Here is a 57,671-nt window from a genome sequence, read left to right as displayed (position 1 = left end):
TCTTGTGAATACCCCTAAAAATGAAAATCTAAAGGAAATTGTCTTACTCCCGAGATCGGGATTGGTAAAAACCTCTATCCGATAAAAGAGTTTCTACATTATACCAAAATACTTTTGAGGTGAAATTTGGTGTTTTTTCATCCTTAGCCAATTCGTCAAGCGTGCCCAATAGCGCCTCCCTTTTACCGTTGGTAACCTCTTCGGAAGGATTTAAAAAGGCCATATCCCAACCATCAAAAACCCTTTGCTCCACCTGCTCCTGAGAAAGAAGATCTACGTTATTATGCCGCTTATCTCCCTCAATATTATCAAATAGTGCTTTTACTATTTCTTCATTGCCTTCAAGAAGTTGAACAAAAAACCCTTTGTAAAAAATCAGGCACCCTGTAATATTATGCGCTGAATTGAATTTCCTTGAAGTTTGTAAAATAGTATTAATATGCTCCATAGAGATGCCCTCAATGGCTTCGGAACGATAAGTAAGCTGAAAAGTCATAAAATTACCTGCTTAGGCAGACCCGAAAATAAATAAAAAATCAGGTGCCTACAAGTTATAATAACTGCATTGGTGCAAAATATATTGCTTGGAAGTACAACTATATATTGCTTGGAAGTACAACTAAATGATTATAATTTGCCAGGCGCGCCCTGGAACTAGAATTTTTCAGATTGTACTTAAATTGACTAATAAGAATTTTATTCCCTGGGAGTAGTATTCAATATAGTAAGATATTTCTTCCAGGGGCCTACTGCTGTTTTGTATTGTTTGGCCATTACTCTTGAAACCTGTGTTATGTGCCCCAAATCATGAACCACCCAGGCAGCCAACAACTGGGCTAATGTAACGGTACCCAATTCCGGATGCTCTCCAGATTTCCTAAGGTCTGAATCCGAAATATTTTTTGATTTAAGAAGTGCTAAATTCTCCTTTCTGAGCCGGCTAAATTCTGACAATAACTCCTCCAGTGAAGCGCTCTTAGAATCATTGAACTGTGCAAGCCGGTCAAAAGGTTCAAATTTTCCATTGCCATTTCCTTGTAAAATAATTTCTGTGCGAACTAACCAATCTGTTTTCTCACCATGAATTAAATGTCCCATAACATCAAAAGGACTCCAGGAATCCCCTCCTTCATTTTGTAGCGAAAGATCCTTGGGTAAATTTCTAAGCAGCTGCTCCATAACAGCTGGAGTGCGTTCTAATATAAGAACAGCTTGGTCTAATTGAAACTCCATGCACGGTATGTATTACTTTATCTTAGCTAAAGCATAAAAGACACTTTGATGCTTTTGCGATATGTACGCCTTAGGCTGAATTTCTACTTGCATTAATATTTCCATAAAGAGAACGGGTCACAATCTTTTCATATAATGGAACATAATCGGTTTGCTTACCCAGTTTTTGAAGTGCATACTGCTGTATCACCAGGAGGGGAAGTACAATTTGTTCCCTGATCTTTATAGACTCACGGGAGACTTCCTCATTTTCCATAAGAACTTTAGAACCGGAAATTTGCAACAGCATCTTCTTGGAAAGCAAATATTCCTGATGCAGAATATGCCAGAAATCACCAAATTCCTCATCTTCCTTCATATAACTGGTCAGTTCAAAATAGCATTTGGTTAGAGACATCATACTATTAAGCATTAGTGCCTTAAAAAAAGGTACTTCCTTATATAATTTCTTTATATCCCGGAGTTGTCCCTTATCAATTAAGATTTTAAGGGCAGTGCCAATACCAAAATATCCCGGAACATTCTGCTTAAGCTGACTCCACGACCCAACAAATGAGATAGCTCTCAGATCTTCGAACTCTAATTTTTGCTTATTACCTCGCTTACCAGGTCTGCTTCCAATATTGGCTTTTTGATAAAACTTAAGCGTGCTCCGTCGCTCGAGATAGGGAACAAAAAGATCGTGATTTTTTAGTGCCTCGTATTTTTTGAAACTGAGTTCTGAAAGTTCTTCGATCAATTGCCTTTGCGCTTTCGGGATTATGTTCTCCTTCCCAAAAAAGGTATTCGAAAGTCCGGCCGTAAGTAATTGTTCGCTGTTGTGCATAAACAATTCTTTGGTTCCATAGGTACTGGTAATTGTCTGGCCCTGGATGGTTAATTGAATTTCATTATTTGCGATATCCTTTGTCTGCGCCGCATAAAACCGGTGTGTTTTACCTCCACCTCGTGCCGGAGGTCCTCCCCGACCATCAAAGAATATGGCCTTAATGTCATTTTTATTACAGACCTTGGACAAACTTTCCTTGGTCTTAAAGATAGACCAGTTGGCCTTAACAAACCCGCCGTCCTTGGTTCCATCAGAAAAGCCAAGCATAATGGTCTGCTTGTCTCCCCGGAAGGTTAAATGCTTCCTGTAAAATGGTAAATTAAACAGGGTTTGCATAACCTCCTCGGAGGCATCCATTCCCTTCATTGTTTCAAAAAGCGGTACAATATCAAAACTTATCTTATCTCCTTCCCAACCGCACCATCTAAACAGTGCATAAACAAACAGGACAGAATAAATATCTTCAGAATTACTGATAATATACCTGTTACAGCCTTCTTCCCCATTCTTATTTTGCAGTGTTCTTAACTGGGAAATGTTTCTTATGGTATCTTTTACAATATCCTCTTTATAATCTTTTGCTTTTAAAGACAGTTCTTCACTTGATAATATTTTGACAAGTTTGGTTTTACTCAATTCATTCAAATCCTCTTTAATAAAGCCGTTTTTCTCAAGTACCTGAGTAATCACTTTCTTATGCACCCTGTGATCTTGCCTTATATCAAGGCTGGCAAAATGTGTTTTAAAAAGTTTTACCTTATCAATAAAGTGATCAAGATCTATCAGATAAAGACCGTGGTACTTATCTATCAGGATGTTCCTTAACACCTCAAGATACTCCATAATCTTATTGTAGCTAATTGTCTTATTTGCATTGAACATGGCAAGATACAGCCTGTTTCTTAGCTCTTGAAGAGGTTCTTGCATTTCCCTGAACGACAGCTTCTTATGCAATACTTTTAAATCATTATAGTAACACTTCATCAGGTTGATCCTCAACTCATCTGCTACGTCTTTCGTAATCTTAGCCGTCACAAAAGGATTGCCGTCCCTATCTCCCCCAGGCCAAAATCCTAGTTTTATGATATTATGATTCTCAAAAGCTTCGTTCTTAATATTTCCTTTGATATAGGCATACAAATCGCCCACCGCATCGTAGTAAACATGTCTGAGGTGGTGAATAATATTTTTTGCCTCATCCAGAGGGGTAGGCTTTTTGGCATTGATCAGGGAAGTTAATCCCAGTTGTTGTAATGTAACGTCTATATCATCTGCCTTGTTCTGAACGATCAGGGACCGCAGTTTCTCCATGATATTGAGCACCGAAGGGGTATAAAACTGGGTTGGATGTGCCGTAAGAACTATACGGGCACTGAATGTCGACAATTTCTGAGATACTTTATCCCATCGTTTATTTTTGTTTGCGAGCTGAAAATAATCTCGTATAGACAGGGAAACTGAATGTTCATGTAACTTAGGAAAGGCAGCGTCCTCTACACTGTCATAAAGTACAACTTGCCTCTCAACATACTGTATAATTTTGAACATAAAATCGATGCGCTCCTTCTCCGATTCAATACGGGCGTAATTCTGAAAAAAAGCATCGAGGATTTCACTAGGGTTCTGACCAGCATCCAATCCTCTTTCACAATGTTGTAACAACAGGGGTATAAGCATCCCCACATTTTCAATGTTCCTGTATGGTAAATTGAGGAACAAACTGTTGTAAATATTGAATTTATTATTAACAGATTTCTTAAACTCCTTTAATCTTTCAGACTGACTCATAAATACTAAAAAAATAATTAAAACAAGCTTATAAAAGCCTGCTTAGTTTCTTCATTTCAGGTGTTAAAGATCGCCATTAATACTAACTTGAGAGGCCCCTTTTAACGCTAATAACAAAATAACCTTTTAGCGCACATAAAACCAACAAAAAAAGGAGATTATATTAGAAGAACTTTCTGTACTGCGCTATCCTGAAATCTAAGGTGGTAAAGGAGGGGTTTTTTTCTTTTTGTTTTTTATATGCTTCCAGGCTACCAACTGCACGGTTGGCTGCACCGGATGGTGCTGTTAGAGAAATTGTCTTTATTTTTCTCTGGGCATTCCCACGTCGAATCTCCAACTGATGTATCCTTGGCACGGTATCAGAAAGTACTTCAAGATCCAGTCCCTTTTCTTTTAGCAGCTTTCTAAAAAAGTATTCGGGTCCGTTCTTACTATTTCCTCCGGTAAAAAGCAAAGTGTCAACCAGCGGGTACCGATATAAATAGTCTAAAAGATCTCTGAGTTCCACCTGCTTCATCCCCAGATCTGAGGCATCTACTTTTTCCCTGTGAGCACTCTCAACAATATCACAAATCCCTATTTTTCTCGATTTAAGAAATAATTTTCGCTGGTTAATAGCTTTATCTGTAGTTTCATAATCCAGATTAAGCCTAAAAATCCGATCTAAAATTGGCCATAATTGCCCGTCCCTGCTTCCATAACAGAAATCAACATCTCCGGCTTTTAAAGCTCGGGATGTAAACCTCGGTGGTGGCAAGGTCCCTACTATCAATTTAGTAGCCTCCTTAAAAAGAAAGGGCTCGTATGGGTGTTTATGAAAAAACAATAATTTATTAAATTGGAGTTAGCAGAAATTCTTATTGGTCGGCAACAATGCTCTGGCCACCCCTTTAAAAAGGACTTCTATTGACATTATCTGTAAAATTTCATAGCTTTAAAGGTATAGATATATAACCTAATATGGGTAAAGGAGATAGAAAAACAAAGAGAGGTAAGATTGCTAATAAATCTTACGGTGCCAGAAGACCTGGCAGAATCAAGAAAAGAGTTACGGTTGAAGAAAAAATCCGACTTAAGAAGAAAGCTTAGTCGATTACAAAATTTAAATTCACATTGCCTTCCTCAGTAACATCCAATTCGTAGGTATAAAATCCTATTGGTAATGCTGTTTCACCCACAAAATCTATGGGCTGTAGGGTATATGTTTCGGCTCCGGTTGTTATTTGGATATATGCGTATCTATAGGCGATATCATAAATGAGGTATTCGGAGTAGTCATCCGGAGAAATGTTCATATGTAGTGTTTCCGCCTCTCCTACCTGCACCTGATCAAATGTCAGATTACTCACGTTTTTAATACGAATATTAACTTCATTTACATCATCGTCCTTATCTGTGCAACTTAATGAAAGGCATCCAAGCGTCAGCATTAGTACTATTATCCGTTTCATAGCAATTTTATTAAAAGATACTATAGGGATAAAACGGTTGCTTTGGAAAAATATTCTATCGGATAAAAACTAATGTATTCTCTTCTTTGGTTAGTTCTTCACTAAAACCATAACCTTCATAATTAAACCCTTTAACACCATCCAGTGAATCTATATTGTGGTCAAGTATATATCTGGTCATATACCCCCGCGCTAATTTGGCAAAGGTCATAATGCTTTTGTATTCCCCATTTTTAAAGTCTTTGAACACCGCGGTAGTAACAGGAACCTTAAGAGTTTTAGTATCTATAGCTTTAAAATATTCCGCACTTGCCAGGTTGAGGAAAAGTTCACCCTCAGCCAATTCTTCATTCAAATTTTGGGTGATTTTTTTGCGCCAGAATTCATATAAATTCTTATTGCGACCAACCGCAATCCTTGTACCCATCTCCAGTCTATAGGGTTGTATGAGGTCTAAAGGTTTAAGGACGCCATAAAGGCCCGATATTATTCTTAGGGTATCCTGAAGAAATGTTATTTTCTCTTCCTCGAGAGAATAAATGTCTAATCCCCTGAATACATCTCCAGCAAAGGCATATACGGCTTGTCTGGAATTTTCTTTGGAAAATGGAAGGCTCCAGGTCTGGTTGCGTTCATAATTAAGTTGTCCCAGATTACTAGAGATATTCATTAATTTAGAAAGACTGCGTGCAGATTTCTTTTTTAATAGCTTATTTATTCTTTCCGATTCTGGTAAAAACGCTGCCTCGCTAAAGCGGTCTGTGGGCACCTCTCTCTCAAAATCTAAAGATTTCGCAGGGGAAATTACTATCTTCATTTTCAAAATTTTGCTTAAAAATAGTAAGGATTTTTGTGAAAACCTCAGTGTATAAACAAAGAGTTTTCAATAGTGTAATCGAGCAAACTTATAGTTATCGATTGTGTTTGGAATAATGCCTCCATTTGTCAATACAGTTGGCAAGATCTTCGGGAAGTTCAGAATTAAACTGCATATGCTTTTTGGTGAGGGGATGAATAAACCCCAGTGTCTTGGCATGCAGGGCCTGCCTGGGTAAAATTTTAAATGCATTTTCAACAAATTGCTTGTATTTACTGAAAGTAGTCCCTTTTAGTATTTTGTTTCCCCCGTAGCGTTCATCATTAAATAAGGTATGACCAATATGCTTCATATGCACTCTTATTTGATGGGTTCGGCCGGTCTCTAGTTTACAGCGGATAAGGGTTACATAGCCCAGACGTTCCAACACTTCAAAGTGCGTTACAGCTTCTTTCCCCTGGTCCCCTTCGGGATATACGGTCATCTGGAGCCTGTTCTTTGGATGACGGGCAATATGCCCTTCAACAGTTCCGCTATCTTCCTCTATATTTCCCCATACCAAGGCAATATATTCTCTTTCACTGGTCTTATCAAAAAACTGCTTGGCCAAATGTGCCATTGCATCCTCGGTCTTTGCTACTACAAGCAATCCGGATGTATCTTTGTCTATTCTATGCACAAGACCAGGACGCTGGTTACTATTTACTGGCAGGTGTTCTATATGGTACAACAAGGCATTGATCAGGGTCCCTGAATAATTCCCATGCCCCGGATGTACGACCATTCCTGCAGGTTTATTTACCACAAGGAGCACCTCATCTTCGTACACAATATCCAGGGGAATATTTTCGGGGCTTAGCAGAAACTCGTATGGCGGATGCTCAAAAAGTACTCGGACTTCATCGCCGGCTTTCACTTTGTAGTTCTGCTTTACTATCTTATCATTTACCCAAATATTACCGGCTTTGGCGGCTTGCTGAATCTTATTGCGCGTAGCATTCTCAATAAAATTCATGAGAAATTTATCAACCCTTAATGGTTCCTGTCCTGCAGAAGCCAGGAATTTATGATGCTCAAAAAGTTCATCATTGTTAGATTCGGAAGTAGTTTCGGCATCCATAGCCTATTGAGAATCTGCCTGTACTCTGGCCCTGTCTGGAATGCTACCATTACCACAAACCAATTCTACTTTTGAAGTCTTGGGAAGCTTGTCGCCCTCATTGATGCGCTTCCCTTTGAACTTAACATAGTACACCATATCTTTCCCCAACTGGTCTATATATGTCACCCTTTGGACATCTAATCCGACAGCTCTCAGCATAGAGGTGGCATTCCGTTGGGTTACCTGTATTATGTTAGGAACAGTAACTTTTTTGTATCCTGAAGGATTTACTGTTACATATATTTTCCGGTTCTGTTTTACTTTATTACCCGCAGGCGGATTCTGTTCAATTATTGAAAATCTGGGATATTCCGGATTGAAATTTGCAGAATCTACAACTTCATAGCGAAGATCAGCTTCTTCAATAATCTTCCTCATATCCATAACAGACATTTTGGAGAGATCTGGCACCTCAACAAACTCACCATGATTTGTACTGCTCTTTAACCATTGCAAAGCCCCAAAGGTCAATATCACCACTGCCAATAAGGCCAAACCCAGGTTAATTAAGAATGCTCTGCTTTTAAGGAAATTGAAAAAATGCTTCATGGGTAATATTATTAACCGGACAAATATAAGTAATGAAATAAAATACTTCTCAAATCTTTTTAGCAAGTCAGATATTCAGGCAAATTAGAATGCTAACCGTTAGGCTAAATGGCTTATATCAAAAAAACCAACTCTAAGATTTAAAACCCACTGCTTTTTTCTTTACTTTGAGGGCTTGGAACAAATGACATACGAAGTCGAGGCTTCTAGAAGTTAACGAATAAATGAAAAAAAATATTGCCATAATAATGGGTGGTTATTCCAGCGAATATAAAATCTCGTTAAAAAGTGGAAATGTTGTTTATCACTACCTGAATAAAGACAAGTTTAATGGATATCGCATTCATATTTTAAAAGAGAAATGGGTATATGTAGATGATAGTGATAAGGAATATGCCGTGAACAGACACGATTTTACAGTTCAGCTTGCTGATAAGAAATTAACGTTCGATTGTGTTTTTAACGCAATCCATGGTTCTCCGGGGGAAGACGGCTATATGCAGGCTTACTTTGAACTTTTGGAAATTCCACAGACTTCTTGTGGCTATTATCAGGCAGCTTTGACATTTAACAAACGAGATCTGCTAAGTGTTTTAAAACCATATGGCATATTGAGCGCCGCTTCCTATTATCTCAATTTGGGAGATCCGATAAATGAGGAAGAAATAGTTTCGAAAGTAGGATTGCCATGTTTTGTAAAAGCCAATAGGGCTGGCAGTAGTTTTGGCATCTCGAAGGTCTATGAGAAATCGGAACTGAAAGCTGCAATTAACAAAGCATATAAGGAAGACAATGAAATCCTGATTGAGTCATTTTTAGATGGCACGGAGGTCTCTGTAGGGGTAATAAAATATAAGGGGAAAACAAAAGTTTTGCCTATTACTGAAATAGTCACGGAAAATGATTTCTTTGATTATGAGGCAAAATACGAGGGCAAGTCAAAAGAAATTACACCGGCTCGTATTTCAAAAACTCAGGAGGAGAATGTGAGCAAAGTTGCCCGGCAGGCTTATGACATTCTTAAAATGAAAGGGTATTCAAGAAGTGAGTTTATTTTTAAAGGAAACACCCCTTATATGCTCGAAATGAACACCACACCGGGGTTAACAGAGGAAAGTATTTTACCTGAGCAAGCCAGAGCAGCCGGAATTTCTCTGTCAGAACTTTTCGAAAGTGCAATCTCAGGGGCTTTGAATGAAAATAAGTAACTTTAAACTAACAAAATCCCTAGGCTATGCGACGCGCCATCTTTCCAGGCTCCTTTGACCCGATTACTTTAGGACATTACGATATTATAAAAAGGGGAATTTCTCTATTCGATGAGCTCATTATCGCTATTGGAATTAATGCGGATAAAAAATATATGTTCTCCCTGGAAGAACGTCAGAAGTTTATTCAGCAAGCATTTAAGGACGAACCAAAAATTAAAGTACTCACCTACGAAGGGCTCACCATAGATTTCTGTAAAAAAATGGAAGCTGGCTATATTCTCAGGGGACTTAGAAATCCGGCAGATTTTGAATTTGAAAAAGCAATTGCGCATACAAACAGAAAACTTTCCGAGATTGAAACCGTATTTTTATTGACCTCTTCCGGGAAATCGTTTATAAGTTCATCCATAGTCAGAGATGTCATAAGAAATGGGGGCGACTACTCTGTGCTGGTTCCAGATACTGTTGTGGCCAAATAATAGTAATTCTACATCCAAAAACTCTTTTTTTAAGCTGTAAAGTCCAGTTTGTTTAACAAAAATTTTTCTTTTTAATAGAAATTATATATTTTTCGTAGGAAATTACTTTCAAATAGTTATTTATATCATTACATCCATAAAATGTAAGTCTCACAACTAGTTTAGCCGTATTCACAACAATCATTGAGTTATGTTGAATAATCCGTTTACTTTAGTAGGAAAATACGACGTAGTGTTGCAAGGGTCCCAAACTAATATAAATAACTACTTGATTAAGCAGTTGCCAAAGTCCACTGTCTTTCTCGACACAAAACTCAATGTGGTTTACGCATCGGATAGTCTTGTCCAGGAATTCAATCTCCCCAAAAGTACCATCCTCGGATTGCCGATTTCAGAACTTTTTGATACCTCTGATTTAGAGTGGTCTGCTTCTATGAAGGCCTGTTTAGAAGGTTTAAATCAAGAAAAGGAAATTCAACAGATTACAGATTGTACCAATTGCACTATTTGGGTAGAATATATCATGATTCCGTGGTATGACCAAAGCGAAAATGTAATTGGAATAATATTGCAATTAGAAGATGTTTCTAATCGTATACTTCGCGAATTGGAACAGGACAAACTAAAAATGCACTTGAGGGAGAAGTCCGAAATAGCAAATATCGGCAGTTGGGAGTACGATCATGAAACACAAAAATTATCCTGGTGCAATACCACTAAAAAGATTCATGAAGTTGCGGATGATTACCAGCCGAACATTGATAAGGCCATACTTTTCTATAAAGAAGGCTATAGTAGAAATACCATATCCCTGGCACTGTTTAAAGCCCTGGAGAACAAGCAAGCCTGGAATGAAAAATTACAATTGATTACGGCTTCCGGAAAAGAAATATGGGTGAACGCAGCGGGGAAGCCATTATTTCAGAATGGGATATATAAAGGTCTTATAGGGACATTTCAGGACATCACAGACTACGTAATGTCAGAGACCAAAACAAAGGAAAGTGAACACCTCTTAAGAACCGTTATAGATAGCCTTCCTCTTAATGTGTATATAAAGGACCTGGATTCGAAAAAAGTGCTGGTAAATAAATCTGAATGCGATTATTTGGGAGTGGATGACCCAAAAGAATTACTTGGAAAGAGCGATTTTGATTTATACGACAAGGATATGGCACAAATATCCAGGGATGAAGATTTGGAAGTGATGGAATTTCAAAGACCTATTCTGGGAAGAGAAACCACCAGTGTTAAAAAAGATGGTACGTCAACCACCTTCCTCACCTCCAAGATACCTTTAAATGATGATGATGATAAACCTTACGGTTTACTTGGGATAAGCCTGGACATTTCCGACTTAAAACAAAAGGAACATGAATTAAGAGATTTAATCAATGTGACCTCCCTTCAAAATAAAAAACTCATCAATTTTGCTCATATAGTTTCACATAACCTGAGGTCTCACTCCGCCAATTTTTCAATGTTATTAGATTTCCTTGTCAAGGAGGTAGATGAAGATGAAAGGGAGAACATTATCAGAATGTTGACTGAAGCCTCGGACGGTTTACTGGAAACACTTGAAAACCTCAATGAAGTTGTGGCCATCAGCACCAATACCAACATTGAGAAAAAACCGGTTGACCTGGGCAGGCTAATTACCAAAGTGGAACAAAATTTAACTGGTTTCCTTCAGACCAATAAGGCCGATATAATTAATGAAATTCCAAAGAATACATCTTTGAATGTTGTTCCGGCCTATATGGAAAGTATTCTGATGAATTTTATCACCAACGCAGTAAAATACAAGCACCCGGACAGGGAGCCTATAATCAGATTATCCTTAACTAAAAATGATAAGGATACTATTCTTTCGATAGAAGACAATGGAATGGGGATAGATCTGAACAAGTACGGAGACAAGCTATTTGGCATGTATAAGACATTTCATAACAATCAGGATGCTAGAGGCATAGGCCTTTATATAACCAAAAACCAAATTGAAGCAATGAATGGTAGAGTAATTGCTTGTAGTGAAGTAGGTGAAGGCACCACTTTTAAAATATATTTTGATGAAACAAATTAGGGCTATTAGTATAATTGATGACGACCCTATTACGGTCTTTGGAATCAAGAAAATGCTAAATTCAATTAATGTATGCGATGATATTAGGGCCTTTGCGAACGGGAAAGAAGCTATAGACCACATAAAAGAATTAATTACTCAAAACCAACCCGTGCCAGAAGTCATATTTCTGGATATCAATATGCCCATTATGGACGGATGGCAATTTCTTGAGGAATTCATCAACTTGCCCCTGGAAGAGAAAATTCGCATTAATATTGTTACCTCCTCTATAGATCTTTATGATAAAAAACAATGGGAATACTTCAGACAAAAAACCCATCACCTCATAGATTTTAAGAATAAACCGCTGCGTAAATCAGAAATAGCGGCCATAACCAAGGCGGCATAAACTTGCGTACTATTGTCCTTACGAATTCGTTAGGATTAAGAACCTATAGTATAGTTGTAGTAATTATTGGCCTTCAAATAAGATTTTGATATTGGCATAAGACTGTTTCAGTGCTTTTTGAATTTTCTTTGGCCCTTTCCATCTCACCTTTTGAATCCCTTCCTTTTTCTCGCCCTTCAACTCGCCGTCATAATCTGTAGTCATTGCAAACCAGTGTACTTCCTTTAATCTGTATTCGCCCTTTAGTTTAAATATATGATAGGTGGTCATCAGAAAATTTTCGATAAGTAATCCTTTTACTCCAGTTTCTTCTTCAACCTCGCGTAGTGCACACTGCTCTATAGTCTCCCCCTTATCCAATCTTCCCTTGGGTAAATCCCAACGCTTATTTCGATAAATGAATAAAACTTTCCCTTTAGGATTAGTAACTACTCCTCCGGCTGCTACCACCAGCGGAACCTCCTTGGTAAACTTCTTCAGAATCTCTTCCAGATTGGGATGATAGATATACGCAGACTTTTGCTTTTTCTTAGAAAGTACATCTATTGCACTGCCTATAGCTTTGCTGTTAAGTAAAAAATACTCACTCCCCTCAGTCTCGGTTACCTTATCTGTTAAAATGAGTGGAGATTGATTCACAAAAACTTTATACATTTGCGCAATGATTTTAGACAAGGACACCGCCTCAAAAACAGCAGAATTGCTACTGCAAATTAATGCAATAAAGTTGAAACCAGAAAATCCGTTTACCTGGGCCTCTGGTTGGAATTCACCAATCTACTGTGACAACCGCATTATACTATCATATCCTATAATTCGAAATTTTGTTAGAGAAGAATTGGCAAAGCAGCTAGAAACACTATATGGCAGGCCAGATGTAATTGCCGGTGTTGCTACAGGCGCTATAGGAATTGGCATCCTCGTTGCGGAATATCTGGGCTTACCATTTATCTATGTCAGGCCCGAGGCCAAATCGCATGGGAGGCAAAATAAGATAGAGGGGCAATTAGAAAGTGGGCAGAGCGTGGTAGTGATCGAAGATTTAATCAGTACAGGCAAAAGTAGTCTCAATGCAGTTGATGCCCTCCTGGAGGCCGGGGCTAAGGTAAAAGGCATGCTGGCAGTTTTTACGTACGGATTTGAGGTGGCCGACCAAAATTTCGAGAAAAAAAATATTGCACTACATACTTTAAGTGATTATGAACATTTAATACAGCAGGCATCCGAAACTAATTACATCAAAAAAGAGCAATTAAAAACTTTGTTGGCCTGGAGAGCAAGCCCGTCAACATGGCAACCCTGATAATATGCATATAGAAACCCAGCCCCGTATTATTGATAAAAGTGATAAGGTAGTCTTTGAATTTTTGTCTGATTTAAAGAATTTTGAACAGCTTATGCCCGATAGCAGAGACAAGTTTGAGATTCTGGATGAGGATACTTTTATTTTCGCTCTTAAAGGGATGCCCGAAATTATCCTTAAAAGAAAAGAGCAAAACCCCAACAGCCTCATTATACTTGGGGCAGCCAGTGATAAACTTCCCTTCACATTAAAAGCGGATATAAAAGCAGCGTCAGAGGAAAAAAGCGAAGTGGTTTTAAGTTTCCAGGGCGATTTCAATCCTATGATGGAGATGATGATAAAAATACCTATTACCAATTTTGTGACTACCCTGTCAGAAAATTTAAAGAAAATATAAATCAGAGGTATTTCTACTAATTCTGAGTTAGTTACAGTTTCAATACAGCATTCTTAGTTCTTTCAGGTCATATTCCCGTATTGAATGATCCTCATCTTCAATTGTTAACTTTCCCTCATCGGAAACTCCGCGGATATAACCCTTAAAACTATGGTCTGACATATCACTGAATTCGGCAGCCTGGTCTTTCTTGAATAATAATCCTTCATAGGCCGCCTTGAATTTGCCAAAATTATTAAGCTCTACCCCCTCTAAGCCTCTTTTCAAATTCGTCAAAAGCAGCATTAAAACTTCTTCAATGACATATTTTTTAGGTGTTTGCAATGCCATTGAGGTTACCCGCTCTAATCCGGGGAATTCTTTTTGGTTTACATTTAGCCCAATTCCAATAATTGATGATGATATATACTGCGCCCGTATGACATTTTCAATGAGTATTCCGCAAATCTTCTCATTACCTGACAGAATGTCGTTGGGCCACTTAATAGCAATATTAGGAATTTGAAGCCCTTTTAAGGTCTCATATACGGCTATGGAGACCACCATATTTAAAAGAAACTGCTTGCTCGCAATTAAGGTATTGATTTTTTTTAAAACACTGATTGTAAGGTTCTTACCTGGTTCAGAACTCCATTCAGCACCAAGCTGACCCTTCCCCTGGAATTGGTTTTTAGCAATAACAACAGTGAAATCATCCAATACTTCTGTTTGCATAGCGTTCTTAAGATATGCGTTAGTGGAGTCGGTGGCATCAAGTTTGATTATACGCATCTATAGATCTTTGTTTTTCTAGTACAATGTTATGTTAAAAACAATGGCTAAGAAAACAAAAAAATAATAACTTTGTAGAAACTAAAAATTCTGAATGCAGAAACAGAAAGCAAGTGCAGATGAGTTGATTGCCTTAATCTTACACGGAATTGAAGAAGTAAAAGGACTAGATATAAACTTACTTGATTTAAGGGAAATAGAAAATACTGTTTGTGACTACTTTATTATTTGTAACGGTACCTCCAATACTCACGTAAACGCAATCGTTAATTCCATCCAAAAAACTGTTAGCAAGTCAATTAAAGACAAGCCCTGGCACATTGAGGGTTCTGAAAATGCGGAATGGGTGCTATTAGACTATGTAAATGTAGTGGTGCATGTATTTCAGAAACATGTTAGAGAGTTTTATGATATAGAAGGGCTTTGGGGAGATGCCAAAGTTACCGTCGTGGAAAGTAGTTTTAATCAGACCCTGAAATAAAGACAGGAAAAAAAGCAACAATGGCAAAGGAAAATAAAACACCCCAGAAAAAACCCAAATTCAGCGCATGGTGGATCTATGGGCTCATAGCAATAGTGCTTATTGGGTTCCAATTTTTTGGGAGTGGAAATCTCGCCTCTACTAAAAAAACAACAACATCAGAATTACAGGAATACCTGAGGAACGGTGATATTGACAAAATATTAATCATTACCAATACCAATCAGGCAAAAGTCTTTCTAAGTGATGAGGCCTTGCTTAAGGATGTACATAAAGATGTATCCGAAAAACCCCTCTTCCCCACCACGGGCAGTCTGCCTCAATATGTACTGGATTATGGAGACCTTCAGATATTTCAGAATGAAATAACCGAAATAAAAAAGGAGAGCAACCTGGACACTATTGTTGAATTTGACAAAGAGTCCAATTTGTTTATGGAGATGATTCTTACCATTCTTCCATTTGTGCTGATTATTGGAATTTGGATCTACCTGATGCGGCGCATGTCAGGTGGTGCAGGAGGTGGCGCTGGTGGACAAATTTTCAATATTGGGAAATCGAAGGCAAAACTTTTTGATGAAAAAACAGATACCAGGACTTCCTTTAAAGATGTCGCTGGTCTGGAAGGAGCTAAAGAAGAAGTTGAAGAAATTGTTGAATTCTTAAAAAACCCGGATAAGTACACCTCTCTGGGTGGAAAAATTCCAAAAGGAGCGCTGCTGGTTGGCCCTCCCGGAACCGGTAAAACCCTACTGGCTAAGGCAGTCGCCGGGGAAGCAAAAGTGCCTTTCTTCTCGCTGTCAGGATCCGACTTTGTTGAAATGTTTGTGGGAGTTGGAGCTTCGAGGGTGCGAGACCTTTTTAAACAAGCTAAGGACAAGTCGCCGGCAATTATATTTATTGATGAAATAGATGCCATTGGTAGAGCCAGAGGAAAAAATAATTTTACCGGATCCAATGATGAAAGGGAAAATACCCTTAACCAGTTACTGACAGAAATGGACGGATTTGGCACCAACACCAACGTTATTGTACTTGCCGCCACCAACCGTGCAGATGTGCTGGACAAAGCCCTGATGCGTGCCGGAAGGTTCGACAGGCAAATCTATGTGGATCTGCCGGATATCAGAGAAAGGAAGGAAATTTTTGAAGTGCACCTTAGGCCCATTAAGACGGCAGAGACACTGGATCTGGATTTCCTGGCCAGACAAACCCCGGGATTCTCGGGCGCCGATATTGCAAATGTCTGTAATGAAGCCGCATTAATAGCCGCAAGAAAGGAAAAGAAGGCCGTTACCAAACAAGACTTCCTCGATGCAGTAGACAGAATTGTGGGTGGATTGGAAAAAAAGAATAAGATAATTACCCCAGGGGAAAAGAAGACTATAGCATATCATGAAGCAGGACATGCTACGGTCAGCTGGATGCTGGAACACGCAGCCCCACTGGTAAAAGTCACTATTGTTCCCAGAGGACAATCGCTTGGAGCAGCATGGTACTTGCCCGAAGAAAGACTAATAGTTCGCCCCGAACAGATGAAAGATGAAATGTGTGCCACATTAGGTGGAAGGGCAGCAGAAAAAGTGATCTTTGATAAAATATCTACAGGCGCCCTGAGCGACCTGGAAAAGGTTACTAAGCAGGCAAGAGCTATGGTTACCATATATGGTCTGAACGATGAAATAGGGAATCTGACGTATTACGATTCCTCAGGACAAAATGATTATGGCTTCTCTAAGCCTTATAGTGAAGATACCGCCCAAACTATAGACAGGGAAATTTCAAAAATAATTGAAGAGCAGTATAAGAGGGCGATTGATGTTTTACAGGAAAATAAAGATAAACTGACCATTTTAGCAGAGCGACTATTGGAAAAAGAAGTTATCTTTAAGGAAGATTTGGAAAAGATTTTTGGCAAAAGACCTTTTGACAAAGAGATAGACGAGGCGGGGCAGGAAATTGTTGAAACAGAAAGTCGGGCCGAAGAAGAAACAACCGAAGAAAATAAATAGGCGATTATTTACGTTGTTTTTAATAAAAGCTGAACATTATTTGAAGCATTAATACCTATAAATGGGGCTATTTGACAAGCTTTTTGGTGGTGGTAAAAAAGTTTCCAAGGAAACTACGGAAACCCGAGGAGTCCATATGCCCGATTTAAATATTCCTGTGGATGAAAAATTCACCATCCATTTCAAAAAAAATGGCGGCAAATTCCTTTATTGCGATTCGTTCCGGGAAATTACCGACGCCCTTAAAAACATTATTGATGAAAATGGATGGCAAGAAAATCCGTTTTTTATCCTGGATCCCAGACTAGAAGGGAAATTTTCTAAACAAAACCTAAGCTTCACCGACAAGGCAGAAAACAGTGAGATCTTTTTCACCACCTGCGAACATCTGGTTGCTCAAAACGGATCAATTTTGGTTTGTTCTAACCAGCTTAATGAGAAAAAATTGAATGAGGTTCCCGATAATGTAATCGTATTTGCGACCACCAGCCAATTGGTACCTACCATAGGGGAAGGTCTGAAAAAAATAAAAAAGAAGTATAAAAACGGTATCCCTGCCAACATTACCACTATTAAGCATTTTCAATCTACAGAGGAGAATGCAGATGATTTTCTCACTTACGGTAGCAGTTCAAAGCACCTATATCTTTTACTTCTGGAAGACCTCTAATATGAAAGAACTCCTAAGGCGATTACTAACAGGAGCAGTCTATGTTATATTACTCCTGTCTGCAGTTTTTTTAAGTTCAGATGCCTTTGATTTTCTGTTTATGGTTTTTGGCCTTGCTTGCCTATATGAATACAAGAGGTTGGTCCTATTGAGAGGGTATTACATCTTCGTCGCCTATCTGGCGCTTTGGTGGACATTTATTTACCTGCTCAATGACAAAGTTTTGATTAATATCTTAATGTTCCTTACCATATCTGTTAATTTTGCATTGCTCTATTATCTGTTTTCAAAAAAGGACAAGGTCTTCAATACCTTTCAGAAATTTGTAATAGGCCTCTTTTATATCGGAGGAGGATGTATATTTTTAACCATGATCCCATATAAAGACAATGCCTTTGCCAAGTACCTGATTATGGGCATATTCATCCTGATCTGGGTAAATGATTCCTTTGCTTATTTAGTAGGTAAGTCTATAGGAAGAACTAAACTGTTTCCGGCAGTTTCCCCTAAGAAGACCTGGGAAGGCACTATAGGTGGACTTATTTTTACCCTGGGAGCAGCATTTGTGATGGCCTTATATGAACCCATCGTTAATCCCAAACAATGGATGATTTTAGCCGCAGTAATTGTTATAACAGGAAGTCTGGGAGACCTAATAGAATCCAAATTAAAAAGAGCAGCCGGAGTAAAGGATAGTGGTGCTATCCTGCCTGGTCATGGCGGTATGCTCGACAGGTTAGACAGTTTGGTCTTTGCTGCCCCGTTTGCTTATTTAACCCTAATGATTTTTACCTATGTTTCATAGAGAAGGACAGAAAATTATACTACTAACATTCTTTATTGTCTCTGCCATTGTGCTTCTGGCTCATTTTTATATAGATCTTGCCTGGTTGCGAATACTGTTGCAAATTACTGCAATTGTTATCCTTGTACTGATTCTTCAGTTCTTCAGAAATCCCAAACGTACAGTAGTCAAGAATTTTGATGAAATTCTTGCCCCTGTAGACGGTAAAGTGGTAGTAATTGAAGAAGTAGAAGAAAAGGAATATTTTAATGCGAGGAGAATTCAGGTTTCCATCTTTATGTCCCCAATAAATGTGCATGTCACTCGTTATGCGGCCAGCGGGGAAATAAAATACTCCAAATATCATCCCGGTGAATATCTTGTTGCCTGGCATCCTAAGTCAAGTGAAAAGAATGAAAGGACTACCGTGGTAATCAATACTCCAAAATTTGGTGATATCCTGTACAGACAAATTGCTGGTGCCATGGCAAGGCGCATAGTAAACTATGCCGAGGTGGGTGAAAGCGTTCAGCAAGGAGACGATGCCGGTTTTATAAAATTTGGGTCGAGGGTAGATTTGTTATTACCTTTAGAAAGTGCCATTACAGTAAAACTCAACCAGAAGGTAATTGGCGGTAAAACCTGTATCGCCAGTGTTGTGGATAAAAATGAAGAATGAAAAACTCCATAAAGAATTTTTAGAAGCCGTTGCACGTGTTAACGACTATACCAACCCCTTACCTGCAGATATTTTATTAAAGTTATACGCGTATTACAAGATTGCCAATAGAAATTCTAATAACCCCCAAAGCAAAACACCGCTGATCAATGCTTTTAAGGCAAATGCCCTGATCCAGGCGCAAAATGTCAGCAGAGCACAGGCCATGAAAGAATATATTGCCCTGGTTAAAAGGGAAATTCCAGTTTAATTACTTAGAGAAGCTTATTCATAGAGATCATGAACATCGGCATTACAGAGTGCTAAAAATAGTTCGGCCATTTTTTTGGTAATATCAGTGAAAAACCTGGCGCCCTTTTCCTTTGAAGCATACTTTGGGTTTCCGACACCCGTATCATTACTTATCTGAGACCATTTTCTCTCTGCCCATACCCATCCTTCAGAGAATGCTCCAATCTTAAATTTTTTACTGGCACCATCGCCCCATTTATCCCTGGGAAGTACCAGTTCGGGTTTTAAATGCAGTATCAGGCTGGTCTCCATTTCTTCTGCATGGTCTCCTTGTTCCTCAAAATACTTACTGCGATCCATGGCCTGGAACCAGTTGGAGAAACAGAGGAACATTTCCGGAAATTTTAGTCCCAATTCTCTTACCAGGGGTTTAAAATTATTGCCTCCATGACTATTAAAAATAAGCAACTTCTTTATCCCCTGCCTGTTTAATGTCTCAATTACATCGGTCAGGATGGCAAGTTGAGTAGAAGGGTTTAGGTTGATGTCCAAATAAATATCCGATTGCCCTGTATTTACGCCAAAGGGTATAGTTGGGAGTACAATTACCTTCCCACCCTTTTCCCATGTAATTTCTGCCGCTGCAGCCGAGATATAATCAGCTTCATAAACATCCGTGCCATAGGGCAAATGGTAATTGTGGGCTTCCGTGGCTCCCCAGGGTAAAACGGCGAGTTCAAATTTGGCATCTTTAAGGGCATCCCAATTTGTTTCAGTAAGTATATATGGTCTTATTTTCATTTGTCGTTTTAGTTAAACCGCCAGTTCGGCATCCGCCCCGGATTTTTCAAAATAACTGAAATAAATACCGGCGGCAATGGTAATAATAAAGTAGAGCGATACTAAGATACTGCCTGCACCCAAATAATTATTTATCCCAAACCAATCTGCTGTAATCCCGATTAAGACCAAGCCTGCGAGCCCTCTTATAACCTCAATCCATACGGCATATGGCCGCCTGTCCATAAGTGTGGTATATCCATAAATTCCAATAAACACAAAAGCTCCAAAGAGTAACAAACCATCGATTCCTATATTGGAGAAATTATAAAACATAAACAATAAAAAAAGTAAAGTGGTGAGCATCTGAAAAATTGAATATCCTTTCAGGCCCAGGGAAGCTGAGGTCTCATAACGTTTAAAATGATATACGTCCTTAATGATAGGAACGGGGTACTTTTTTATTACATCTGCCGGTCTCCAACCCGTCGGCATAAACCAGATACGCAACTTGTCCCAATAATTTTTTGTGCGCCAGGCATCTTTAATTAATCGCCATATATGTTGAAAGTTAATTAGCACCGGATTCCAGGTAGCAGCAGGTTTCAATACCCCGTATTGGGGTGGCACCTCGTCTAATTCTTCCTGAAAAGTCCCAAACCACCTATCCCACAAACACAAAATCTGCCCTAAATTTTTGTCTATATATTCCGGATTTATTGCGTGGTGAACCCTATGCTGCGAAGGGGTAACTATGATATACTCTAACCATCCCATTTTACCAATGTGCTGGGTATGATACCAGAACTGTGCAAAAAGATGAATGGGCGCAAGAATAGCAATCACTTTATGTGGCACCCCCAACATTGCGGCCGGAAATAAGAGCAGAGGGAAATATCCAATTAAGTTAGATATTGATTGCCTCAGGGCGCATGCCAGATTAAATTCTTCACTACTATGATGAATAACATGCTGATTCCAGAAAAAGTTAATATGATGACTTAATCTATGGTTCCAATAGCCGGCAAAATCCATGACAATAAAAGCAACCAACCATACCAGCCAATTTGCCTCGATTTCTGTAAAAGCTAAATGTTCTAACAAATAAGGATAACTCACCAAAATAAAACCAAGTCCTAATGAATCTTTAATAATATTGGTAAAGCCAGAGCTAAGGCTACTTACTGTATCAAGTACTTTATGTTTTTGATCTTTCACAAAGTATCCATAGAGAATTTCTATTCCCAGAAGAAATGTAAAAAAAGGAATTGCATAAAGTAGAGCAGTAGCGTAAGATTCCATAGAAAAACTATAGGTATAAAGATAAAAAATGATCTTTACTATATGATCTTAGCCGCTTAATATATCTGAAATGCCAATCAGAATAACTATTCTTTGTAGGGGATTTTATTTAGGATATGCTCAATGGCAGCAAGGCGGGCATCTGTTTTCTTGTTCGCCTGAATGATAATCCAGGGGGCATGCTCAGTATTCGTTTCCTCTAACATAATTTCCTTATAACGCGTATAATCATCCCAAAGATCCTGGGCCTTTTCGTCCACGGCAGACATTTTCCAGCGTTTTAACTTACTTCTTCTAATGTCATCAAAACGCTTCTCCTGTTCATCTTTGGTAATCGAAAAATAGAACTTTAGCAAATAGGTGTTAGATTGAATAATCATTTTTTCAAAATCATTTACCTGCCCCATAAAAATCTTATATTCTTCCTCCGTGCAAAATCCGTTAACAGGTTCTACCACGGCCCTGTTGTACCAACTTCTGTCAAAAAAAACAATCTTTCCAGGTTTAGGTAACTTATTTACATAACGCTGAAAATACCATTGACCCTGCTCATCTTCTGTAGGCCTATTCAACGCTACAATTCTTAAATAGCGGGGGTTCAGATGTGCCACAATTCTCCGAATTGCCCCGCCTTTCCCGGCAGCATCCCTACCCTCAAAAATGATTACTATTTTCTTGTCGTTGTCAATTGCCCAGGCCTGGAGCTTAATTAACTCTGCCTGCTTTTCACGCAAAGCATTTTCATACTCCACATCTCTCAGGGTCTTTTCTAAATCAATATTCTTATTGGCAAACAAACTTCTTAAACCCAGTTTGGAATTTAGCAATTCAAGTTGCTGGGCAGTAAGGTTCAGATCTTTGAGTGTTTTCATACTAGATATCTATTTGTTTGGCATTTCGGTAATAGCGGATAATAACATTGGGGTCTGGCTGTATAAGTTCGCCATTGTTTTTCTTAGTCACAGAATAGTCAAACAATGATAACAAATAACGCATACTTTCCAAACGCGCTGTTTTTTTATCATTCGTTTTTACCATCAACCAGGGACTGAAGTTGGTATGGGTCTTTGTGAACATCTGTTCCTTGTAATAGGTATATTGGTCCCAAAGCTCCTGGCCTTTCTTATCTACAGGACTAAACTTCCATTGCTTAAGAGGGTTTTTCATACGTGAATCGAAACGTTTCTTTTGAATTTCTTTGGAAATCGAGAACCAGAATTTTATCAGAATAACTCCATCTTCGTAAAGCAAATGTTCAAATTCCGGAACCTGGACCATAAATTGATCATATTGCTCTTTGTTACAAAAACCCATTACAGGTTCTACCACTGCCCGGTTATACCAGCTCCTATCAAAGAATACGATCTCCCCCGGATTGGGTAGTTCCTTGATATATCTTCTAAAATACCACTGCCCTTTTTCATTATCCGTCGGTTTGGAAAGTGCAACGACCCTGGCAGAACGAGGATTTAAATGTTCTATAAATCGTTTAATAGCACCTCCTTTTCCTGCCGCATCCCGACCCTCAAATAACACTGCTACTCTTAAATTGTTTTTATTGATCCATTGCTGCAGATTTACCAGCTCTCCCTGCAGTTTAATTAACTCTTGTTCATATTGCAGATTTCTTATGATCTTATCTATGTTTATGCCTTTGTCTTTGGCAATCGCTACCAATTTCTTCCTGTTTTTGGCCTCCAAAAAATCCTGCACACTGTATTCCATAGGCTGCAATAATTAAATTAATTTGTAAATCTACCGATTACCAGGGAACTATAATTTGACAAAAGTCATGTTCTTTAAAATTTATATCAATAAGAAGGTCTTACTGCATAACTACATCTTTATTCTAGGCAATTTAAATCGGTTTTTTCTTCCGAACGAAGGGGAGTTCAGAAATTTGCACCTAGCCGGGTGTTAAGTCACACTACCGCTCTATTTAGAAATCGAAAAAGCTTGATAATTTTTAGTTTGGCCCAATCATAATGTGGGCGCGATGTGTTCCGGGATCCATAATCCAGGGCATACCTGGCGCATGGGGCTTTTCCGGAAGACCCGTTGACTCACTCGTAGCATAAGGCGTATATATTACATATCGCAATTTACCGTCTTTAAGCTCCCCGCTAGCTTTGTCATAATTTTCATCCTTGCCATAATACACATACATCATGCTGGGAGCTTCCGGCATTTTCAGCTTGCCTGATGCCACTTCTTCCCCTCGGATTTTTCTGAGTTCTTCTGTACTCTTACCCTGGGCCTTTAATTCCCTGCCTCTTGCCATAAATGGCTCTAGCTGTGAAAAATAGCAGGAGGTGCTGATACCTTCTTTTGCAGGATCGTCGCCAAGACAAACCAGATTGTTGGTACCTTCTCTTAATACTACCATCTTTCCGTAACCATCATATCCATATACCATGGCGCCGTCTTTGTCGGCATCTGAAAGTGATAAAACAGCTGTTTTTATTTGAACCTCTACAGCAATTTCAGGTTTTTTTTCTTGCGCACAACTGCTCATAAACAATAGGAGTGTGCATATTAAAATTAGATTTTTCATGATATGCTAGTTTATCTAAAGATAAGTATCCGGTCTTAATATTTCAACAATGCATGTAAATTATTCCCGAAGTAGACGCTACAGATGTATATTGGCTTCTCAGGCCCTTATAAAACTATTGAATAACTCATCGAAGTGCAATATCTAAAAAGGCTACCTCTTTGACAGGGTAGCCTTTATTAGTTTCTTTATTTGCTACAAATTAAATAAGAGCAAAAGAAAGAACTGCTTTATCCCTCCAGGCTAGCCAAACTCTTTTCAAGAGTTTCTATTTTGGCTTCTGCATCGGCTTGCTTTTTACGCTCAATAGCAATTACTTGCTCTGGCGCATTGTTTACAAAGCGCTCGTTCGACAGTTTCTTCATTACCGATTCCAAAAAGCCCCTGGTATACTTAAGTTCTTCAGAAATCTTTTTAATTTCTGCTTCCACATCAATAGCTCCTTTTACAGGTATAAAGTATTCATTGCTTTTTACTCTGAATGAGAGTGCACCTTCCACCGCCTGGTCTACATATGAAACGCTCGATATATTTGTCAGTTTCTGAATCACTACATCCCAATTTGAACTCAGCTTCTCCTCATTGATCAGATAAAGATCTAAGGATTCTTTCATCGCAATGTTTTTTTCCTTTCTGATGGTCCGAACACCCGAAATAACTTCTGCAGCCATACTAAAGCTATCGATCAAATTGGCATCTGCTTCCTGTACCCTGGGCCATTCAGAAATGACCAGTGCATTTTCCGGGCTGCGTGTTTTAATATATTGCCAAACTTCTTCGGTCAGAAAGGGCATAAAGGGGTGCAATAATTTTAGGTTCTGTTCAAAAATATCAATCACCTCATCAAAACTTTTACGGTCTATTGGTTTTTGATATGGCGGTTTTACGATTTCCAGTAACCAGGAACTGTAATCATCCCAAACCAGTTTATATATAGCCATCAAAGCATCAGAAATCCGGTATTTACTAAAATGGTCCTCTATTTCAGATAAAGTCTGGTTGAATTTGGCCCTATACCAGGCAAGGCCCATTTTCGATGCTTCGGGTTGCTCAATTTCTGCAACCTCCCAACTATTTACTAATCTGAAACCATTCCATATTTTATTGGCAAAATTCTTACCCTGTTGGCAGAGATCCTCATCAAACATCAGATCGTTACCTGCTGCAGAACTGAGTAACAGGCCTACTCTTACTCCGTCTGCTCCATAGGTTTCAATGAGTTTTAAGGCGTCTGGGGAATTGCCCAGTTGTTTAGACATTTTTCTTCGCTGTTTATCTCTGACCAGCCCTGTGAAATAGACATTTTCAAAAGGTCTTTCATTTCGGAACTCATACCCGGCGACTATCATTCTGGAAACCCAGAAGAATATGATATCCGGACCTGTGACCAAATCATTGGTAGGATAATAGTAATTAACTTCTTCATTATCAGGCTCAAGAATACCGCCAAAAACACTGATTGGCCAAAGCCATGAAGAGAACCAGGTATCCAGGACATCCTCGTCTTGCTTTAGTGATGCAGATGTCAGCTCTGAATTTTTAGATTTGGCCCTGGCTAGTTCAAGAGCTTCTTCGGCAGTAGCAGCCACCACAAAATCATCCTCCCCATCACCGTAGTAGAATGCAGGGATTTGTTGCCCCCACCATAATTGCCTCGAGATATTCCAGTCACGAATATTTTCCATCCAATGTCGGTAAGTATTCTCAAACTTCTTTGGAAAAAGTTTAACATCACCAGTTTTTGTAACAGCATCCAGTGCTGGCCTGGCAAGCTCCTCCATCTTAAGGAACCACTGATCCGAAAGCCTGGGTTCTATAACCGCCTTCGTCCGCTCTGAAGTACCAACTTTATTGATATAATCTTCAGTTTTCGACAAAAAGCCCTTTTCCTCCAATTCTTTCACTATCGCCTTGCGGACAACAAAGCGATCTTTGCCTTCATAATGCATTCCAAAGGAGTTCAGGCTTGCATCGGGATTAAAAATATCTATAATCTCTAAATTGTGCTTTTCACCCAGTTGCTTATCGTTCTCATCATGAGCAGGAGTAACTTTTAAGCAACCAGTACCAAAATCCATTGCGACATACTCATCTTCAATAATAGGGATGACCCTCTCGCATATTGGAACAACTACTTGCTTTCCCTTAAGGTGTTGGTATCTTTCGTCATTTGGATTAATACAAACAGCAGTATCCCCGAGGATGGTTTCTGGCCTGGTAGTTGCAATGGTCACCTTTTCATCAGTACCTTCAATTGGGTAATCTAAGTAGTACAATTTCCCCTGCTTTTCCTCATAAACCACTTCTTCGTCAGATAGGGTGGTTTGGGCCTCCGGATCCCAATTGACCATTCGGTAACCCCTGTATATCAATCCTTTATTAAAAAGATCTATAAAAACCTTAATCACTGAGGCTGACATATCGTCATCCATGGTAAATTTTGTGCGATTCCAATCACAGGAACATCCAAGTTTCTTGAGTTGTTCCAGGATAACACCCCCATATTGTTCTTTCCACTCCCATGCGTGCTTTAAAAACGCTTCTCTGGAAAGATCTGCTTTTTCTATCCCCTGTTCCTTGAGTTTAGCCACCACCTTGGCCTCGGTAGCAATAGATGCATGGTCCATTCCGGGTACCCAGCACGCATTTTTACCCATAAGACGGGCTCTTCGGATCAAAACGTCCTGAATGGTATTGTTTAGCATATGACCCATATGAAGGACCCCGGTTACATTTGGCGGGGGTATTACAATGGTATATGGCTCCCTTTTATCGGGTTTGGAAAAGAAATAATTATGCTCCATCCAGTAGTCATACCAGTGGTTTTCAACCCTTTTAGGATCGTATTTTGATGGAATATCCATGTTTTTGGTACAGTTTTTGTCTAAATACAGCGGGCAAAAGAACGTTAGCATGCTTAAATGTTAAACTTGCAGCTATGGGTTCAATTTTGCCCGAAATTAAATACGAAACAAAAATAGTTAACGTTAGTAGATAACAAAAGAATTTTGGATGTTGGTTGCAAAACTTCTACATTTGAAATTCACCCAAAATCAAAAATGATGAAAAAAGTTGTACTATTATTATTTGTAGGCCTACTTGCAATCAGTGTTGAAGCGCAGGACAAGACTGCAAAAATTAAGTTCAAAACGGAAACCCTGGATTATGGCGTTGTGGATAAAGGAAGTGATGGTGTCCGTATATTTGAATTCACAAATACTGGTGATGCTCCGCTTATTATTAGCAAGGTAAGTTCTAGTTGTGGATGTACCATTCCTAAGAAGCCAGAGGCTCCGATTTTGCCAGGCAAAAATGGTGAAATCCAGGTGAAATATGATACTAAAAGAGTTGGCCCTATCAGAAAGGCCATTACGGTATTATCTAATGCTGATACCCCTACCAAAGTATTAAAAATTAAAGGTGAGGTTAAGGCTGTAGACGGAAAATAATATTCAAGATTTAATTAGTAAAAACCCCTGGTTTTATCAATCAGGGGTTTTTTATTTTATTTACTCAAATAAATTTTTCAGTACGAAGGAGAAAAGTAAATCCTTATTATATCTTTCTATCAACAATCTGACCTTCTTACCTTCTTTTTCATTTAGCATTTTCATTACTTCTTGCAGTTTGTACTTATGTACCTGCTTCCCATTAACGGCCAGGATTACATCGCCTTCCTGCAAACCTACTTCTTCAGCAGGACTACCCGCCCTTATGGCAGATACTATAATTTCGGGAACAAGACTAAGACGGGTTCTGTTCTCCATAAGAATCTGCACATCTCCAAAGGCACTTTCCTCATTTCTAACTACTCCCCTGGTATCAGCAATTCGTTCCGCTATATATCTTATGCCATTATGCTGTAATTCAATACCGCTCATATTGTAGTGAAAAGGAGTTTTGAAAAACGTATTTTTTTTAAGCATAACTGTATTGCCCGGATAATTAAATACAATATTAAATCGCTTTAATATTTCTCCTCCTAAACTGCCATTTCTATCTCCGAGATCTTTTATCGCATTAAAAGACTCCATGTCCGGGAAGGCCGCTTTTGCATCTTTTAAATCAAAATCGGCTATTTTAATGTTATTTACTTTCGTTCTTTTACCAAAAATGTCACCATTTAATCCTTTTCCCAGGTAATCATCATAGTTCTTATCCGGGATACCAATGCCTTTTTCCTCATCCTTAAACAACCATATTGCGTCACTACTTCCGGTATCTACTAAAAGTTTAACATCAACATCTTCTTTATCACGCAGATGCAATTTGCCATCGATATAAGATTTGCTTCTGATTATAGACAATGGTAAGGTTCTGTACTTCTTATTTTTGCTTGGTTTGTAATATTCAGGATCGTAAAATTTGATCACTTTATTACTGTAATTAATATCCACAACGTAATCCCGGAAAAGATCATAGCCAATTATCCCATGAATAGGAATACCAAGGCTTGGAGAAAAATTCATCGACTTATCCAGCACTACATACAGCAACTGGTTGTTATTCTGCATTTTCTTTAACCTAAATCTGTTCCCCTTAGAACTAAGCGCTTTTATAGGGTTTCCTTCGCCGAGACCATTTATGGTGATTTCAGCAACATTGTTAAGCCGTATCGAATCCTGATCGGATAAGTTGAAAAGTATAGGTTTACTCACCCCGGAGTCTAAAATAAAGCTAAGTTTCGCACCATTGACTTCAAGGGGGATTATTATGAGATTATTGATTAATTGAAAATTAACCTTCTGGGATTTTACCCCTTTGGCCATATGATACCCCTGTGCCGCTCCCAACAGCGGAAGGCACAATAAAACCAAAGTGATATATCTCGCAATACTTCGCAAATCCCTGTATTAAAACTGATTGTCTATTAAAGTTACGAAAAAGAGTGCTAGTCCTGAGATATTTAACATAATGTTAGATGTAAGGACTTTAGTAGACTATTAGGGGTAATGTTGGGTATTTAAGTTGTATTCCTTGGTTTGATTTACCATTTTTGCCTAAAATTTCACCAATATGCCATCGATCTCCAAGAAAGGGCAATCCATGCCAGAATCTCCAATAAGAAAATTGGTTCCCTTTGCTGAAGACGCTAAGAAAAGAGGAATTGATGTTATCCACCTGAATATCGGGCAACCGGATATTAAAACTCCCCAGATAGCATTAGATGCAGTAAAGAATAATAACATAGAGGTACTGGCCTATAGCAGAACAGAAGGTACAGAGGAATACAGAACTAAAATTGCGGCATATTACGAAAAACAGTCGGTTTTAGTTTCGGCAGAGGACATCATTGTGACCACAGGCGGCTCGGAAGCCCTGTCTTTTGGGATGGGTGCAATAGCTGATTCGGGAGATGAGATTATCATTCCTGAACCCTTTTATGCTAATTATAACGGTTTTGCAACTGCTGCGGGGCTTAATGTGATACCAGTAGTTTCCGATATAGCCGATAATTTTGCCCTTCCTCCAATTGAGGACTTTGAAAAAAAGATCACTACTAAGACAAAGGCCATTCTCATCTGTAATCCAGGCAACCCAACTGGTTACCTTTATAGCAAAGATGAAATCAAAAAACTTGCGGCCCTTGTAAAAAAGCACGACCTCTTTCTTGTGGCCGACGAGGTTTATAGGGAGTTTGCTTACGACGGTAAAGAACACTACTCAATTTTACAGGAAGAAGGAATAGAATCGCACGCCATTGTAGTTGATTCGGTTTCTAAACGATATAGCATGTGCGGAGCAAGAATAGGCTGTTTGGTATCCAAAAATCCGGATATCATAAAGACGGTAATGAAGTTTGCACAGGCCAGACTCTCCCCCCCTACCTATGCACAAATTGCAAGTGAAGCTGCATTGGAAACGCCGCAAAGTTATTTCGATGCGGTGATCGAAGAATATGTTGGGAGACGCAATCTGCTTATTTCCGAATTGGAAAAACTGGATGATGTGATAGTAGCCAGGCCTCAGGGTGCATTTTATTGCATCGCCCAATTGCCTGTTAAGGATGCCGACAAATTTGCTCAATGGCTACTCGAAGATTTTAACCTTGATGGCGCAACCATTATGATTGCGCCAGCAGCCGGTTTCTATGCCACAGAAGGGCTTGGGAAAAATCAGGTAAGAATTGCCTATGTACTGGAAAAAGATCAACTTAAAAAAGCAGTAAACATTTTAGGCATAGCCTTGAAAACGTATAAGGGTTAATGGAAATACAAGAAAACTTTTCCCTGAAAGACTACAACACTTTTGGCATTGATGCCAAGGCCAGATACTATGTGGAGATAACAAGTATTGAAGAATTAATACATGCATTAAAACTAGACGAATATCCGGATAAATTTATTATTAGCGGCGGAAGCAATATGTTGATCACAAAGGACATTAACGCTTTGGTAATGCATATTAATCTCAAAGGTATAGCGGTTATTAGTGAAGAAGACAAGGCTGTGATCATTGAAGTAATGGCGGGTGAAAACTGGCACGATTTAGTATTGTGGTCGCTCAGTCATAATTATGGCGGGCTGGAGAATCTTTCTCTTATTCCGGGAAATACCGGTACAGCTCCCATCCAGAACATAGGTGCCTATGGAGTTGAATTAAAAGACGTCTTTCATAGTTGTGATGCTATGAATATTGCATCAACCTTAATTGAAACCTTTTCAAAAAAGGCTTGTAAATTTGGGTACAGGGACTCCTTTTTTAAGAATGAGGGAAAAGGAAAATATATTATTACCTCGGTCAGACTTCGGCTATCAAAAAAAGATCATTTACTAAATACGTCTTATGGGGCAATAGATGCGGAACTGGAAAACAATCGGATAAAAAATCCCAGCATTCAGGATGTGTCAAATGCCGTGATAGCCATCCGGCAAAGAAAATTACCTGATCCAAATGAACTGGGAAATAGTGGTAGTTTTTTTAAAAACCCTGTATTAGGCAAATCGGAGTTTCATGAGTTTGAAAAAGCATATCCAAATGCACCATTTTATAGTATTTCGGATGAAGAATACAAAATACCTGCAGGGTGGCTTATAGAACAATGTGGTTATAAAGGGAAAAGGGTTGGTGATGCCGGAGTACATAAAAACCAGGCACTTGTTCTTGTCAATTACGGCAATGCAACCGGAATTGAAATCCTGAATCTGGCAAATGAAATCCAGGAATCGGTATTCGGTAAATTTCGGATTAAAATTCTTCCAGAAGTGAATATAATTGGATAATCCTACCAAAAATTAACTAACTTAGTAAGTAACTCAGGCTTCGAGAAATTACGACCAAAAAATAACCCCCGAAAAAAGTGTTCTCAGGGGCTATACCAAACCAAACTAACCAAAAACTAAATGCACAATAACCAGTTGTACATTTATCTAATTAAAATTGAGATGCTAATTATATAACAATCAATTTTATATATTAGCGTTTAACCTATATACGGTTAGAATTGCAAGATTGGATGCTTAAAGTTGAAAATTTTTTGATTTTGTAACCATGCTATGAGCACACTATTAGAAAAACATATTGTTGAACTACTCCAGGAGCGGAATGACAAGGCCATTTCATTGCTCTATGAACATTACGGGGATACCCTTCTCGGAGTTGCTTTTAAGGTAGTGCGCGATGAAGAGCTGGCTCAGGATGTACTGCAGGAAAGCTTTGTGAAGATCTGGAAAAAATCAGATTCATATGACTCCACAAAGGCCAAACTCTTCACCTGGTTATTCAGAATTACCAGAAACACTGCGATTGACAAACTCAGAAGTATAAATACAAAAACAGACAAAGAGATCCAAATTGACGTTTCTGACGTATATAATTTAGGTGTCAGCAGCATTAAGCCAGAGTTCATGGATGTTAAACAGAATCTGGATAAAATTGAGACCAAGTACCAGGTAGTGTTAGACGCCCTGTTTTTTCAGGGGATGACACAGCAGGAAGCCAGTGATGAATTGGATATCCCATTGGGAACAATAAAATCCAGATTGAAAATTGGTTTAAGGGAACTCAAGAAAATTTATGGCAATTCTATGCTGTTGTTACCCTTTATAATAGATATGATTAATTGAATTTGTAACAATATTCTTTAATTGGTGGAAACGCAAAAAGCTAAATGAAGGATAAAAAACTGAAGCAAATGAAAGAAAAAATACGCATATTTCTAGATACCGATCTGTTGGAAAAGTACCTTATTGGTACAACGACCCTGGAAGAGTCCCAGCAGGTTGAGCGTTATATTGCGATGTATCCGGAGGTTAGAAAAACCTATAACGAATTACAGGAAAATTTAGAAACCTTTGCAAAGATACACGCTATAAAAGCTCCCGAAGGGCTTAAGGCAAAAATTATGCAACGTATCAAAACGGAAAACGCCGGCCGAAGAAAGTTCAGGCGTTACGCTATTGCTGCGAGTATTGCTGCATTTATATTTGCAGGTTCCTCATATTTTTTCTGGGATCAAAGTCAGAACTTGCAGGATGAAAATGCCATTGTCAACAATAAGATCAAGAATCTTGAATTAGACATGAAAGAACAATTAGAAGATGTTAGAAATCAGTTTATTGTTCTGAATAACCCACAGACCAAAAAATATGTGGTTAAAGGCAACAAAAAGGCAAAAGAATTGAAAGCAGTTGCTTATATAAATCCTGTTAAGAAACTTTCATATATCAATGTTCAAAACCTTCCTAATCTGCCGGAGAACCAATGCTACCAAATGTGGGCGGAGGTTAACGGAGAAATGGTTAATCTGGGAGTTTTGAAAAATGTTGGTGATAAAGACAAATTATGGCCATTACCTTATGCAAAAGATGCCATAGGCTATATTACAATTGAACCACAGGGAGGTAATGACACCCCCACAGTTCAGAATATTGTAGCCAATATCAAGTACTAATTCCAGAACTTAATTGCTTATAGTCCTGGTCCTGATAATTATCGGGATCAGGACTTTTATTTTGTATCTTTGCACAAATATCTGATATGAAGTTGGTATTACTAACCATAGGTTTGTTAGCCCTGGCTTTTGCTGGTATAGCTATAAAAATTTGGTCAAAAAAAGATGGTGAATTTGCAGGTACTTGTGCCAGTCAGAATCCTTATCTGAACAAAGATGGCGAAGCCTGTGGCTATTGCGGTAAAATGCCCAATGAACAGGATTGCAGAAAAGATGCAAGCAGATAAAAATAGATGAATTGCCCCTCGCTATTAGCGCAATATTTTATAATAATATCTTTACGCTAGTTTGAATACGTCTAACGAATTACTCCAGGCCACTATAACAAAGGCCAAAGCAGGCAATCAGATTGCTTTCAGTTTCTTGCTTGATCATTTCTGGAACGATGTTTACAGATTTCAACTGATCCGTACTAAAAACGAAAATGATGCTGAGGATATCACTATTCAGACATTTTCCAGGGCTTTTGACAAAATTAGTTCGTACGACGATGCTTACGAATTTAAAACCTGGTTGATCGCCATTTCTAAGAACATTCATGTAGATCTTATAAGGAAGAATAAAAGAAATGTATTGGGCAATGTAGATAGTGGCAATAATGAGGCAATAAAAAAAGTACTGGATGATGCACCAACTGTTGAGGATCGCCTAATCACCGAACAAAATCTTGCAACACTATTAGAAGACATAAAAAAGCTTAAACCGCATTACCAGGAGGTAATCAACCTTCGCTATTTTGGTGAACGCACTTATGCGGAAATTGCTGAAATTTTAGGGGAGCCCATCAACAACGTAAAAGTAAAACTGCTTCGCGCCAAGAAATTACTAGCCGAAATAATAAAAAACAAGGGCTGATTTTGTGATAAGATCCATAGCCAAATTGCAACTTCAAATACTGCTTCTGATAAAATCCAATCACTAATTTGTTCGTATCTTTGAACAAAATTTTTGCATGAGTACCGATACCATAGAACATGTACAAGCCCCAAAGGGCAAGCCAAAATGGCTAAGGGTAAAACTGCCTACTGGCAAGAAATATACCCAGCTCAGAGGACTGGTTGATAAATACGACCTGCACACCATATGCACTTCGGGCAGCTGTCCAAATATGGGTGAATGCTGGGGCGAGGGCACTGCTACTTTTATGATTCTTGGGAACATTTGTACCAGATCCTGCGGGTTTTGTGGCGTAATGACTGGCAGACCCGAGCAAGTAGATTGGGAAGAACCGGAAAAAGTAGCCAGATCTATAAAGATTATGTCTATAAAGCATGCTGTCATCACTTCTGTTGACAGGGATGATCTTAAAGATATGGGATCTATTATGTGGGCCGAGACTATAAAGGCCATACGCCGAATGAATCCCAACACTACCTTGGAAACACTTATTCCGGATTTTCAGGGTATTAACAAGCATTTGGATAGAATTATCGCCGTGTCTCCTGAGGTGATTTCTCATAATATGGAAACTGTAAAAAGACTCACCCGGGAGGTCCGTATCCAGGCCAAATATGAGCGTAGCCTGGAGGTATTGAGATATCTGAAACAAGCAGGTGCCAAGAGAACAAAATCGGGCATTATGCTGGGATTGGGAGAAAAGGAAGAGGAAGTACTCACAACCTTGGAAGATCTCAGAGGTGCAGAAGTGGATGTAGTTACTCTGGGCCAGTACCTGCAACCCTCCAAAAAACACTTGCCTGTAAAAGAATTTATCTTACCTGAGCAATTTGATAAATACCGTGAAATTGGTCTTAAAATGGGCTTTAGACATGTTGAAAGTGGAGCATTGGTAAGATCTTCCTATAAAGCACACAAACATATAGAATAGGCCCTAATAACAGTAATCTAATTGTGTTTACAAAGTCTTATGCAACGTCATTTCGAACGCAGTGAGGTAATCTATTCAATTACAGCAATATTAAGGAGATTCGTTCATAGCTCACAATGACGGCAAACCTAACTTTTTAAACCAGATGCTTTGGTATGAAAAAAATTAACATTGGTATTAATGGGTTTGGAAGAATAGGAAGAACACTTTTTCGCCTATTGCATGATCACCCGCATATTCAGGTGACGGCCATTAATGACCTGGCAGACAGTAAGACCATGGCGCATCTTCTAAAGTACGACAGTATTCATGGCGTATTTCAAAGTGAGGTAGCTGCTATGGATGATGGCATTAATGTATCCGGAACTAAGGTAACCCTCTTTAATCATAAACAGCCCGAAAACATTCCATGGTCGGATTGTGACGTACAAATTGTTATAGAGGCTACCGGAAAGTTCAAAACAAGGGAATCCCTGAGTTTACATCTGGCTAATGGTCCCAAAAAAGTAATTTTAACCGTTCCTCCGGAAGATGAGAGCATTAAAATGGTGGTTTGTGGGGTGAATGAGGATATAGTTGACAAAAATGATCATATTATCTCCAATGCATCCTGTACCACCAATAACGCAGCCCCGATGTTAAAGGTCATGGATGATCACTTCGGGGTTGAACAAGCTTACATTACAACTGTACACTCTTATACCTCAGATCAAAGTCTTCATGATCAGCCACATAGAGATCTGCGACGTGCAAGAGCAGCTTCCCAATCTATAGTGCCAACAACAACCGGAGCAGCCAAGGCACTTACAAAAATATTTCCCCATTTGGCCGACGCAATTGGTGGCTGTGGTATACGAGTTCCCGTCCCCAATGGATCTCTTACAGACATTACCCTCAATGTTAAAAAAGCAACCACAATTGAGGAAATTAATGCTATTTTTAACGAAATATCTCAAAAAGAGCTAAAAAACATACTTTTTTATACGAAAGATCCTATAGTTTCGGTAGATATAAACAATAGTTATTACTCCTGTACGTTTGATTCTCAGATGACTTCGGTAATCGGGAAAATGGTAAAAATAATTGGATGGTATGATAACGAAACCGGATATAGTAGTCGTCTGATAGATTTAATTAATTTATTGATAGCTAACAAATATATTTGATAAGCAAATTGCCCCATAACGGAATAAAGGCCGTACTACTTGTACTGCTTGTGTTTACTGTGGCCCAGACATCCTGGACCCAGGATAGTATTACCCTTTCCGATAATAATATAGAAGCTCGTTTTGACGAGGCCAGAAGATATAAAAACACTAATGTTATAGATCTGGCCCTGGAATCACTGGATAAGGCCGCTGAAATTGCGGAAAAAAAAGAAGATGAAAAAGGCCTTGTAGATTGCTATCACAAATTTGCACTTTTATATTTTGAACTGGATAAAAGGGAGAATACTATCTTTTATTGGGACAGGGCAACCGTACTTTTAAAAGATCTGGAATATCCTCACGGTCATGCCGTACACAAATTTGTTGAAGCCATACTATTGTATGATAGTGGCAATAATTTTCAAGCCATTTTTATGCTTAATGAAGCAAGGCAATTAAGCAATGACAGAAATTTATTGAATAATATTTTACTGCTAGAAGCTAATATCTACGTTGCCATTGAAAAGTACGATAGCGCGACTAAAAATTTTAATTCTCTTCTGATTAATACAGACATATACGAAAGTGAATATTTGAAAACACAGGCCCATTTAGGCCTGGCCAAAAGCTATTCGAAAACAGAAAATTTTGAACAAAGCCTGGAAAATTCTAAAGAAGCCCTGGCAATAGCACTTGCAAACGACTTTTCGAAAGAAGTATTTGAAGCCAATGAAATGCTGGGTGTCACTTACGAAAAGCTTGGAAAATACGATTTGTCCCTGGTACATAACAGGAACCTGCTTAAAATCAAAGACTCCATTTTTAATATTGAAAAAACCAAGACCGAAACCAAAACCGCAGAGCGTATACAGTTTGAGCGGATGAATGATGTCATTAATCAGCAGGAAGAAGAAATTAATGAGTTGAAAGAAAATGTTAACCGCTCTGAGATAACCGCGATTTTAACCTCAGCGTTTTTAACCATAATTTCCTTGTTGGCAGTATCGCTCTACAGAAATAATCAGATCAAACTTAAAACCAATGATCTGCTACAGACAAAAAATAGGGAATTACAAGCTGCAAGAGACGCCGCGGTACAGGCTATGGAAGCCAAAACAAATTTTCTTTCTACAGTGAGTCATGAGCTTAGAACACCACTCTATGCCGTTACAGGATTAACCCACCTGCTGCTTGATGAGAATCCAAGCGAAAATCAAAAGGAACATTTGAAATCTTTGAAGTTCTCAGGGGACTATCTTCTGAATTTCATCAATGACATACTTCAGATCAACAAAATTGATGCAGATAAATTAGAACCTTTGAATTTGGAGTTCAATTTGAAGAAAGTATTGACCGATGTTATTAGTTCGCTACAGCAAAGCGCTAAAGAAAATAAGACCAGGATTATACTTGACTATGATGAGGCCATTCCTGGTCATCTAATGAGCGACCCCCTAAAGTTGTCTCAGATATTTATGAATTTAGTAGGTAACGCCCTGAAATTTACCAAAAATGGTGAAGTGGTTGTTATTGCCAAGCTAATGAAGAAAGAGGAGGAAGATGTAACCCTTTATTTTGAGGTTAAAGATGATGGTATTGGTATATCAAAAGAACAACAGGAACACATATTTGATAGCTTTGAACAAGGCTCTATACAAATCAACAGAGAGTACGGTGGTACAGGCTTGGGACTTACTATTGTCAAGAGTCTACTAGGTCTTTTTGACAGTAACATCAGACTGCACAGTGAGGCAGGTAAAGGAAGTTCCTTCTTTTTTGAACTCAACCTAAAAAGCAAGGATAGCATTGTAGATGATATTCCATTTGAGATTACCAAAAAGGATTACGATTTAAAAGGTCTGTTTGTATTAGTTGTAGAAGACAATAAGATAAACCAGGTGATCACAAAGAAGATGCTTAACAAAAAAGATATCAATTGCGACATAGCAAGTAATGGTACTGATGCTGTAGCTATGGCGAATGAAAATGATTATGACGGTATTCTTATGGATATTCATATGCCGGGAATCAGCGGGGTTGAAGCGACCATTGAAATACGCAAATTTGACAAAGAAATCCCCATAATAGCACTTACGGCAATTTCCCTTGATGATAGTCTGGAAAATTTCTATGCAGCCGGTTGTAATGATGTGGTTACAAAACCCTTTAAACCGGAGGTCTTTTATCAAAAAATTGGGGAGAATATCCTGGAAAAAAAGCTAAAAAAATCAGCTTCCTAATACATTGTTTAACCGCCTTAGAAATGCTTCCTGTCCCTTGCCCAACAACTTATGCTTTACTGAAATATAACTGAGATTAGCTATCCTGTCTTTGGAGCGCATATAATCCTTTTCAGTGGTAAGGATAAAACTTTTGGAATTGAGAAGGTCTATTTCCTTATCGGTAAAAAAGTGATGGTCTTTAAAAGCTAAATGTTCAAATTGAAGTCCAACACCTTTTAAATACCCTACCAGAGGATCTGGATGGGCTATTCCGGTAACCAGAGTTATTTCCTTTTGCCTAAGTGCACTTAATGTTATCCCGGCATTAAAGCCCTTTATTTGATCGTCATACACTAGCCGACTGAATAGGACTTCCTGGGACTCTGATGGGTGAATCTTACTGGTTATTGCGAACTGTTCGGCTTCACTGAGACTTTCCGGGCATTTGGTGACAATTATGACATCGGCCCTCCTTGCCTCTCGCTTACTGTCTCGTAAATTCCCTGTAGGCAAATACCAGTCGTCCTTATAAAGCTTATCATAAGCAGTGAGCAGAATTGAAAACTGAGCCCTAACTTTTCGATGCTGGAAGGCATCGTCCAGAAGAATTACATCTGGGTTTATTTTTTCTTCCAGAATTGATATACCCCTTTGTCTGTCTTCATCTACAGCAACATCAACCTGGGGGTACTTAGTATAAATCTGTAATGGCTCATCCCCTACCTGTTCGGCATTGCTCTGGTTTGAAATAAGTATAAATCCCCGGGTCTTCCGACGATATCCTCTGCTTAACACCGCTATTTTACGAGATGGAAGCATTCCTATCAATAACTCTATCATTGGGGTTTTACCTGTTCCCCCTACACTGAGGTTTCCTACGCAAATAGTTGGAGTCTTAAAGGCTTTTGAACTTAGTAACCCCTGATCATAAAGGAAATTTCTAATGTATACGACAAGGGCATATATCAGCGAAAAAGGAAAAGCTATTTTTCTCAAAAATTGCATTAGCAACGAAAATATAATATTTTATCTTTGATAGCCTTAAACTAATCAAATGATTGTAAAAGAAGTCACTGATATACTCGAAGAACTGGCTCCGCTGAACTATGCCGAAGATTTTGATAATGTAGGACTTCTGGTGGGCGACTATCAGGCAAAGGTTACCGGTGTATTAGTAACCCTGGACACCTTGGAGGAAGTGGTCGATGAGGCTATTGCCAGCCAATATAACCTTATTGTGAGCTTTCACCCCATCATTTTTTCCGGCCTGAAAAAGATTACGGGAGCTACTTATGTAGAGCGAACAGTGCTAAAAGCCATCAAAAATAATATAGCCATTTACTGTCTTCATACCGCTCTTGACAATTCTTCAGAAGGAGTCAACGCCAAAATTTGCGAGGTACTGGGGCTCTCCAATCCAAAAATTCTTATCCCTAAGAAAGATATAATTAAAAAGCTCATTACATATGTACCTTCCTCAGAGGCCGATAAATTAAGAACGCACCTTTTCGAAGCCGGGGCTGGCAATATTGGAAATTACAGTAATTGCAGCTTTACACTTGAAGGAACAGGAAGTTTTAAACCTGGGGAACAATCGCAACCAATGAAAGGTAAACCTGGGGAACTCCATTTTGAAAAAGAGACGCAAATTAACATCACCTACCCTCCCGAAAATGAAGCGGCTATTTTAAAATGTCTTTTCGAGTCGCATCCCTATGAAGAAGTTGCCTATGAATTGTATTCCCTGGAAAATTTCAACCAAAAAGTAGGAATGGGAATGATCGGGGATCTTACCCGCCCCATGAGTGAAAATGATTTCCTTATCCATTTAAAATCCAAAATGCAGGCAACGTGTATAAAACATTCCAAGCTCCTGGGAAAAAATGTAAAAAAAGTTGCTGTGCTTGGCGGTAGTGGCTCCTTCGCCATAGGCCCTGCAAAAAGTGCCGGTGCGGATATGTTGGTTACTTCAGATGTAAAATATCATCAATTTTTTGAAGCCGAAAATAAAATAGTGATTGCGGATATCGGACACTATGAATCTGAGCAGTTTACAAATAATCTATTGGTAGACTATCTTACAAAAAAAATGCCTAATTTTGCAATCTCTTTATCGGAGAGTAAAACAAATCCCATCAAGTATTTTTAAAATATGGCAAAAAAGAAAGAAGTAACGGTAGAGGAAAAGTTAAGGGCTCTTTATGACTTACAATTAATAGACTCTCGAGTAGATGAAATTAGAAATGTTCGAGGTGAACTTCCACTAGAGGTTCAGGATCTGGAAGATGAAGTACTTGGACTTAAAACCAGAATGGATAAGTTGAAGACCGATGTGGAAACCATTAATTACGAGATTACCGCTAAGAAGAATCTCATTGAGGAGGCCAAGGGCCTTATAAAGAAGTACGCGGAGCAACAAAAAAATGTTAGGAATAGCAGGGAATTTAACTCCCTGGCGAAAGAAGTTGAATTCCAGGAATTGGAAATACAGCTGGCAGAGAAAAACATAAAAGAGTTTAAAGCGCAAATAGATCAGAAGAAAGAAGTGGTTTCCGAAACAAAGGAGAAATTATCTGAGCGCGAAGCACATTTAAAGCATAAAAAGAGCGAGTTAGATGCCATACTTGCGGAAACTGAAAAAGAAGAGCAGGAATTACTGGCCAAATCTGAGAAATTTGAAAAGCAGATTGAAGACAGATTAATACAGGCTTATAAACGCATCAGAAACAATGTAAAAAATGGCTTGGCAGTAGTACCTATTGAAAGAGGGGCTTCCGGTGGTTCTTTCTTTACTATCCCACCTCAGGTTCAGGTAGAAATTGCATCTCGCAAAAAAATAATAACAGATGAACATAGTGGACGTATCCTGGTTGATCCTGCTTTAGCAGAGGAAGAACAACAGAAGATGCACAAGATGTTTTCCAAAATTTAAGGTTTAATCAACAACAATTATTAGCCTTCTATGACCACATGGAAGGCTTTTTTATTGCAATTCCAGTAGTTCCAGTATACGTTGTTGTACTTCAGCAGAATCCCATATTTCTGCAATATTCGGCATTTTCATAATCTGTTTCATTATATGCTCTTGTACATCCCCAATAGCCAGCGCTTCGGAATAGGGCCTGTCAGAAAATGTGACTCTGGAATATACGGGGATCCATTTGTCTGGATATTTAGCGGCGAAGAGTTTTTCAATTTTCTTTTGAAGTAGAAAATTATCATCTGCAGTTTTACTACTCATCTCCATAAAGTTCCTATAACTCAATTCCGCAATAGCATCTGCATTTGGTTTTCTGGAAAGTTGGTACTCCTCAAAAATACGCTCCCAATCATCCCCATGCTTTCCAATGATTTCATTTAAAGCAAAGATATCTTCAAAGCCTGCATTCATCCCCTGTCCATAAAAAGGCACAATAGCATGAGCCGAATCGCCTACAAGAGCTACTTTATCCCAATAGGTCCAAGGATAGCATTTCATCGTCACCATTGCACTTGTGGGGTTTTTGAAAAAATCTTCCATCAGATTTTCAATATCATCCATCACATTAGGAAAATAAGTGCTAAAAAAAGTTTTGACATCTTCCTTGCTTTTTAAACTCTCAAAAGATACCTCGCCTTCAAAAGGGAGGAATAAAGTACATGTAAAACTGCCATCCAAATTAGGCATAGCAATGAACATAAAACTCCCTCTGGGCCATATGTGGAAAGAATTTCTATCCAACTTATGAGTGCCATCCTTTTTTGGTGCAATGGTGAGTTCTTTGTAACCCACATTTATAAATTCCTGGGAATAATCAAATCGGCTGCGCCTTTGCATTTTATGCCTAATTCTGGAAAAAGCACCATCACAGCCAAAGACAATGTCAAAATCGTATTCTTTCCAGGCACTTTTCTCCGACTCCCCGGTATACAGTTTAGCTTCAGGCAGGTTTATATCCCAGACCTTCTCGTTGAACCTGAATACAACTCCGGCTTGTTCGGCAAGGTCTATCATTGTCCTGTTTAGCACCCCTCTTGAAATAGACCAGATGGCCTCTCCTTCTTTGCCGTACTTTTGGAAATACACTGGTTTATTACCAACATGCATTGCACGTTTATCCAGTGGAATCGCAATTTCTTTTACTTTATCTTCTATCCCAACTTCTCTTAAAGCCTTCCATCCCCTGTTGCTCATGGCGAGATTAATAGACCTTCCGGAGAATTCTATTGTACGTATATCCGGCCTGCGATCAAAGACCGTGATATGATGCCCTAGTTGTCTTAAATAAATTGCTAGAAGTGAGCCAACCAAACCGGAGCCTGCAATCGCTATTTTTCTGGAAGTTTGTTTCATTCAATTTCTGCCTTGCGATAAGGCGTTTTAGCTCTCTGATAAAGTAATGAAAATAACATTTTTTTTTGTTAACCAGAATTTAATGCTTTTTTAACATGTAAGTTTAGACCAAAAGACACATTGGAAACGTATATATTATAAATTTTCCGCCTTGGCGTCCATATATATTCAAAAAGTCCTTCTCATTTAATTGTGAAGGACTTTTTTTAGGTATTTCCTTTAAAATGGTATTTTAAACAGAGCTCGCTTTCCTTTAAGATTCTAAAACGCCATCGACGATTCCGTAAGCGATAGACTCCTCGGCATCCATCCAGTAATCCCTATTGAAATCTTTTAATATTTTTTCTACTTTCTGACCACAATTCTCAGCGAGTATTTTGGCTCCCAGTTCTTTGGTTTTGAGTATCTCCCTGGCCTGAATCTCAATATTGGAAGCCTGTCCTCTGGCACCACCGCTGGGCTGATGAATCATTACTTTTGCATGAGGCTGAATAAACCTTCTGCCTTTTTTGCCTACAGAAAGAAGAATAGAACCCATAGAAGCTGCAAGACCTGAACATACGGTAGAAACCGGGCTTTTTATTTGATTAATGGTGTCATATATTGCAAAACCAGAGGTAACATAACCACCGGGGCTATTTATAATCAGTTGGATTTCTTCATTATTCTGAAGATCCAGGTAAAGTAGCCTGTCAATTACATGTTTAGCAGAATCATCATCAACCATTCCCCATAGAAAAACTTTTCGTTCTTCCAATAACTTTTCCTGAATTGCCTCCTGAACTTTTCCTTTTTTTGAACTCATTCTTTTATTTTGATTAATAGTCAAAATTAATCAATTTATTGGGAATAAATACTCCTTCAGATTCTATCTTTTATGAAGTTAAAATTTACTGGAATAAGTGCTACTTCAGATGAATATTGAATATATAGTTATTGGAGAATTTGGTCGACTCAGAAAAAACGGGAACCAGCTTGCCCAAAACTTTGATTGCAATATTGGGTTTGCTATCAAGATTAACAAAAGTGGATATTTCTTCTATATTCACCTCCTTTTGTTCGGCGTTAACATCAATACTGAGTTGATTTAAAGTTTCATTTTTCTCGATACGATTGTGATACAAAACTGCCTCGTCCCAATTGGTAAGCACCACGGTTGATTCCAAATCTGCCCAGGCATTAACTACAAACAGATGTAAATGGTAAGCCATTTTGTATTGAATGTCCAAAGGATGGAATTTCAATCTTGCATTAATCAAAATCTCAACTGGATTCCCGGCTTCATTAAGATCCGATTTTTCATACAATAATTTGATGTATTCAATCTTGGCCATGGTGTAACTACTTCAACTAATACTTTTTTATTCTCTATTTTAAATTAATATAAGGGCAGGATTCCCCACCGGAATCCTACCCGCGCAGATAACAATCAATTAGGAATCTATGTCAACTCTGCTGTTTATGACTTCCCTAATGGGAATTATTGTTTTACCTTCTTTGGTTTTAAGGGTCATACAAACATTATCTATGGCTTCTATTGTGCCTTCCATGCCCTTCAATTTTACTTTATCACCAACCATATAATTTCTACGGGTATAATAGGTGCTTAGCAAATCATTAATAATATCCTTTGAACCCAATCCCATACCTAAGGCTATGGCCAGTAGAAATGCACCCAGAATGATTGTGACATTGTTCGTAATTATGGTAGTATCTACCCCGGCCTGGTTTAAGGCGGTTATGGTAATAAAAATTACTATTACATAGAACACCAGGGCACTAATTATTTTAGCACCACTGAATTCAAAAGATTCGAAAATTCCGGCAACAGCCTTTTTAATGAAATTGGCGATATAAAGTCCTATCATAAAAAGAGCAATTGCACTGAAAAGCCTTGGAAGGTATCGCAACAGATTTCCAATTTCTGTAGAGATGATTTCCCAATTCATTATATCTGCCGCCACGATAAGGAACACCAGGAAAATGATCCATTTCACAAAACCTACAATCACATTGGAAACTTTGAATTTTATATCTGCATCTCCAAACAGGTTCGATTCATTAATTTTATCTGTCAGCTTATCAACTTTTGCCAGACGCAGTATTTTTTTAAGTAAGAATACTATCACCTTGGTAATAAGCCAGCCAATGAGCAGAATAAACAATGCCCCTATTATATTGGGCAATGTTGAAGCAATATCTGATCCCATGGTCTTCAGAGAAGTAATTGTTAAGTCTTTCCATTCATTAATTGTGTCCATAATTATTAGTTGTTGATGTTTGTTCTTTATTTATTCCTGTTCCCTTTTTTCTTGCGCAACACTTCCTTTACTGCAGCAGGATAATTATAGGTATACAGAGACCCCATGTCAATAATCAATTTTGCCGTGGCAATATCGTTCATGACCTTCTTCTTCATTTCTGGTGGTACCTCCAGCAATGACCTTTCGAGCTCCTTAAAAGGATTTATTCTATCTTTCTTAGCCATCCGAAGGTAGTTTTTTATAGGTTTCCAAAACTTTCGCCTTTGCTCTTTTCAATCTCATTTTTACCGCACTTTCACTAATATCCAGAATCTCGACAAGATCTTTGATTGTAACTTCATCCTGATATTTTAATAGCAGGATAGATCTGTCCTCTGCCGGGATGATCTGTAAAGCCTTCTTAAGCATGTCCGTTCTCATCTGGAATATACTTTCATCATTGATCTCCAGGGAAAGTTTCTCATATTCCTGTTCGGTATTCTGCACAGCCTTATCTTTTATTTTTCTTCCTTTGTCCCTGTTCACATAATTAGTGCAATAATTATATGTAAGCGCATATAACCAGGTAGAGAATTTTGAAGTGCCTTTGAACGTGGGAAGTTTTAAGTATAAATGCAAAAAGACATCCTGCGTAAGGTCTTTGGCTTCATCAATACTCTTAGAAAATCCATAGCACTTATTATACACGATCTTGTCATACCTATCGTAAAGTATCTCAAACAACAAAGGGTTGTTTTGCAGAACAATTTGTTCTACAAGTTCAGTGTCCGAGAGATTTTCATAAGGATTATCTGCTCTCAAATTTGTTGATTAATTGGTCTTCTTTTAAGGTTAGACACCATTTATTCGAAAAAGTCACCCAGCAGCCGCCTTAATTTGGGCATTCTATCTGGTGTGAAGTTAATTTTGATTCTTAACCACTCTCTTATATCTGCAAAAGATAGTACTTTAGCAAAAATTGAAAATATGAAAAAGTACCTTTTCTTAATTGTATTAACTACTTTATTATCTGTCGGTTGTAAAACAGATAAAAAAGTTGAACCCGAGCCAGTGGAAAAAGAGCTTACTGTTCTTGAAAAAATAGCGACTGCAAATGGCATTGAAAATTGGGACAACATTGAAGAACTCAAATTTACATTTAATGTGGACAGAGACACCATGCATTTTGAGCGAAGTTGGATCTGGAATAGAAAATCGAACGAAATTACCGGGATATCCATGGGTCAGACCTCTACCTATAATCGCTCGGAAGTAGATAGTACCACAGCTCAGGTTGACGGGGCATTTATTAATGACAAATACTGGCTGCTTGCCCCAATTAATATCATGTGGGACAAAGACAATTTAACTGAGACATATACTCCTAAAACGGTGGCACCAATAAGCGGTGATTCTCTTCAAAAACTTACTGTGGTATATAATAATATAGGTGGATATACCCCTGGAGATGCCTATGATTTTTACTTTGGTGAAGATCATATGGTAAAGGAATGGGTATTTAGAAAAGGCAATCAGGAAGCACCTAATTCAGTTACCACCTGGGAGGATTACGCAGATAAAGGCGGTTTAAAGATTGCCCTGATGCATCAAAGTGAAGATAAATCATTTAAGATCTACTTTACAGATGTATCGGTAACATTGCGAGAGTAGCGTTTATTTTCTGGCTTTTCCAAGTATCAGGGTGGCCATCAGAATAACAACCGCAGAGGCTGTCAGAACGGTAAAACTCAGATTTAGCGATACACTTTCTGCCAGAAAACCAAGTATAGGTGGCGCCATGAGAAATCCGGCATATCCAGTACCTGCGATAAATGCAACACCCTGTGAAGATTCAACTCCTTTTACATTGCCTCCTATCCTAAAGAGTTCCGGAATGATTACAGAAAAACCGAGACCCGTAAATGCAAAACCAGCAATCGCTGAATAGGTGTTGGCCACTAAAACTAAAACATAGCCAAGAAGGGCAATGGAAGCTCCCAGAGCGACAATTTTTACAGAGCCAATACGAGCACTAATGGCATCGCCCAGAAAACGGCCCAGAGTCATCATTAGCTGAAAACCTAAAAAACCCGCACCCCATATGGCTTCAGGTGCAAGTGATACTTCTTTTAGAAAGAGGCCACTCCAATCTACAATGGCACCTTCGCTTCCCATTACTACAAAAGAAACAACACCCAAAAGTAGGAGAGGCTTAAAATTTCTAAAACTAAAAGATTCCTTTTCTATTGGTGCCGCTGTAATATGTTTATACCGCCTGTGAAATATAAAATTCACTCCAAACACGAGCGCAATTGCCAAAAGCATGTGCAACATTCTGTTACCAAAAACAACAATCAAAAAACTTCCTAATCCCGCAATTACACCCCCTAAGCTAAAAAAACCGTGGGAGGCCGACATAAAATTCTGCTTGTCTTCTTTCTCTATTTCCGTCACCAGGGTGTTCATGGAGATATCCAAAAATCCATTTGAAGCACCAAAAAAGAATAGCGCAATGGCCAGGGTTATAAAACTATTGGCCATCAAGGGAAAAATTGCAGTGATACATAGCAGCATAATCCCAAACCAGGTAGCCCGCCCTACCCCTAAGCGATTAATGATGCGCGAGGCAGCAGGAAATACCGTGAACACACCAAAAGAAAGAAAAAACAGGGCAATGCCCAATTGGGATTTATCTATGCTCAGGGCTTCTTTTACCGTAGGTATATAAATGGCCCAGGTTCCAAAAAGAATATTGAGACTAGCGAATACCCATGCTGGGGCAAAGTATCTTGAGTTAGAAAGAATTAAACGTAGTGATCTCAAAGAGGCGGTATTTTGATTATGTTTTTGTCCTTAATTTTCTGCTTTATCCAAGGATACCATCTTTTAGAATTTGCCCAAACCGATACATATCTTCAAAAGAACAATAAAACGGCGCAGGAGCTAATCTAATAACATTCGGTTCGCGCCAATCCGTGATAACTCCGTGCTTCATTAAATATTCAAATAACGGCTTCCCTTCACCATGAAGAAATACCGAGAGCTGACAACCCCTTGATTCCGGCGTTATTATTTCAAAACTACTTTCTACTTCCTTGTCTATTTCCTGCAATACAAATTCAAGATAAGCTACAATCTTGTCCCGCTTTTCTACAAGAGCTTTCATCCCTACCTTATCAAACATTTCAAGGGAAGCAAGATAGGGCGCTAAAGACAAAATTGGCGGATTACTCAATTGCCATGCATCGGCAGTATCTATTGGTTCAAAATTGGGTTTCATCAAAAATCTGGTCTCTTTTTTTGTGCCCCACCATCCTTCAAACCTTGGGATATCTGTTTTGTTCAGATGCCGCTGATGAATAAATACCCCTGAGGCATTCCCCGGCCCGCTATTCATATATTTATAACTGCACCAGGCAGCAAAATCAACATTCCAGTCGTGCAATTCTAATTCAATATTTCCTGCGGCATGGGCCAAATCCCACCCCACGAACGCACCTACAGCTTTTCCTGCTGCCGTAATAGCCTTCATATCAAAGACCTGACCATTGTAATAATTAACGCCACCAATCAGCACAAGGGCTAAAGTGTCACCTGTCTCGGCAATTTTTTCCAATACATCCTCGGTGCGCCAGAAATGTTCTCCATTTCTTTTTTTAATAGGCACAAGTGTTTCTTTTGGATCCAATCCGTGAAACCTAACCTGGCTATCCAGCATATACTGATCTGATGGAAAGGCTTTTTCCTCACAAATTATTTTAAAACGCTTAGCAGTGGGCCTGTAAAAGGATACCATTAACAGGTGTAAGTTAACCGTAAGGGTATTCATTACCGAAATTTCATTGGTTTTGGCACCAACTACCCTGGCCAAAGGTGCGGCCAGTCTTTCATGGTAATCCCACCAAGGTTTTGCTGCCTTGAAATGGCCTTCCACAGCTAGCTCTTTCCAGGAGGTCATAATTTCATCAACGTAATCCCGGGTAATTTTGGGCTGCAGGCCTAATGAATTTCCTGTGAAATATATAACGTCTTTACCATCTACCTGGGGAAAATGAAATGAAGCTCTGTACGACTTAAGCGCGTCTTTTTCATCCAGTTCCCTGGCAAAGTCTAATGTATTTTGAAATTGCATTTCAGAAATTTTTTCAAAAATACAATATCACCAACGAATTAAAGAATTACAATGACTGCCAATTCCCTAGCCGGATGTTCTTAACCTCATCTCAGTGATGTGACTTTTAAATCCTGCTTTTTCATAAGCTATGATGGCTGGGTTATTTTGCTGATATACGGTGAGCCTGACTTCATGCAAGCCTCTTTTTGTGCACCACGCTATAAGTTTAGCTACGATTTTTTGATTGATTCCCCTACCCCGAAATTCTGGCAGAGTATACATAAAACCTAAATATCCATAGGCTTCATGATCCAAATAAGATCTGGCCATTTTAGCCAGAGCATAACCAGAGCTAACTATCTGACCGTTGCATTGGGCAACTACAACTTCCACTTCTTTGCTTAATATGTATTCTTCAATATCGTAATAGCTTACCGGATCTGGCCTAATGGTGACATCAAAAGGCCTTTCGGCCCTGATTAATGCCTGTTCAAAATCCAAAAGTACGGGCAGGTCTTGTATGGTGGCCCGCCTTAGCGTAATATTTTCCATATTATTTGTCGTAGTTAGGCGTTCTAAGGTAGTATTTTAATCCATATTTTTGTTGAAAAGAGCTTATGCATTTTCTTTCTGATGCTTTAGAAAACTATATTAATTCCAGCACAGAGGATGAACCCAAAATTCTCCAGGAATTAACAAGAGAAACTCATCTAAAAGTAGTTCGTCCAAGAATGATAACGGGGCATTATCAGGGGAGGGTTCTTAGTTTACTGTCCAAACTGATACGGCCCGTAAATATTCTTGAAATTGGAACCTATACCGGCTATTCGGCACTTTGCCTTGCCGAAGGTCTGACAATGGGAGGAGAACTGCATACTATCGACATTAATGAGGAACTCAGTAGCATACAGCGTAAGTACTTTGATAAAAGCAATTTCGGACATCAGATAATTCAACATTGTGGTGATGCTTTGAAAATTATACCTTCTTTAGACATGCAGTTTGATATTGTATTTATTGATGCAGAAAAAAAAGAATACCCAAAATACTATGAGGCAGTTATAAATAAAATGCGAAAAGGCGGAGTAATATTATCAGACAACGTTTTATGGTCAGGGAAAGTAGTGGCGCCATTGGATCCCAAGGACAAAGCAACTAAAATTTTGCTCGAATACAATAAAATGCTCAAGGAAGATCCCAGGATAGAAACCGTTTTACTGCCGGTAAGAGACGGGCTTACTGTATCTTTGGTGCGATAACCTGAGAATACAGCTGGTAAAATAATAGTGCGTAAAGCAACCCTACAAAGGCCCCCACAATAATATCTACCGGATAGTGTACCCCTACATAAATTCTGCTGAAGGCAAATAAAGCAGGCCAGATAAAGAAAATCCATACCCATTTGATCCTTTTCCGAAGAAAAAGAACAATTATCGCTGTTAATCCGAAAGAAGTAGAGGCATGTCCTGAGAAAAAGCTATAATTCGCCGGATGCTTTAAAATCCGGATCATTGTATTTATCTCTACATCATTATTGGGTCTAAGCCTTGCCACTGATTCTTTGGTAATCTGCATTGTTACCAGAATGAGACCTAAAGTAAATAAAGTCATCAGTGCCTTAATAAAGGCCTCTTTTTTGGGATGCTTAAGATATAGTAATACAAAAAAGATGATATAGAGGGGAATCCAGGTAGTAATGTTGGTCACCGCAGACCAGAAACCGTCGTATTGTTCTATCCCAAGATTATTGAGGTAAATTAAAGTCTGCCTATCCCATTCTAGCAATGCGTCTAACATATAATAAGACCTTATTTCCTTTTTATGGTACCGGAAACATCGCTTACACTCTTTTTGACATCATCCAGGTTCTTTTTAATGTCATCTGCAAAACCAGTGTCTATACCTCCCTTTTCTTTGATGGTGTCTGTGACATTCGTTTTTACGTCCTGAAAATCTTGTTTGATATCCTCAACAAAACTGGTATCTATCCCCTGTTTTTCGGCACTTTTCTGGATTTCCTGTTTAATATCTTCTGTGGCATCTTTTAATTGGCGCATGCCTTTTCCCAGTCCCTTGGCAATGCCAGGAATTTTGTCTGCACCAAAAACCATTACCACAATGAACATGATAAAGAAAATCTCGGCACCACTTATAAAAAGAAAAATTACTGCATGCATACTACAAATATAAGCAAGTTTGTAAACAAAGAGACCTGTCAGGTAAGGAATACCCAACAGGTCTTTAACTATTCAGAAGCGCAATTATTTGCCCTTGATGTTCTCTTTGAACTGGTCAAAATCTGTCTTCTTTTCCTTTTTTGGCCATGCATTATTAGTCATATCAATATCGGCTGTTTCTGCCTTTGGATCTACAACTATGCCTACCAATTCTTTTTGTGATGAAATTACCCTTTTTACTTCTGCATCATTCTTTCTCCAGATCTCCGGAGGGTAGGTAATGTTTTCTTTTGAACCGTCAGCATAGGTATATTCCACAATCAGCGGCATTGGAATACCTCCGGGCTTATCAAAAGTAACTTCGTAGAAGTACTTGGGTTCCACAACAGCAGCCCTTTCTTCGGCAGTCATATTGTCCATCATATATTCTTTAAGGTTTTGAGAAGTATCAGAAGGAGCTTTCCCTTTAAGTTCAGGATCATAATCCTCACTATCTTCCTCGGCCAAATAAACCAAAGGACGGAGATCTGCTTCTGTAAGGTTCCTTGCAGCCAAATACTCCTGCATTTTCTTTGTAGGCTTATTAGAAACATAGTATTTCTTAACTCCCTTCACGCCTATGTCAACATAATCTGTAGTATAGAACCAACCTCTCCAGTACCAGTCCAGGTCTACGGCTGAAGCATCCTCCATGGTACGGAAGAAGTCTTCCGGTGTAGGATGTTTAAATTTCCAACGATGGGAATAGGTTTTAAATGCGTGGTCAAATAATTCTCTGCCCATAACGGTTTCTCTGAGAATATTTAAGGCCGTAGCCGGCTTTCCATAGGCATTTGGGCCAAGTTGGTAAACATTTTCAGGATTAGACATGATAGGCGAAATTGCCGACTGATCCCCACTCATATAAGGCACAATTTTAGCCGGTTCTCCACGCCTGGAAGGATATTTGTCATTAGGCGAGATATCCATCGGGTTAGCCTCTCCAAATTCTTGTTCTGCTATATATTGCATAAACGTATCCAGGCCTTCATCCATCCAGCCCCATTGACGTTCATCCGAATTCACAATCATAGGGAAAAAGTTGTGCCCTACCTCATGTATAATTACACTGATCATCCCGTATTTAACCCTGTCAGAATAAGATCCGTCTTCGTTAGGCCTTCCGTAATTCCAGCATATCATGGGGTATTCCATTCCCTGATTTTTGGCATGTACAGAAATTGCTTTGTGATAGGGGTAATCAAAAGTATGGGCAGAATAGGAAACCAGGGTTTGAGCCACCGCTTTGGTAGAAAGTTCTTCCCAAAGTGGATTTCCTTCTTTAGGATATAGAGAAACCGCCATAACGTCTTTACTCCCAATTTTAACAGCTTGCATATCCCAAATGAATTTTCTGGAAGTGGCAAACCCGTAATCCCTTACGTTTTCTGCTTTAAATTTCCATGTTTTCTTCTTTTCAGAAAAACTTTGCTCCGCTGCCTCAGCCTCCTCTTGAGTTACTATCAATACAGGCTTATCATACGACTTTTTAGCCAGCTCATAACGCTTCATCATCTCTTTGGAGAATACTTCCTTCCTGTTTTGCAAAACACCGGTTGCATCCAATATATGATCTGCCGGAACCGTAATGTTTACTTCATAATCTCCAAAGGGCAAGGCGAATTCTCCATTACCCCAAAACTGATGGTTCTGCCATCCTTCAACGTCATTATAGACGGCCATCCTGGGGAAAAACTGGGCAATTACATATGCCCTGTTTCCATCTTTTGAGAAATATTCATAACCAGATCTGGCTCTGTTTACAGTATGATCCGGAATATTGTACCACCATTTTAAAGAGAAAGATATTTGCTCACCACTTTTTAAAGGCTTGGCAATATTTACCCTCATCATGGTCTGGTTAATGGTATAGGACAAAGGGTTTCCACTGGCATCTTTTACAAAATCTATATTAAAGCCACCATCAAATTTTTCGGATAAATGTGTACTGGCAAACGCTCCTGGCTGGTAGGCAAGAGGAACTCCTCCCCCATTGCGCAAGGGCGATTTAGAATCCTTTGCTCTTACATTCTGGTCTAATTGCAACCATAGAAATTCCAGATCATCCGGGGAATTGTTGTGATAAGTAATGGTTTCCTCTCCATAGATCTTTGCATTCTTATCATCGAGCTCAATATTCATTTTATAATCTGCCTGTTGCTGATAATAGTCAGGGCCTGGAGCCCCGGAGGCAGATCTGTACGTATTTGGAGTAGAAAATTCCTCGTACAATTGTTTAAATTTACTTTGATTAGAATGTCCGGGGGCTCTTTCTTTTACTGCCTCTTCCTGAGCAAACATTGCTGTAGCAAACAAGAATAAAAACGAAGCAAGAAAATACTTAACTTTAGTCATATTTTATCTGTCTTTTTTTTGATCGCGGGAAATTAAAGTTTTTTATACCAATCGCTTTAGAAATGTTATAAGTTTAACATTCCTTTATTATTTTCTTTAACTAAAACAAAGCTTTTTTTGGTTCCTTTTGCCTTAAAATGGACCACATTTTGCTGTTCTTCAAAGAGGTCTGTCAGTATTTCGTTCTGAATTTCAATGGAAGTCAGGGCGTTGAAATTTATGTCGAGAATTTCCAAATAGCAGATGACGATATCATTGTCATACTTTTTACCAAGAAAGGTATAATCAACATACTCCCCGTTAAGTTTTAATACAAATTTACTGTTGAAATATTTTTCAACGTAGGCATTTGCCAGTTCCGATTCGTTTTCTGTGGCTAATTGCGCTTTAAAATCGTAACGTTCCTGCAATACTTGCTCCAAATCATCTATGAAGATTCTAGAGGTAATCTGAAGCGCATCGTCTTCTTGCGAATAGTTGATATTGGTGACACTTACATAGAATTTATGCGTAGCAAATGCAAACAACGGCAACAGTAAGACAAGAAGGCCCTTTTTTAATGAATTCATATTGTCATCTTTCGGTATATAAAACTAAGCAAATGCTATGCCAAATATTTTTTTTAGTCCAGGTCATTATTTTCTCTGTAAGAGACACTTTTGTTTAATAGAAATTCCCAAATTGCTATCCGACTATCTGCCTCTATAAGGGCCTCGAAAGCGTTATCTACTTCGCAGAAATACATAAAATCGTCTATCCTTTCTATGGGTATTTTCAATTGGGTCAAAAACAAGCTATCGGGTACACTAGATCTCAGTTGCTGGAGCCGAATATCTTTCTTGTCTCTTGCTACCCTTTTTTTAAGCATTTTGGTTCTTCCAGAAATTGCATTGATTAGTGGATCTATGGGGGGATTCAAAATCATTAATGGATGAAATTTACCTGCGGTGGCCGTTTGCAATTGTCTTACACTTTGTATTGGTGGTTTTACATGTGCATTAGGCAACCCAATTGAAGTCGCTGAAACTACATGTCCTGTATCCATATTCTGCATATCCTTCCCGAGGTCCCCTGATAAATCATAGGGCCTTACTACCACTTCATCCAATTGATTTACAAACTCCTCCAAAGGAACAATCAGCATTTTGCTCCTGAGCATCTCTGCACTTATTACCAATGATTTACGCTTAAATTGGACCGCGGAGAAGAGCAAGGTATCTCCTAAAGTAACTCCAATAGCAAAGTAGCCACTCTCATTTGAAATGGTAGCCCTACCCGCTGAGGTATTCATAACATGTACATCGGATACGCCAATATTCTTACTGATCAGCCTCCCCTCTATTCTTTTTGTAAAAGAAGTCTGTGCTATGGAGAGGGTGCTAATAAGCAAAAAACAGAATAAAACACTAGTTTTTTTCAGCCTCTGCATCTTTTAAGAACGATTTGCTTTGGGTTACCAAAAAATCGATTAATTGAAATTCATTGTCCTTTTGGAGTAAGGATTGAGGAGGAATCTTAGTATCGCAATAAATAAGGAAAGCATCTATTTTGTCTTGTGGTATTCTTAAATCCAATACAAAAAATTCATCATCGTATACCTGCCTTAATACGTTACTTACTTTTAAAGGCTTCCTGTCTTCTGCTACGGATTTGTCAGATAAGAACAGTGCCTTAAAAATATTCACAAAATTAAGTCCATCTCTCAGACCTCTTGATCCGGGATCGTCCATGGCCACATTCACCACCTCGGCCGTTTGGTCCGTATCATATTCAAATTCCTTGAACTCTTCATTCTTAAGTTCCAGAAATTTGGCCTGGTTTTCAGGACTAACAGTTACCTCATCCAGCTCCGTAACTTTTTCATTTACCTCAACCACAAGTCTGTTCCTTCTAAGTATTTCTTCGTCAATTTTAATAACTTTCAGCTGGTAGTTGATGGCCGTAAATACCAACTCGTCATCTAACCTGACCCTAATGGCAAACTCTCCTTTATTATTGGTTATTGTTGCCATTTCGGAAGTGGTGTTAATCACATTTTCGTTAGGCACATTGGTGTTCCTATACAATACCTGCCCTCTAAGTAAGATTCTTTCCTCCTCTTGGGCATTGCTGATTAAAATGCAAAAAAAACAAACCAGCGAAAGTAGTTTATATCTCATGTGTCTAATTTGATGTGTAGTAGATAGCAATACCATAAAGAAAACGCAAGTTGAATTCATAAAAAAATTTAGCGGCATTAAACTTATGTTAATTTGCCGCGATACCTAGTAAATAGCCATTTTTACTATGCAGTTAATTTGCAGTAAGCACCTTTAAATTAGGGGATTTGAAAGTGCTGTTCCTCATTTTATCCCATAAAAAGGTATTTCAAGGCATAAAGTTCAATTTATGTTTATATAATCCTATTTTTGTTTGTCCTATGCGTCTCGAAATAAAAACATTTCAGGACGTCATTTACCCCCAGAACATTCCAATAGCAAAGGAATAGATGGCGGGAAATATGTACAAATAGCTGTTGCAAAATAAATCTACCCAAATGAAATTGAAACTCCTATTAACTTTGGCGGGCCTTTGCTTATGTACAAGTTTAAGTAGCCAGATAAAAATTGGTGATAATCCCCAGAATTTAGACGCTACATCTGTCCTGGAATTGGAGAGTAATGATCGCGTATTGGTTATTACAAGAATAAGTGAAGCCCAAATGAATAGCCTTGCACCCTTGGCTGGTGCCATGGTGTATAATAACGATGCCCAGTGTGTGTTTTATTTCGATGGCGCTAGCTGGATAAATTTATGCGATTCTCTTCAGTTAAATTTCACTACAGATCCCATAGTTAACACCGCCAGTACCATTGTCATTACTGAAAATGGGGATGTTGTCAATTTTGAGGTAGGTGAGATCAGCAGCGAGAATATTCTCGATTTCAGTATCAACAGCAATGATATTCAGAACAATTCAATTACAGCCGATAAACTTGCTTCTGATTCTGTGGGTAGTGAGGAACTTCAGGACAATACCGTGACCGATGCTGAAATTGATTACAATCTGGTCACCCTTAGCGACTTTCTAAATGATGCCGGTTTTATAACTGCAGCCAACATCGTTAGCGGTGATGCCAATAATGCAATTACTGATAATGGCGGCGCCTTTTACGATGACAGTCAGATTATAAGTGATGTGGCTGCAAATACAGCGGCTATTGCGGCAGATAATGATGATGACCAGACCAATGAGCTTCAAATACTATCACTAAATGCAGATCAACTCACTATTACTGGGGGAAATACCGTAACAATTCCCACGGCAGACGGTTCGGATACTAATATACAGGGAGGTACCAATATCAATGTAACGGGGATAGGAACAGCCGGAAATCCTTATATCATCAATAATACCTTTACCGAGGTAGATGGTAGTATAAGCAATGAATTACAGGACTTGCAATTTAATCCCGGGACTAATATCCTGACATTAACAAACCCTGCCACACCAGGCAATCAGGTAGATTTAAGTGCTTTAGCTGGTGGAGGTGGTTCAACAGAACTGGCAGACCAAATTACCATAGTTGGCACAGGGGCTTTAGGCGATGAATTTGAAGTTGGGGACGGATCTATTGGTTCAATAAAGATTATAGACGGCACCATCATGCCCGTAGATTTAGCCAACAACTCCGTTGAAACAGCAAAAATATTAGATGCTAATGTTACCCCTGTAAAAATAGCCCCTTCGGCTACAAACGGACAGGTACTAACTACCGTGGCGAACAATGTGGTTTGGGCAAATTTACCGCCGAGTTCGGGCAATGATGATCAAAATCTAACGGGGGCCACTCTAAGCCCTGCTAATATTCTACAAATTGATATAGAAAATGGCAATAGTACCAGTGTTGATTTATCCGCGTTAGCGGCTGGAGGAACAGATGATCAAACAGCTGCAGAAGTAAGTTTTGCTCCAACAGGGAATACTATTAGTACAGATGTACAAGCCGCCATAGAAGAATTACAAACAGAAATTGATGGCATTTCGGCCGGTGGCGCCGCTAATCCAAATGATGAATTAAACACCAATTTTGCAGTCAATGCTGGTAATTTGGAAATCACCGATGCCGGAGGTACTCTTACAGTGCCATTAACCAGCATTGATACAGATGATCAGGATGCCTCTGAGGTTACTTACGACAATACAACTTCAGGATTAACCGCAGCAGATACCCAGGCAGCCATTGATGAGATCGCAGCTACCGCCGGTGGAAACCCTGCCGATGAACTAAATACCACTTTTGCAGTCAATGCTGGTAA

Annotated in this window: 60 protein-coding genes and 1 pseudogene; 28 read left to right on the top strand and 33 right to left on the bottom strand. The window is 38.8% G+C overall.

The window, feature by feature from the left end; genetic code table 11:
* Positions 1-43 precede the first annotated feature (43 nt).
* From J1G40_RS15965 to J1G40_RS15950, 4 genes are all read right to left on the bottom strand, one after another.
* Complete coding sequence (locus J1G40_RS15965; protein ID WP_265243661.1) at positions 44-496, bottom strand: BLUF domain-containing protein; 453 nt, start codon at positions 494-496, stop codon at positions 44-46.
* 200 nt (positions 497-696) lie between these two features.
* Positions 697-1,233 carry a DinB family protein gene (locus J1G40_RS15960; RefSeq protein WP_265243660.1) on the bottom strand — a complete coding sequence of 179 codons (537 nt, stop codon included), beginning with the start codon at positions 1,231-1,233 and terminating at the stop codon, positions 697-699.
* Positions 1,234-1,303: 70 nt separating this feature from the next.
* Entirely contained in the window at positions 1,304-3,850 is a 2,547-nt protein-coding gene (locus J1G40_RS15955; protein ID WP_265243659.1) for a phosphoenolpyruvate carboxylase, read from the bottom strand.
* A 163-nt stretch (positions 3,851-4,013) separates the two neighbouring features.
* Positions 4,014-4,679, bottom strand: a complete 666-nt coding sequence (locus tag J1G40_RS15950; RefSeq protein WP_265243658.1) for a uracil-DNA glycosylase family protein — start codon at positions 4,677-4,679, stop codon at positions 4,014-4,016.
* Between the two features lie 134 nt (positions 4,680-4,813).
* Between J1G40_RS15950 and J1G40_RS15945 the strand changes: the two genes are divergently transcribed.
* A complete protein-coding gene (locus tag J1G40_RS15945) occupies positions 4,814-4,942 on the top strand; it encodes a 30S ribosomal protein THX (protein ID WP_265243657.1) in 129 nt (42 codons plus the stop codon).
* On the opposite strand, the gene J1G40_RS15940 is transcribed toward J1G40_RS15945, so the two are convergent.
* The 4 genes from J1G40_RS15940 to J1G40_RS15925 form a co-directional block, all read right to left on the bottom strand.
* Positions 4,939-5,304 (bottom strand): hypothetical protein, encoded by a 366-nt coding sequence (locus tag J1G40_RS15940; RefSeq protein WP_265243656.1) that lies wholly within the window; start codon positions 5,302-5,304, stop codon positions 4,939-4,941. The genes J1G40_RS15945 and J1G40_RS15940 overlap by 4 nt on opposite strands.
* A gap of 55 nt (positions 5,305-5,359) precedes the next feature.
* Positions 5,360-6,121 carry a peroxide stress protein YaaA gene (gene yaaA / locus J1G40_RS15935; RefSeq protein WP_265243655.1) on the bottom strand — a complete coding sequence of 254 codons (762 nt, stop codon included), beginning with the start codon at positions 6,119-6,121 and terminating at the stop codon, positions 5,360-5,362.
* Positions 6,122-6,215: 94 nt separating this feature from the next.
* Positions 6,216-7,241 (bottom strand): RluA family pseudouridine synthase, encoded by a 1,026-nt coding sequence (locus J1G40_RS15930; RefSeq protein ID WP_265243654.1) that lies wholly within the window; start codon positions 7,239-7,241, stop codon positions 6,216-6,218.
* A 3-nt stretch (positions 7,242-7,244) separates the two neighbouring features.
* Positions 7,245-7,832, bottom strand: coding sequence for a PASTA domain-containing protein (locus tag J1G40_RS15925; RefSeq protein ID WP_265243653.1), 588 nt, complete (start codon positions 7,830-7,832; stop codon positions 7,245-7,247).
* 224 nt (positions 7,833-8,056) lie between these two features.
* On the opposite strand from J1G40_RS15925, the gene J1G40_RS15920 reads away from it, so the two are divergent.
* From J1G40_RS15920 to J1G40_RS15905, 4 genes are all read left to right on the top strand, one after another.
* A complete protein-coding gene (locus J1G40_RS15920) occupies positions 8,057-9,040 on the top strand; it encodes a D-alanine--D-alanine ligase (RefSeq protein WP_265243652.1) in 984 nt (327 codons plus the stop codon).
* A gap of 26 nt (positions 9,041-9,066) precedes the next feature.
* A complete protein-coding gene (gene coaD, locus J1G40_RS15915) occupies positions 9,067-9,522 on the top strand; it encodes a pantetheine-phosphate adenylyltransferase (RefSeq protein WP_265243651.1) in 456 nt (151 codons plus the stop codon).
* Between the two features lie 190 nt (positions 9,523-9,712).
* Positions 9,713-11,605 carry a PAS domain-containing protein gene (locus J1G40_RS15910; protein WP_265243650.1) on the top strand — a complete coding sequence of 631 codons (1,893 nt, stop codon included), beginning with the start codon at positions 9,713-9,715 and terminating at the stop codon, positions 11,603-11,605.
* Positions 11,592-11,996, top strand: a complete 405-nt coding sequence (locus J1G40_RS15905) for a two-component system response regulator (protein WP_265243649.1) — start codon at positions 11,592-11,594, stop codon at positions 11,994-11,996. Before J1G40_RS15910 ends, J1G40_RS15905 begins: the two co-directional genes overlap by 14 nt.
* A gap of 63 nt (positions 11,997-12,059) precedes the next feature.
* On the opposite strand, the gene J1G40_RS15900 is transcribed toward J1G40_RS15905, so the two are convergent.
* The gene (locus J1G40_RS15900; RefSeq protein WP_265243648.1) at positions 12,060-12,650 is read right to left on the bottom strand and encodes an NUDIX hydrolase; all 591 of its coding nucleotides are present in this window, start codon (positions 12,648-12,650) and stop codon (positions 12,060-12,062) included.
* 7 nt (positions 12,651-12,657) lie between these two features.
* Between J1G40_RS15900 and pyrE the strand changes: the two genes are divergently transcribed.
* Positions 12,658-13,299 (top strand): orotate phosphoribosyltransferase, encoded by a 642-nt coding sequence (gene pyrE / locus J1G40_RS15895; protein WP_265243647.1) that lies wholly within the window; start codon positions 12,658-12,660, stop codon positions 13,297-13,299.
* A 4-nt stretch (positions 13,300-13,303) separates the two neighbouring features.
* The gene (locus tag J1G40_RS15890; protein WP_265243646.1) at positions 13,304-13,696 is read left to right on the top strand and encodes an SRPBCC family protein; all 393 of its coding nucleotides are present in this window, start codon (positions 13,304-13,306) and stop codon (positions 13,694-13,696) included.
* 39 nt (positions 13,697-13,735) lie between these two features.
* Here the strand turns inward: J1G40_RS15890 and J1G40_RS15885 are convergent, their stop codons facing one another.
* The gene (locus tag J1G40_RS15885) at positions 13,736-14,467 is read right to left on the bottom strand and encodes a biotin--[acetyl-CoA-carboxylase] ligase (protein ID WP_265243645.1); all 732 of its coding nucleotides are present in this window, start codon (positions 14,465-14,467) and stop codon (positions 13,736-13,738) included.
* Between the two features lie 94 nt (positions 14,468-14,561).
* Between J1G40_RS15885 and rsfS the strand changes: the two genes are divergently transcribed.
* From rsfS to J1G40_RS15855, 6 genes are all read left to right on the top strand, one after another.
* Complete coding sequence (gene rsfS, locus J1G40_RS15880; RefSeq protein WP_265243644.1) at positions 14,562-14,948, top strand: ribosome silencing factor; 387 nt, start codon at positions 14,562-14,564, stop codon at positions 14,946-14,948.
* Positions 14,949-14,968: 20 nt separating this feature from the next.
* Positions 14,969-16,960 carry an ATP-dependent zinc metalloprotease FtsH gene (gene ftsH / locus J1G40_RS15875; RefSeq protein WP_265243643.1) on the top strand — a complete coding sequence of 664 codons (1,992 nt, stop codon included), beginning with the start codon at positions 14,969-14,971 and terminating at the stop codon, positions 16,958-16,960.
* A 61-nt stretch (positions 16,961-17,021) separates the two neighbouring features.
* Positions 17,022-17,630, top strand: coding sequence for a lactate utilization protein (locus J1G40_RS15870; RefSeq protein ID WP_265243642.1), 609 nt, complete (start codon positions 17,022-17,024; stop codon positions 17,628-17,630).
* Position 17,631: 1 nt separating this feature from the next.
* Positions 17,632-18,435, top strand: a complete 804-nt coding sequence (locus tag J1G40_RS15865) for a phosphatidate cytidylyltransferase (protein ID WP_265243641.1) — start codon at positions 17,632-17,634, stop codon at positions 18,433-18,435.
* A complete protein-coding gene (locus tag J1G40_RS15860; protein ID WP_265243640.1) occupies positions 18,425-19,093 on the top strand; it encodes a phosphatidylserine decarboxylase family protein in 669 nt (222 codons plus the stop codon). The genes J1G40_RS15865 and J1G40_RS15860 overlap by 11 nt, the downstream gene beginning before the upstream one ends.
* Entirely contained in the window at positions 19,083-19,343 is a 261-nt protein-coding gene (locus J1G40_RS15855) for an acyl-CoA-binding protein (RefSeq protein ID WP_265243639.1), read from the top strand. Before J1G40_RS15860 ends, J1G40_RS15855 begins: the two co-directional genes overlap by 11 nt.
* Before the next feature lie 14 nt (positions 19,344-19,357).
* On the opposite strand, the gene J1G40_RS15850 is transcribed toward J1G40_RS15855, so the two are convergent.
* The 6 genes from J1G40_RS15850 to J1G40_RS15825 all read right to left on the bottom strand — a co-directional run bounded on the left by J1G40_RS15850 (position 19,358) and on the right by J1G40_RS15825 (position 26,824).
* Complete coding sequence (locus tag J1G40_RS15850) at positions 19,358-20,125, bottom strand: creatininase family protein (protein ID WP_265243638.1); 768 nt, start codon at positions 20,123-20,125, stop codon at positions 19,358-19,360.
* A 12-nt stretch (positions 20,126-20,137) separates the two neighbouring features.
* Entirely contained in the window at positions 20,138-21,406 is a 1,269-nt protein-coding gene (locus J1G40_RS15845; RefSeq protein WP_265243637.1) for a sterol desaturase family protein, read from the bottom strand.
* An 86-nt stretch (positions 21,407-21,492) separates the two neighbouring features.
* Positions 21,493-22,278 (bottom strand): polyphosphate kinase 2, encoded by a 786-nt coding sequence (ppk2, locus tag J1G40_RS15840; RefSeq protein ID WP_265243636.1) that lies wholly within the window; start codon positions 22,276-22,278, stop codon positions 21,493-21,495.
* A 1-nt stretch (position 22,279) separates the two neighbouring features.
* On the bottom strand, positions 22,280-23,131 hold the full coding sequence (gene ppk2, locus J1G40_RS15835; RefSeq protein WP_265243635.1) for a polyphosphate kinase 2: 852 nt from the start codon (positions 23,129-23,131) through the stop codon (positions 22,280-22,282).
* A 241-nt stretch (positions 23,132-23,372) separates the two neighbouring features.
* Positions 23,373-23,960: a hypothetical protein gene (locus J1G40_RS15830; RefSeq protein WP_265243634.1), complete on the bottom strand. Its 588-nt coding sequence runs from the start codon at positions 23,958-23,960 to the stop codon at positions 23,373-23,375.
* Between the two features lie 230 nt (positions 23,961-24,190).
* Positions 24,191-26,824 carry a valine--tRNA ligase gene (locus J1G40_RS15825; protein WP_265243684.1) on the bottom strand — a complete coding sequence of 878 codons (2,634 nt, stop codon included), beginning with the start codon at positions 26,822-26,824 and terminating at the stop codon, positions 24,191-24,193.
* A gap of 195 nt (positions 26,825-27,019) precedes the next feature.
* Here J1G40_RS15825 and J1G40_RS15820 point away from each other — a divergent pair, with 195 nt between their 5' ends.
* Positions 27,020-27,409, top strand: a complete 390-nt coding sequence (locus J1G40_RS15820) for a DUF1573 domain-containing protein (RefSeq protein WP_265243633.1) — start codon at positions 27,020-27,022, stop codon at positions 27,407-27,409.
* A gap of 60 nt (positions 27,410-27,469) precedes the next feature.
* Here J1G40_RS15820 and J1G40_RS15815 read toward each other — a convergent pair whose 3' ends face one another.
* Positions 27,470-28,804, bottom strand: a complete 1,335-nt coding sequence (locus tag J1G40_RS15815; RefSeq protein ID WP_321160206.1) for an aspartyl protease family protein — start codon at positions 28,802-28,804, stop codon at positions 27,470-27,472.
* Positions 28,805-28,976: 172 nt separating this feature from the next.
* Here J1G40_RS15815 and J1G40_RS15810 point away from each other — a divergent pair, with 172 nt between their 5' ends.
* The 9 genes from J1G40_RS15810 (at position 28,977) to J1G40_RS15770 (ending at position 38,129) form a co-directional block, all read left to right on the top strand.
* The gene (locus J1G40_RS15810; RefSeq protein ID WP_265243632.1) at positions 28,977-30,167 is read left to right on the top strand and encodes a pyridoxal phosphate-dependent aminotransferase; all 1,191 of its coding nucleotides are present in this window, start codon (positions 28,977-28,979) and stop codon (positions 30,165-30,167) included.
* Positions 30,167-31,183 carry a UDP-N-acetylmuramate dehydrogenase gene (gene murB / locus J1G40_RS15805; RefSeq protein WP_265243631.1) on the top strand — a complete coding sequence of 339 codons (1,017 nt, stop codon included), beginning with the start codon at positions 30,167-30,169 and terminating at the stop codon, positions 31,181-31,183. The genes J1G40_RS15810 and murB overlap by 1 nt, the downstream gene beginning before the upstream one ends.
* A 273-nt stretch (positions 31,184-31,456) precedes the next feature.
* Entirely contained in the window at positions 31,457-32,026 is a 570-nt protein-coding gene (locus tag J1G40_RS15800; protein WP_265243630.1) for an RNA polymerase sigma factor, read from the top strand.
* A 68-nt stretch (positions 32,027-32,094) separates the two neighbouring features.
* A complete protein-coding gene (locus J1G40_RS15795) occupies positions 32,095-32,853 on the top strand; it encodes an anti-sigma factor domain-containing protein (protein ID WP_265243629.1) in 759 nt (252 codons plus the stop codon).
* Positions 32,854-32,939: 86 nt separating this feature from the next.
* A complete protein-coding gene (locus tag J1G40_RS15790) occupies positions 32,940-33,140 on the top strand; it encodes a membrane or secreted protein (RefSeq protein ID WP_265243628.1) in 201 nt (66 codons plus the stop codon).
* 61 nt (positions 33,141-33,201) lie between these two features.
* Complete coding sequence (locus J1G40_RS15785; RefSeq protein ID WP_265243627.1) at positions 33,202-33,768, top strand: RNA polymerase sigma factor; 567 nt, start codon at positions 33,202-33,204, stop codon at positions 33,766-33,768.
* A 97-nt stretch (positions 33,769-33,865) separates the two neighbouring features.
* Positions 33,866-34,741, top strand: a complete 876-nt coding sequence (gene lipA, locus J1G40_RS15780) for a lipoyl synthase (protein ID WP_265243626.1) — start codon at positions 33,866-33,868, stop codon at positions 34,739-34,741.
* 155 nt (positions 34,742-34,896) lie between these two features.
* Positions 34,897-35,907: a type I glyceraldehyde-3-phosphate dehydrogenase gene (gene gap, locus J1G40_RS15775; RefSeq protein WP_265243625.1), complete on the top strand. Its 1,011-nt coding sequence runs from the start codon at positions 34,897-34,899 to the stop codon at positions 35,905-35,907.
* The gene (locus J1G40_RS15770) at positions 35,904-38,129 is read left to right on the top strand and encodes a response regulator (RefSeq protein WP_321160205.1); all 2,226 of its coding nucleotides are present in this window, start codon (positions 35,904-35,906) and stop codon (positions 38,127-38,129) included. Before gap ends, J1G40_RS15770 begins: the two co-directional genes overlap by 4 nt.
* On the opposite strand, the gene lpxK is transcribed toward J1G40_RS15770, so the two are convergent.
* Positions 38,118-39,116 (bottom strand): tetraacyldisaccharide 4'-kinase, encoded by a 999-nt coding sequence (gene lpxK / locus J1G40_RS15765; RefSeq protein ID WP_265243624.1) that lies wholly within the window; start codon positions 39,114-39,116, stop codon positions 38,118-38,120. The two genes, J1G40_RS15770 and lpxK, sit on opposite strands and share 12 nt — an antisense overlap.
* Positions 39,117-39,165: 49 nt before the next feature.
* On the opposite strand from lpxK, the gene J1G40_RS15760 reads away from it, so the two are divergent.
* Both J1G40_RS15760 and J1G40_RS15755 read left to right on the top strand, forming a co-directional pair.
* Entirely contained in the window at positions 39,166-40,260 is a 1,095-nt protein-coding gene (locus J1G40_RS15760) for a Nif3-like dinuclear metal center hexameric protein (RefSeq protein ID WP_265243623.1), read from the top strand.
* 3 nt (positions 40,261-40,263) lie between these two features.
* Entirely contained in the window at positions 40,264-41,043 is a 780-nt protein-coding gene (locus J1G40_RS15755; protein WP_265243622.1) for a zinc ribbon domain-containing protein, read from the top strand.
* 51 nt (positions 41,044-41,094) lie between these two features.
* Here the strand turns inward: J1G40_RS15755 and J1G40_RS15750 are convergent, their stop codons facing one another.
* The 6 genes from J1G40_RS15750 to J1G40_RS15725 form a co-directional block, all read right to left on the bottom strand.
* Positions 41,095-42,444, bottom strand: coding sequence for an FAD-dependent oxidoreductase (locus tag J1G40_RS15750; RefSeq protein ID WP_265243621.1), 1,350 nt, complete (start codon positions 42,442-42,444; stop codon positions 41,095-41,097).
* A gap of 253 nt (positions 42,445-42,697) precedes the next feature.
* Positions 42,698-43,249, bottom strand: a complete 552-nt coding sequence (locus J1G40_RS15745; protein WP_265243620.1) for a ClpP family protease — start codon at positions 43,247-43,249, stop codon at positions 42,698-42,700.
* A 100-nt stretch (positions 43,250-43,349) separates the two neighbouring features.
* Positions 43,350-43,778: a hypothetical protein gene (locus tag J1G40_RS15740; RefSeq protein WP_265243619.1), complete on the bottom strand. Its 429-nt coding sequence runs from the start codon at positions 43,776-43,778 to the stop codon at positions 43,350-43,352.
* A gap of 99 nt (positions 43,779-43,877) precedes the next feature.
* A complete protein-coding gene (locus J1G40_RS15735; RefSeq protein WP_265243618.1) occupies positions 43,878-44,705 on the bottom strand; it encodes a mechanosensitive ion channel family protein in 828 nt (275 codons plus the stop codon).
* A 26-nt stretch (positions 44,706-44,731) separates the two neighbouring features.
* Positions 44,732-44,932, bottom strand: a complete 201-nt coding sequence (locus J1G40_RS15730; protein ID WP_265243617.1) for a hypothetical protein — start codon at positions 44,930-44,932, stop codon at positions 44,732-44,734.
* Complete coding sequence (locus J1G40_RS15725; protein ID WP_265243616.1) at positions 44,925-45,509, bottom strand: RNA polymerase sigma factor; 585 nt, start codon at positions 45,507-45,509, stop codon at positions 44,925-44,927. Before J1G40_RS15725 ends, J1G40_RS15730 begins: the two co-directional genes overlap by 8 nt.
* A gap of 165 nt (positions 45,510-45,674) precedes the next feature.
* Here J1G40_RS15725 and J1G40_RS15720 point away from each other — a divergent pair, with 165 nt between their 5' ends.
* On the top strand, positions 45,675-46,358 hold the full coding sequence (locus J1G40_RS15720) for a hypothetical protein (RefSeq protein ID WP_265243615.1): 684 nt from the start codon (positions 45,675-45,677) through the stop codon (positions 46,356-46,358).
* Between the two features lie 3 nt (positions 46,359-46,361).
* On the opposite strand, the gene J1G40_RS15715 is transcribed toward J1G40_RS15720, so the two are convergent.
* The 3 genes from J1G40_RS15715 to J1G40_RS15705 form a co-directional block, all read right to left on the bottom strand.
* Complete coding sequence (locus tag J1G40_RS15715; RefSeq protein WP_265243614.1) at positions 46,362-47,510, bottom strand: MFS transporter; 1,149 nt, start codon at positions 47,508-47,510, stop codon at positions 46,362-46,364.
* Between the two features lie 43 nt (positions 47,511-47,553).
* Positions 47,554-48,819, bottom strand: coding sequence for a kynureninase (gene kynU, locus J1G40_RS15710; protein WP_265243613.1), 1,266 nt, complete (start codon positions 48,817-48,819; stop codon positions 47,554-47,556).
* Positions 48,820-48,885: 66 nt separating this feature from the next.
* Positions 48,886-49,353: a GNAT family N-acetyltransferase gene (locus J1G40_RS15705; RefSeq protein ID WP_265243612.1), complete on the bottom strand. Its 468-nt coding sequence runs from the start codon at positions 49,351-49,353 to the stop codon at positions 48,886-48,888.
* 65 nt (positions 49,354-49,418) lie between these two features.
* On the opposite strand from J1G40_RS15705, the gene J1G40_RS15700 reads away from it, so the two are divergent.
* On the top strand, positions 49,419-50,060 hold the full coding sequence (locus J1G40_RS15700; protein WP_265243611.1) for an O-methyltransferase: 642 nt from the start codon (positions 49,419-49,421) through the stop codon (positions 50,058-50,060).
* Here the strand turns inward: J1G40_RS15700 and J1G40_RS15695 are convergent.
* The 6 genes and pseudogenes from J1G40_RS15695 to J1G40_RS15670 all read right to left on the bottom strand — a co-directional run bounded on the left by J1G40_RS15695 (position 50,038) and on the right by J1G40_RS15670 (position 55,531).
* Positions 50,038-50,598 carry a phosphatase PAP2 family protein gene (locus J1G40_RS15695; RefSeq protein ID WP_265243610.1) on the bottom strand — a complete coding sequence of 187 codons (561 nt, stop codon included), beginning with the start codon at positions 50,596-50,598 and terminating at the stop codon, positions 50,038-50,040. The genes J1G40_RS15700 and J1G40_RS15695 overlap by 23 nt on opposite strands.
* 110 nt (positions 50,599-50,708) lie before the next feature.
* Positions 50,709-50,978: pseudogene (locus J1G40_RS15690) on the bottom strand (twin-arginine translocase TatA/TatE family subunit); the annotation flags it as partial.
* 84 nt (positions 50,979-51,062) lie between these two features.
* Positions 51,063-53,372, bottom strand: a complete 2,310-nt coding sequence (locus J1G40_RS15685) for a M1 family metallopeptidase (RefSeq protein ID WP_265243609.1) — start codon at positions 53,370-53,372, stop codon at positions 51,063-51,065.
* Between the two features lie 65 nt (positions 53,373-53,437).
* Positions 53,438-53,941, bottom strand: coding sequence for a DUF6702 family protein (locus J1G40_RS15680; RefSeq protein ID WP_265243608.1), 504 nt, complete (start codon positions 53,939-53,941; stop codon positions 53,438-53,440).
* Between the two features lie 53 nt (positions 53,942-53,994).
* On the bottom strand, positions 53,995-54,801 hold the full coding sequence (locus tag J1G40_RS15675; RefSeq protein WP_265243607.1) for a hypothetical protein: 807 nt from the start codon (positions 54,799-54,801) through the stop codon (positions 53,995-53,997).
* Positions 54,779-55,531, bottom strand: a complete 753-nt coding sequence (locus J1G40_RS15670; RefSeq protein WP_265243606.1) for a carboxypeptidase-like regulatory domain-containing protein — start codon at positions 55,529-55,531, stop codon at positions 54,779-54,781. The genes J1G40_RS15675 and J1G40_RS15670 overlap by 23 nt, the downstream gene beginning before the upstream one ends.
* A 377-nt stretch (positions 55,532-55,908) precedes the next feature.
* Between J1G40_RS15670 and J1G40_RS15665 the strand changes: the two genes are divergently transcribed.
* The coding region (locus J1G40_RS15665; RefSeq protein ID WP_414855670.1) for a hypothetical protein at positions 55,909-57,671 on the top strand (1,763 nt) is incomplete at its 3' end.

The sequence above is a fragment of the Muriicola sp. Z0-33 genome (assembly GCF_026126425.1).
Lineage (GTDB): Bacteria > Bacteroidota > Bacteroidia > Flavobacteriales > Flavobacteriaceae > JAFMPW01.
The sequence above is the reverse complement of the archived record's forward strand: the minus strand, read 5'-3'. Positions and strand labels throughout refer to the sequence as shown.

What these genes read in the sequence shown, in the direction of transcription:
- J1G40_RS15720 (WP_265243615.1), top strand. Translation starts at nt 45,675, where the DNA reads ATGAAAAAGTACCTTTTCTTAATTGTATTAACTACTTTATTATCTGTC.
- murB (WP_265243631.1), top strand. Translation starts at nt 30,167, where the DNA reads ATGGAAATACAAGAAAACTTTTCCCTGAAAGACTACAACACTTTTGGC.
- J1G40_RS15945 (WP_265243657.1), top strand. Translation starts at nt 4,814, where the DNA reads ATGGGTAAAGGAGATAGAAAAACAAAGAGAGGTAAGATTGCTAATAAA.
- J1G40_RS15750 (WP_265243621.1), bottom strand. Translation starts at nt 42,444, where the DNA reads ATGAAACAAACTTCCAGAAAAATAGCGATTGCAGGCTCCGGTTTGGTT.
- ftsH (WP_265243643.1), top strand. Translation starts at nt 14,969, where the DNA reads ATGGCAAAGGAAAATAAAACACCCCAGAAAAAACCCAAATTCAGCGCA.
- J1G40_RS15900 (WP_265243648.1), bottom strand. Translation starts at nt 12,650, where the DNA reads ATGTATAAAGTTTTTGTGAATCAATCTCCACTCATTTTAACAGATAAG.
- J1G40_RS15735 (WP_265243618.1), bottom strand. Translation starts at nt 44,705, where the DNA reads ATGGACACAATTAATGAATGGAAAGACTTAACAATTACTTCTCTGAAG.
- J1G40_RS15870 (WP_265243642.1), top strand. Translation starts at nt 17,022, where the DNA reads ATGGGGCTATTTGACAAGCTTTTTGGTGGTGGTAAAAAAGTTTCCAAG.
- J1G40_RS15675 (WP_265243607.1), bottom strand. Translation starts at nt 54,801, where the DNA reads ATGCAGAGGCTGAAAAAAACTAGTGTTTTATTCTGTTTTTTGCTTATT.
- J1G40_RS15925 (WP_265243653.1), bottom strand. Translation starts at nt 7,832, where the DNA reads ATGAAGCATTTTTTCAATTTCCTTAAAAGCAGAGCATTCTTAATTAAC.
- J1G40_RS15845 (WP_265243637.1), bottom strand. Translation starts at nt 21,406, where the DNA reads ATGGAATCTTACGCTACTGCTCTACTTTATGCAATTCCTTTTTTTACA.
- J1G40_RS15820 (WP_265243633.1), top strand. Translation starts at nt 27,020, where the DNA reads ATGATGAAAAAAGTTGTACTATTATTATTTGTAGGCCTACTTGCAATC.
- lipA (WP_265243626.1), top strand. Translation starts at nt 33,866, where the DNA reads ATGAGTACCGATACCATAGAACATGTACAAGCCCCAAAGGGCAAGCCA.
- J1G40_RS15830 (WP_265243634.1), bottom strand. Translation starts at nt 23,960, where the DNA reads ATGAAAAATCTAATTTTAATATGCACACTCCTATTGTTTATGAGCAGT.
- coaD (WP_265243651.1), top strand. Translation starts at nt 9,067, where the DNA reads ATGCGACGCGCCATCTTTCCAGGCTCCTTTGACCCGATTACTTTAGGA.
- J1G40_RS15745 (WP_265243620.1), bottom strand. Translation starts at nt 43,249, where the DNA reads ATGAGTTCAAAAAAAGGAAAAGTTCAGGAGGCAATTCAGGAAAAGTTA.
- J1G40_RS15850 (WP_265243638.1), bottom strand. Translation starts at nt 20,125, where the DNA reads ATGAAAATAAGACCATATATACTTACTGAAACAAATTGGGATGCCCTT.
- gap (WP_265243625.1), top strand. Translation starts at nt 34,897, where the DNA reads ATGAAAAAAATTAACATTGGTATTAATGGGTTTGGAAGAATAGGAAGA.
- J1G40_RS15920 (WP_265243652.1), top strand. Translation starts at nt 8,057, where the DNA reads ATGAAAAAAAATATTGCCATAATAATGGGTGGTTATTCCAGCGAATAT.
- J1G40_RS15865 (WP_265243641.1), top strand. Translation starts at nt 17,632, where the DNA reads ATGAAAGAACTCCTAAGGCGATTACTAACAGGAGCAGTCTATGTTATA.
- J1G40_RS15740 (WP_265243619.1), bottom strand. Translation starts at nt 43,778, where the DNA reads ATGGCCAAGATTGAATACATCAAATTATTGTATGAAAAATCGGATCTT.
- J1G40_RS15670 (WP_265243606.1), bottom strand. Translation starts at nt 55,531, where the DNA reads ATGAGATATAAACTACTTTCGCTGGTTTGTTTTTTTTGCATTTTAATC.
- J1G40_RS15930 (WP_265243654.1), bottom strand. Translation starts at nt 7,241, where the DNA reads ATGGATGCCGAAACTACTTCCGAATCTAACAATGATGAACTTTTTGAG.
- J1G40_RS15755 (WP_265243622.1), top strand. Translation starts at nt 40,264, where the DNA reads ATGGCAAAAAAGAAAGAAGTAACGGTAGAGGAAAAGTTAAGGGCTCTT.
- J1G40_RS15890 (WP_265243646.1), top strand. Translation starts at nt 13,304, where the DNA reads ATGCATATAGAAACCCAGCCCCGTATTATTGATAAAAGTGATAAGGTA.
- J1G40_RS15965 (WP_265243661.1), bottom strand. Translation starts at nt 496, where the DNA reads ATGACTTTTCAGCTTACTTATCGTTCCGAAGCCATTGAGGGCATCTCT.
- J1G40_RS15905 (WP_265243649.1), top strand. Translation starts at nt 11,592, where the DNA reads ATGAAACAAATTAGGGCTATTAGTATAATTGATGACGACCCTATTACG.
- J1G40_RS15680 (WP_265243608.1), bottom strand. Translation starts at nt 53,941, where the DNA reads ATGAATTCATTAAAAAAGGGCCTTCTTGTCTTACTGTTGCCGTTGTTT.
- J1G40_RS15695 (WP_265243610.1), bottom strand. Translation starts at nt 50,598, where the DNA reads ATGTTAGACGCATTGCTAGAATGGGATAGGCAGACTTTAATTTACCTC.
- J1G40_RS15955 (WP_265243659.1), bottom strand. Translation starts at nt 3,850, where the DNA reads ATGAGTCAGTCTGAAAGATTAAAGGAGTTTAAGAAATCTGTTAATAAT.
- J1G40_RS15960 (WP_265243660.1), bottom strand. Translation starts at nt 1,233, where the DNA reads ATGGAGTTTCAATTAGACCAAGCTGTTCTTATATTAGAACGCACTCCA.
- J1G40_RS15700 (WP_265243611.1), top strand. Translation starts at nt 49,419, where the DNA reads ATGCATTTTCTTTCTGATGCTTTAGAAAACTATATTAATTCCAGCACA.
- J1G40_RS15855 (WP_265243639.1), top strand. Translation starts at nt 19,083, where the DNA reads ATGAAGAATGAAAAACTCCATAAAGAATTTTTAGAAGCCGTTGCACGT.
- J1G40_RS15860 (WP_265243640.1), top strand. Translation starts at nt 18,425, where the DNA reads ATGTTTCATAGAGAAGGACAGAAAATTATACTACTAACATTCTTTATT.
- pyrE (WP_265243647.1), top strand. Translation starts at nt 12,658, where the DNA reads ATGATTTTAGACAAGGACACCGCCTCAAAAACAGCAGAATTGCTACTG.
- ppk2 (WP_265243636.1), bottom strand. Translation starts at nt 22,278, where the DNA reads ATGAAAACACTCAAAGATCTGAACCTTACTGCCCAGCAACTTGAATTG.
- yaaA (WP_265243655.1), bottom strand. Translation starts at nt 6,121, where the DNA reads ATGAAGATAGTAATTTCCCCTGCGAAATCTTTAGATTTTGAGAGAGAG.
- J1G40_RS15685 (WP_265243609.1), bottom strand. Translation starts at nt 53,372, where the DNA reads ATGACTAAAGTTAAGTATTTTCTTGCTTCGTTTTTATTCTTGTTTGCT.
- J1G40_RS15910 (WP_265243650.1), top strand. Translation starts at nt 9,713, where the DNA reads ATGTTGAATAATCCGTTTACTTTAGTAGGAAAATACGACGTAGTGTTG.
- J1G40_RS15760 (WP_265243623.1), top strand. Translation starts at nt 39,166, where the DNA reads ATGATTGTAAAAGAAGTCACTGATATACTCGAAGAACTGGCTCCGCTG.
- kynU (WP_265243613.1), bottom strand. Translation starts at nt 48,819, where the DNA reads ATGCAATTTCAAAATACATTAGACTTTGCCAGGGAACTGGATGAAAAA.
- ppk2 (WP_265243635.1), bottom strand. Translation starts at nt 23,131, where the DNA reads ATGGAATACAGTGTGCAGGATTTTTTGGAGGCCAAAAACAGGAAGAAA.
- J1G40_RS15940 (WP_265243656.1), bottom strand. Translation starts at nt 5,304, where the DNA reads ATGAAACGGATAATAGTACTAATGCTGACGCTTGGATGCCTTTCATTA.
- J1G40_RS15730 (WP_265243617.1), bottom strand. Translation starts at nt 44,932, where the DNA reads ATGGCTAAGAAAGATAGAATAAATCCTTTTAAGGAGCTCGAAAGGTCA.
- J1G40_RS15705 (WP_265243612.1), bottom strand. Translation starts at nt 49,353, where the DNA reads ATGGAAAATATTACGCTAAGGCGGGCCACCATACAAGACCTGCCCGTA.
- J1G40_RS15885 (WP_265243645.1), bottom strand. Translation starts at nt 14,467, where the DNA reads ATGCGTATAATCAAACTTGATGCCACCGACTCCACTAACGCATATCTT.
- J1G40_RS15810 (WP_265243632.1), top strand. Translation starts at nt 28,977, where the DNA reads ATGCCATCGATCTCCAAGAAAGGGCAATCCATGCCAGAATCTCCAATA.
- J1G40_RS15790 (WP_265243628.1), top strand. Translation starts at nt 32,940, where the DNA reads ATGAAGTTGGTATTACTAACCATAGGTTTGTTAGCCCTGGCTTTTGCT.
- J1G40_RS15825 (WP_265243684.1), bottom strand. Translation starts at nt 26,824, where the DNA reads ATGGATATTCCATCAAAATACGATCCTAAAAGGGTTGAAAACCACTGG.
- J1G40_RS15795 (WP_265243629.1), top strand. Translation starts at nt 32,095, where the DNA reads ATGAAAGAAAAAATACGCATATTTCTAGATACCGATCTGTTGGAAAAG.
- lpxK (WP_265243624.1), bottom strand. Translation starts at nt 39,116, where the DNA reads ATGCAATTTTTGAGAAAAATAGCTTTTCCTTTTTCGCTGATATATGCC.
- rsfS (WP_265243644.1), top strand. Translation starts at nt 14,562, where the DNA reads ATGCAGAAACAGAAAGCAAGTGCAGATGAGTTGATTGCCTTAATCTTA.
- J1G40_RS15800 (WP_265243630.1), top strand. Translation starts at nt 31,457, where the DNA reads ATGAGCACACTATTAGAAAAACATATTGTTGAACTACTCCAGGAGCGG.